Origin of the sequence: Micromonospora sp. CPCC 206061, assembly GCF_036906915.1 — a bacterium.
Lineage (GTDB): Bacteria > Actinomycetota > Actinomycetes > Mycobacteriales > Micromonosporaceae > Phytohabitans.
In genome coordinates, this window is record NZ_JBAKHX010000005.1 from 56474 (window position 1) to 114144 (window position 57671).

Genomic DNA, 57671 nt, shown 5'->3' on the forward strand with positions numbered 1-57671 from the left:
GTACCTCAAACGACCGGCTCACGTCGAGCCCACCGATCGGGTTCCGCCCGGCGTTGCTGTGCCGGAACAGGTCGTCGATCACCCGGTGGGCCCGCGGATCGCTCTCCAGGCCGGTGCAGTCGATGATGTAGTCCGCGCCGACGTTGACAAGGCCGGCATTGGTCTGAACCCCAGCCACCAGCCGGCCGTCGGCATCGACGTCCAACGACTCGATACTGCCGGACAGGTTGCGGTACCACCCGCCGCTGCGTCCGGCCGCCAGCTGCCGCTGCCACACCCGCCGGTACGCGGTGGTCGTCCCGCCGATTTCGGAATAGAACTGGGCGCGGTCCGCGCCCTCCAGGCGCCGGGCACGCGCCTTGGCCTGTCCGCCCCAGACGGACTTCGGGTAGTTGAAACCCTGGTACGCCCAGCCGTCCTGGCCACGCCGGCGCGACCAGGGCGGGCCCTGGGGCCGGTCGACGAAGGTGCGGAACAGGTGCACGATCTCGGTGGATAGCCCCAACCGCTGGCGATCGTCGATGAGCCGCTCCAGCACCCTGGATGCGACGATCCCACCGCCACGGACGAGCACCCGGCCGGGTCGCTGGGCCAGGCTCGCGTACACGTGCTCGTGGTCCTCGTAGGCGTTGACCACACGGTAGTACTCGCGGTGCGAGGCGCGGAAGTCCTGTAGTTGGCCGAGGTACTTCAGGCCGGCGTAGCCGAGCGCCAGGTGGACGAAGCGCGACCGGAAGGCGATGCGTTTGGTGGCGGTGGTGCCCGGCGGTGGGGTGAGGATGGTGAAGTAGCCGTCACCGGTACGCCGGCGCACCATCCTGACCTGTCCCTTGGATAGCATCTCCCAGTAGCGGATGCGGCGGGCCTCGCGCTCGATTCCCTCCAGCACCATGCCGAGCGGTGGGGTGTAGAAGTCGGCGAAGGTCGGCTCAATCAACACCTGCCACAGCGGTTTGACGCTCCGCCGTTTGATCGCCTCGTGCAAGGCGAACGACGGGAACCCCCAGATGCAGTCCGGGCGGGACGCGGCGTCGGAGCGGATGCGCTGGTGGCGCGGGATCTGAGAGACTCGGCAGAGGTACTCGTACGTCTGCCATGGATAGTCCAAGTTGGACAATACTGCGATCTCGGAGGTGGGCACACCGGCGATGCGCAGGTAGTCCACCGTCACGAACGAGCCGATACCGCCGCCGACGCTGACGATCGGCACGTCGACAACGGGTATCCCGGCGGCCGCCACCATGGCGTCACTCCACCAGTCCGCGTGCCGAAGCTCGGGGTTGAGATCACCCACGATCGGCGCGACCGGTCTCTCCTGCGCGATGGTCATCGACCGTCACTCCTCCATGCCGTGCGGACACGTTCGACCCGCAACCTATGCGGAGCCGCGTGGCACGATCGTCGACCGAGCGTCACCGGGGGCCGGGTGGCACCTGGCACCGTTCCAGCGACGCCGTGGTGACGCCCCGGCATGAGGATCGAGGACGGATCCGGCACTTGTGCCTGAGTCGGAGTCCCTCGAACGAGGCATCGTAAGGAGAGGGAATGCGCGAGCTGACCTGTGCCGAGCTGGTCGAGCAAGTCACCGACTACCTCGAGGGCACGGTATCCGGGCAAGCAGCCGTCGATTTCCGTGCGCACCTGACCATCTGCGAGCGATGCGAGGACTATCTCGACCAGATGCGGACCACCATACAGCTGCTCCGGTGCGCGAGCCCGGATCAGCTCACCCCCGAGGCGCAGGCGCGAATCCTCGCGCTCTTTGGACAGAGGTAGGAGCAATGTCCACGAAGGTGCTCATCTGCGACGAGCGGGTGCTCGTGCGCGACGGTATGGTGAATCAACTCTCCATGGACACCTGCGTCGATGTCGTGTCTGTCACCGACAGCGGCGCCGACGTCCTCGCTCTCGCCCGACGGCACCATCCCGACGTTGTCCTGGCCAGCACCACCATCCGCCACATGCCGGTGGACAAGCTCGTCTGGGAGCTGTCCCAGGCCGCCCTCGACCCGCGTCCGGTGGCCGTGGTGGTGACCGCGGTCAACGAAGACGCCGAGACGCTCGCGGAGATCCTCCATGCCGGCGCCTGCGGCCTCCTCACGGAGGACGCCAGTCGGGAGGAGCTGGTGCTGGCGGTGCGCGCGGCGGCCGGCGGGCACGCGATGCTCGGCCCCCGGGTCGCCCGTTGGCTGGTGGCGTGGTTTCGAAACCACGCCCACTCCGCTGCGGAGCACCCGGTCGACCTGATCGGAGTCACTCCACGCGAGCGGGAGGTACTCGTGCTGACCGCGCTCGGGTTGTCTACTGAGGACATCGCGGGGCGGCTGTTCATCAGCCTGGCCACCGTACGGTCACACCTTTACCGGCTGCAGGTCAAGCTCCATGCCCGTGACCGTGCTCAGCTGGTTTCCCTCGCGTACCAGGCGGGGCTGCTCGCCGGCCGGCAGGACGCGGTGCCCGTTCCCGCTGAGTGAGGCGTGGTCGCCGGAACCCCTAGGATCGGCGACCACGCTCGCGACACCACCTCCGGCATGGTCAACTCTCGGTCCGGCATGGTCAGCTCTCGCGGGTCAGCTCTCGTTCGGCGGTCGCCCCGGCAGTGCACACGATGTGCAGCAGCGCACGGAGGTCGTCTTCGGTGGTCGCGTAATGCAGCACCGAAGCCCGCAGCACGAACCGGTCACGCAGGACGGTGCTGGTGAGGAAGGCGCGGCCCTCGGCCTGCACCCGCCGCTCCACCAACTCGTTGATCGCGTCCACCCGCGTCGGGTCGCGGTCACCGTCGCTGGGAAGGTATCGGAAACAGACGACCGACAGTTGCGGCGGTACGACGAGTTCCAGTGCCGGGGTCTCCGCCACCATCGCGGCGAGGTGCCGGGCCAGCGCGACGTGCCGCACGACCTGGTCGGTCAGGCCGCGCCGACCGGCGTGCCGCAGCGTCATCCACACCTTGAGCGCGCGGAACCCCCGGGTCTGCTGGATGCCGTACTCGGCGAACGACGGCGGCCCGCCGACGCCCTTGCCTTCCTCGGTTCGCAGATACGGCGGGACCAGGCTGAACGTGCGCCGCATCAGCTCCCGGTCGCGCACGATGACGCAACCGCACTCGACCGGCACGGACAGCCACTTGTGCGGGTCGAGCGCGATCGAGTCGGCCCGGCGCAGGCCCGCGTAGGCGTCAGCGAGTTGCGGGTGCAGCGCACCGACCGCCCCGTAGGCGCCGTCGACGTGGAGCCACAGGGCGTGCTCGGCGGCGACGTCGGCGATCCGGTCGAACGGGTCGATGGCGCCGGTGTTCGTGGTACCGGCCGAGGCCACCACGCAGAATGGCCGGTGCCCGTCGGCCCGGTCCCGCGCGACCATGCGGGCCAACGCGTCCGGGTCCATCCGGAACATGTCGTCGGTCGGCACCACCCGGACCGAGGAACTTCCCAGGCCGAGCAGCTCGATCCCCTTACGCACCGAGCTGTGCGTCTGGTCGGTGACGTAGGTGAGCAGTCGCTTTCCGCCGGCGCCGGCCACCCCGTCGGCCCGGACATCCCAACCGTCGGCCTCGGCGCAGTGCTGCCGGGCGACGGCGAGGCCGGTCAGGATCGCCACCGAGCCGCCACTCACCAGCAGCCCCATCGCGGTTTCCGGGTCGTACCCGACGATTTCCGTGAGCCAACCCACGACCGCCTGCTCCAGGTAAAGCGAGGAGATGTCGCCGACGTCGCAGCTGGGGTCCTGTGCGGCGGCCAGCATCTCGGCGAGGATGCCGATGGGCGCGGGCGGCGAGTTGACCCAGCCGAAGAAGCGCGGATGGCCGTTGCCCATCGCGAACGGCAGGACGTCCTGTGCGAAGTCATCGATGATGACGTCGGCCGCGGTCCCCTCGGCCGGCAGGCGCTGCTCGCGTAGCCGGTCCCGCTCGGCCGGCGTCATCGGGCGGAACACCGGCGTGGAGCGGATATTGCCGAGGTAGTCCGCGACGAGGTCGATGGACTCGTGACCCAGCTTGCGAAACTCCGCCAGGTCTGCCATGGACCCGGCGATCGAGTCGATTAGTCGATGCTCAGACACGACTGCCTCCCGGTTGGTCGTGGAGGGGCATGCGGTGGGACCGCAGCCGTTCATAGTACGGCAGGTGGTAGGCGTAGTAGTCGCTCAGCGGTTCGGTGAGCCGCACCCCGGTGCGGTCCCGCTCGTACGCCCGGCTGAAGCCGGTGCTGACACTGGCCTGGCGGTGCCAACGGCCGGTCCGCTGCCACTCCGGCTGCTCGGCCGCCGGCCAGGTGAGGGCGGTCGGGTCGAAGGCGATGCCGACCCGGGCGCAGTACGCCGCCACGGTGGCCTCCGGCCGGTCCACCAGGTCGTCGGAGTCGACCACGACTGGCGGCTTACCGGTCGCGGCGTACACGGCGTCGAAGATTTCGGCGAGTCTGCTGAAACCGATCTCGTCTCGGGTCGGCCGCGCGTTCAGCTCCGCGTGGGACGCGATGACCTCGAGCGGGTCTCGGATGATGAACGTGTGTACGGCGCCGCTCAGGAAGGCGGTGTCGGTCAACACGTGCGGGTACCTGAAATCGGTCGTGTCCTTGAAAAACACTCGGCCCTTCATGGCCATGAGCGCGCGCACGAGGCTCGGCTCGTCGCGCACGGTACGACCGTCTACCACGGCCTCTTCGAAGTCGGCGACGTGCGAGAACGGCTCGTGCAGGACCTGGAAGTCACCGCGTTTCTTCATCATCCGCTCGAACGCGGTGGACCGGCAGCGTGGCGCGCTCCACAGCGCGAGCAGAAGATTGTCGGGCTCTTGCCGCATGGTGCCTCCTCATGCAACTCGGTGGCGGTCTGGCGGCGCTTCGCGTGCTGACACTAGCCCGCGGGACGTGCCGGCATAACGGGTCGAGCGGGGAATGCAGCATCTCGTTGAACGAATGCAGTATCTCGCTGAACGCGGGATCGGACCCTCCGTACGGTGCTGGTCCTAATTGGGTCGCGACGCTGATGCAGCCGGGTTCCCGGTTGCCTAGGTTTGTTCGGAGCACAGCGATCAGGCCGGAGGAGAACACCGTGCAGCAGATGCCAAATCGGTCGGCAGCCATGACTCAGCGCCCCGTGGATCTGCGCCCGTACCTGAACAACGTGGGCGTGACGACCATCGCCGACACTGGCTCGGGCCACTTCAACGTGTGGCGCAACTCGTTCGCCGCCGAGGACCTGCCCGACGCGGGCGACCGGACTGTCGTCGAGGCGATCACTTTCCAGCTGCCGGACCTGGGCAGCCCGGAGCCGGACAACGTGCGCTGCGACCGGCAGTACATCCCGGTGCCGTCCGGCTACTACGACTGGCTCTACGTGCTGGGGGCGGCCGAACGGCGGGTGGAGGACCTCGTGGGCCTGCACTTCGCTGACGGCACAGTGGACTTCGAACCGCTGCGGCTGACCGACTTCTGGGCGGCGCCGCCGGCATTCGGTGAAACACTGGCTTTCCAGACGCTGATGCACTATCCGCAGCATGTCCAATTTGGAGTGCCGGCGCGGATGTGGTGCCAGCGCGTCCCGGTGGTGCGGCGCGCGCGCCTGACCGGGCTGCGGCTGCCGGCCAACACCGCGGCGCACGTCTTCGCGGCCACCCTTGTCGGTGGGCTCTCGGCCGAGTCGGACGGTGTCGGCGCGGAGGAGGAAATCTGATGAATATCCGAATCGCCGAATCGCCGAACCACCGCGTCGATCCGGTCCAGGCGCGCCGGGCGCCGCGACGGTGGTACCGCGATCCGCTCGGCTGCCTGCACCTGACCATCGCCACGGTGCTCGCCGAGCGGGGCGTGGAGCCGCTGGACCCGCTCGGCGCCGGCTGGGGCTTCCAGTACCTCCCCGACCACGTACGCGCCGAGGAGTTCTACTACCCGTCCGCCGAATGCGACCTGGGGCCCGCGCTGGCACCGCACCACCCGCTGGGTGCGGTGTGGTCCGCCACGCCTGACGGCGAGGACCCGCTGAGTACCTTCATCGACACCATCGCCGCGGGCGGTCTGGTCATCGCCGCGGTCGACAAGCACCACCTGCCGTTCCGGCCGGCGTACCACGACGTGCATGCCGCGCACCTCGTGGTGGTCTACGGCGTGGACCGGGCCCGGGGCCTGGTCTGGGTGTCCGACTCGCAACCCCCGGCGTTCTCGGGCGCGGTGCGGGTGGAGGACTTCCTGGCCGCCCACGCCTCGGCCAATCCGGCCGACGAGCAGGACGCGTTCTTCAGCGACTCTACGATCGCCCGGCGGTATCTGACCGTCGAACTCGCCGAGCCGTTCCCCGAACTCGACGAGAGTGGCCTGGCCGCCGCGCTGCGGGCGAACGTGGCGGGATTCCTGGCCACCGGCGACGAAAAGACCTGGACCGGCCTGTCCGGCGTGCGCCGGTACGTCGATTCTCTAGTCGACGCCTCGTCCGCCGGCGAGCAGACGCCGCTGCGGCAGGCCTACACGTTCGGTTGGAGCATGCAGGCCACCGCCTATTTGCACAGCGAACTGTTGCGGTTGCGTGGCGTGCAGTGGCAGCGACCGTCGCTGCGCGAGGCCGCCCGCAGCGTCCAGGCGGTGGCGACCGCCTGGACCCCGGTGCGGGTCACCGCCGCCCACGGCTGGCCTGATCCGCGGGCCGGCGCGGACGCGCTGAGCCGGCACGGCACCCGGCTGGTAAGCCGGTACGAGGAGGCGCTGGACGCGGTCGCGGCGCTCGGCGAGTCCTAGTCCATTCGAGTCTTCCCCCACGAATTCGAGGAGGTACCCCGGTGAGCAAGCTCGCTGTGCTCGGCGGCGCGCCGACGGTGCCGCGCGAGCTGCGCAAGGTCGAATGGCCGGTGATCACCGACGACGACCGCGCGGCCGTGCTCCAGGTCTTGGACAGCGGACAGCTGGTGTCCAATTCGGACCAGGAGACCACGGTCAGCGTGCTGGAGCGGCGCTGGGCCGAGCAGGTCGGGGTGGCACACTGCGTCGGCGTCTCGAACGGCACGACCGCGCTGTCGCTGTCGCTGGCCGCTCTAGGCATCGGCCCGGGCGACGAGGTGATCGTGCCCGCGCTCAGCTTCATCGCGTCCGGCCTGGCGCCGGTGCACCAGATGGCGGTGCCGGTCTTCGCCGACATCGATCCGGTCACCTTCACCATCGACCCCGGCGAGGTGGCCGCGCGGATCACCCCGCGCACCGCGGCGATCATGCCGGTGCACCTGCATGGGCTGCCGGCCGAGATGGACGCGATCAACGACATCGCCCGCCGCCACGGCCTCGCCGTGATCGAGGACGCCGCCCAGGCGCACGGCGCCACCTATAACGGCCGGCGGGTCGGTTCCTTGGGTGACGTCGCGGCCTTCAGCCTGCAGGTCACCAAGAACCTCCCGACCTGCGGTGAGGGCGGTCTGGTGACCACCGGCGACGCGGGAGCGGCCGAGCGGGTACGCCTGGCGCGCCAGTTCGGTGAGGTGATCGAGCCTGGCAAGGCCCGCGATTACGTCTCCTACTCGCTCGGCTGGAATTCGAAGCTGAATCCAGTGCAGGCCGGCTTCGCGCTGGCCCAGCTGGACCGGTTCGAGCGGTACGAGGCGCGCAGGCAGGCCAACGTGCCGAAGTTGCTGGACCGGTTGCGCCGGCTGCCCGGCATCCAGGTGCCCTCGGCCCTGCCGCACGCCAGCCACGCGTGGCACATCCTGCGCTTCCGCTTCGACCCGGCGGCGGCAGGTCTGCCCGCCGGGGTGACCGCGCCGGCCATGCGCTCGGCACTGCGTCGGGTGCTGCGCGCCGAAGGGGTGCCGCTGTCCCAGTACCAGTTGATGGGTCTGCCGGAGCAGAAGGTGTTCGTCGACCGGACCGGTTTCGGCCGCGGGTACCCGTGGACCGTGGCTTCGGCGGCGCCGGAGCCGCGCGACTACCCGGTGACCCGGGCGGTCGTCGACGACTCGCTCACCCTGCAGAAGCGGCACCTCAACCCGGACGCCGGCCCGCTGCTGGAGCGCTACGCGGACGCGTTCGAGAAGGTCTGGGAGCACCTCGACGTGATCGCGCGGATGGCGGGGAGCGTGGAGGCACCACCGGCGGGTTCGTCCGAGCGGAGGGAAGCGGCATGAACGAGCTCGTGGATTCCACCGCGCTGGCCGGGCACGCACACCGGATCCGGCAGCGGATCGTCGACGTCTGCGCCGGCGCCGAAGGCGGCCACCTGGGCGGATCGATGTCGGTGGTGGAGGTGCTCACCGCGCTCTACTTCTCGGTGATGAAGGTCTATCCGGACCGGCCCGACCACCCGGACCGCGACGTGTTCCTGCTCAGCAAGGGGCACGGTGCGATCGGCCTGTACGCCACGCTCGCCGAGCGCGGCTACTTTCCGGCCGCGGAGCTGGACGGCTTCGGCCAGACCGGCAGCCGCCTCATGGCTCATCCCGTACGCGCGGTGCCCGGCGTCGAGCTGCCCACCGGCTCGTTGGGCCACGGGCTTCCACTGGCCGCCGGCTTCGCTCTGGCCAGCCGGTTGCGCCGCAGCTCGCGCCGCACGTTCGTGGTGATGGGCGACGGTGAGCTGCAGGAGGGATCGGTCTGGGAGGCTGCGATGCGGGCCGGCTCGCTCGGGCTGGACAACCTGGTGGCCATCGTCGACCGCAACGGGCTGCAGCTGAGCGGGCTGACCGAGGAGATCTCCCCCCTGGAGCCGCTCAACGAGCGGTGGTGCACCTTCGGCTGGGCGGTGCGCGACGTGGCGGGGCACGACGTCGCCGAGGTCGCCAAGGCGCTCGCCGACGTTCCGTGGACGCCGGGCCGGCCCAGTGTGCTGATCGCCCGTACGACCAAGGGCGAGGGCGTGCCTTTCCTGGCCGGCCAGGCCCGCAGCCACTACGTGAAGTTCTCTGAGAAGCAGCACGCCCGGGCGCGGGCGGCGCTCCGGCGTCAGGCACCGGGAGACGGACATGGCTGAACCAGCCGTCAAGATCCCGGCCGCCCGCGAGGCGTACCGGGACGAACTGCTCGCCATGCTGCCGGACGATCCGCGCCTGGTTTGCCTGGACACCGATACCGGGCTGTTCGCCGGTGTCGACTTCGCCTCCGCCGCGGAGCGCTACGTGGACGTTGGCATCGGCGAGCAGAACCTGATGGGGATGGCCGCCGGTCTGGCCGCGAGCGGCTTCATACCGTTCGTGAACACGATGGCGGCGTTCGCCTCGACCCGCGCGCTCGAGGCCGTGAAGATCGACATCGCGTACAACAACCTGCCGGTCCGGATCATGGCGACCCACGGTGGGCTCGCCGCCGGCCACCTGGGCCCCACCCACCAGGCACTGGAGGACCTCGCGGTGATGCGGGCCCTGCCCAACATGACCGTGGTGGTGCCGGCCGATCCCGCGGCGACCAGGTCGGTGGTGCGGCAGTCGGTCGACGTGCCGGGGCCGCTGTACGTGCGGATGGGCCGCAAGGCCACGCCGCCACTGCCGGGGGCGGTGCCGGCTCCCCGCATCGGCGAGGCCCAGTTGCTGCGCGACGGGCAAGACGTGCTCGTCGTCTGCTGCGGCCCGCACCCGGTGCTCGCCGCGCACGGCGCGGCCGCGCTTCTGGACGCCGAGGGCGTGCGCTGCGCGGTGCTCAACATGCACACCCTCAAGCCGCTCGACACCACCGGGCTAGCCTCCGCCGCAGCCGGCAAGACGCTGGTGGTGACCGTCGAGGAGCACTGGCGCAGCGGTGGGCTGGGTGACGCGGTGAGCGACGCGCTCAGCGGCGTGGCATCCGCGCGGGTCATCCGGCTGGGTGTGCCAGACACGTTCTCGACCACGGTCGGCGGCCACGCGGAGTTGCTCGACGAGTTCGGCATCAACGCCGCCGGCGTGGCGAGCGTCATCCGGCGGGCGCTGGACCCGTCGACCCGGCCCGGCTGGACAACGTCCGACCATCCCCGGGCACACCCCGTGCCCCGGGCTCAGTGAGAAGAGAGGTGTTCTTCGATGGCAACCGCCTGCCCCGAATGTGAAGCGCAGATCGCCGTACCCGAGCAGATCCTGACCAGTGAGCTCATCGAGTGCCCGGAGTGCCGCAGCGACCTGGAGGTGCTCACGGCCAGCCCGCTTCTGCTGGCGATGGCGCCCGAGCCGGAAGAGGACTGGGGCGAGTGATGGCGGCCGCTGCGACTCCGGTCGCGGTACTGGCCTCGCGAGTGCGTGGCGAGGAGCGGCAGATCCTCGCCACGTTCGAGCGGCGCGGGATCCCCGTGACCCACGTCGATCCGCGGGACCTGCCCTACCGCGCCGACGACGCCGTCGCGCCCTGGCTGGTGGTGCTCAACCGGGAGATCTCCGCCACCCGGGCGCGGTACGCCGCCCGAAGCCTGGAGGCGGCGGGCGCGGTGGTGGTGAACTCCGCCGCCGCGACCGAGCTGTGCGGCGACAAATGGCTGAGCACCCTGGCCCTGCGCCGCGCCGGCCTGCCCATGCCGCGCACGTCGCTCGCGCTGACCCCCGACGCCGCCCTCGCGCACATCGAGGAGTTCGGGTACCCGGTCGTGATCAAGCCGCTCACCTCGTCCTGGGGGAAGCGGGTCGCCCTCGTCCGGGAGCGGGACACGGCGCAGGCCGTGCTTGAGCACTGCGCGGCCCTGCCCGCGCCCCAGGCACACCTCATCTACCTGCAGGAGTACATCGACAAGCCCGGCCGCGACCTGCGGGTCATCGTGGTCGGCGGCCGCCCGGTCGGCGCCGTGTACCGCAGCTCCGCCGAGTGGCGCACCAACGTCGCGCGCGGCGCCGAGACGACCGTATGCCCGCTCACGCCGGCGTTGAGCAAGCTGGCCACGGATGCGGCCCAGGCCGTGGGAGCGGAGATCGCCGGTGTGGACCTGGTGGAGACCACCGACAGCCGGATCCTGGTGCTGGAGGTCAACCAGGGCGTGGAGTTCACCGGTTTCCGGCGGGCCCACGGTGACAGCGAGGAGCACGACGTCGCCGCTGCCATCGTGGACCTGGTGCTCGCCCGTACCGAGGCGGTGAACCGGCCATGACCCGAGTGGCGGTACTCGGAGCCGCCGGCTACATCGGCGGCGAGCTGATGCGGCTGCTCCTCGGCCATCCCGAGGTCGAGGTGGCCGCCGCGGTCTCGACCAGCATGCGCGGCAAGCGGGTCGACGGCGCCCACCCGAACCTGCGTGGGGTCACCGACCTGACCTTCTGCGGACAGGACGACCTCGACGAGTACGACGTGATGTTCTTCGCGACACCGCACCGGAAGACCATGACCCTGTTGCCGGAGTTGGCCGCGCGGGCCAAGGTGCTCATCGATCTCTCCGGTGACTTCCGGCTGCGTGACCCCGCGGTGTTCCAGCGCTACTACGAGACTGAGCACAAGGCACCCGAACTACTCGACAAGTTCGTGACGGGGCTGCCGGAGCTCGCCCGGAAGTCGTTGCACGACGCGGATCGCATCACGGTGCCCGGCTGCATGGCGACTGCCGCCATTCTGGCGCTGGCCCCGCTCGCCGCGGCTGGTCTGATCGAGTCCGACGTGGACGTCGATGCCCGCACCGGTTCCAGCGGCTCGGGTGCCACCGCCGGTCCGGCAAACCTGCACGCCGAGCGCAGCGGCGCAATGCGCGTCTTCGCCACAGGCGGGCATCGCCACGAGGCGGAGATCGCCCAGGCGTGCGGGCTGCGGCCGACCATGACGGCCACCGGTGTCGAGGCGGTACGGGGGGTGCAGGTGATTTGCCGGACCACGCTGGCGTCGGACGTTACCGATGCCGACATCCGGCGGGTCTACCGGGACCGCTACGCCGGCGAACCGTTCGTGCGGGTCGTCGCCGAGCGCCGCGGGCACTGGCGGCTGCCCGACCCGAAGCTGCTGCTGGGCGCCAACTTCTGCGACGTCGGTTTCGCCCGGGCGGGCGATCGCCGGCTGCTGGCCATCGCCGCCCTGGACAACCTGGTCAAGGGCGGCGCCGGCAACGCGGTGCAGTCGATGAACGTCCGGATGGACTGGCCGGAACGCACCGGGCTGGAGTTCACCGGCCTGCACCCCTTGTGACGACCATGCGGCGCTGGAAGGAGACCGACCAATGCGGCAGCAGCCCCTCGTCGTGGTGAAGTGTGGCGGCAACGCCGATGTGGACGCCGAAGCGGTGTGCGGCGACGTCGCCGGCCTGATCCGGAGCGGGGTCGAGATCGTGCTCGTGCACGGCGGCTCCGCCGAGATCGAGCGACTCGCCACGGAACTGGACGTTCCACAGAGGACACATACAAGTCCGGACGGGGTGTCCACTCGCCGTACGGACGAACGCACCCTCGAAGTGCTCACCCTGGCGCTCGCCGGCTCGGTCAAGCCGAAGCTGGTCCGGAGGTTGGCCCGGCACGGAGTCCGGGCGGTCGGCATGACCGGCCTGGACGGCCTGCTGCTGCGAGCCCGGCGTAAGCGGGCCCAGCGGGCGGTGGTGGACGGGCGGACCGTCCTGGTGCGCGACAACCTCTCCGGCATTCTGGAGAGCGTCAACGACGAGCTGCTGCGTGACCTGCTCGATCGGCGCCTCCTGCCGGTCGTCTCGCCGCCGGCGATAACGGATACCGGCGAGGCGCTCAACGTCGACGCGGACCGGGTGGCGGCCGCGATCGCCGTTGCTCTTCGCGCCGACACGCTGGTGCTGCTCACCGGCGCGCCAGGCGTGCAGGCCGATCCCGACGACGACAGCACCATGCTGTCGGTGTGCGAGGTGTCGCCGGACGGCAGCCCGGCGAGCTGGGCGCGCGGTGGCATGGCGATGAAGCTGATCGCGGCCCGGGAGGCCTTGCTCGGCGGGGTGGCGCAGGTCATGGTCGCCGACGGCCGCCGCTCCGAGCCGGTCCGCCGGGCGTTGGCCAGCCGCGGGACCCGCGTCGTTCTGCGCCCGCACGCGGCGAGGGCGGCGTGATGGATACCTGGTCCGAGGTCGACCTGCTCGACCAGATGGTCCGCATTCCCTCGCCGTCGGGCGCCGAGGAGGAGCTCAGCGGCTTCCTCGCCGACGCCCTGCGCGGCCGGGGTCTGGAGAGCTGGCGCGACGAGGTCGGCAACGTGTTCGGTAGCACTGGCACCGGAGACGGTCCAACCGTGCTGCTGCTGGGTCACCTGGACACCGTCGACGACCCGATCCCGGCCGGCCGGACCGACACCCAGGTGGTGGGCCGCGGCGCGGTGGACGCCAAGGGGCCGCTGGCCGCGATGATCGGTGCCGCCACCCGGTGCCAGGACTTTCCTGGCCGGCTGGTGGTGGCCGGCGTGGTGGAGGAGGAGACTCCCGCGTCCCGGGGCGCGATGCACGTGCGCGACACCTGGCCGCGGCCGGACGCGCTGGTCATCGGCGAGCCGAGCGGCTGGGACACCGTCGTGCTCGGGTACAAGGGCAAGATCGACGTGCGGTACGACGTGTACTGCCCGCCAACCCATCCGAGCAACCCGGCGCCGAAAGCCACCGAGCTGGCCGCCGCGTTCTGGCAGAGCGCGTACGCCGCGGCGGGCGCGGAGCCGAGCCACGCCAGGTTCGACTGCACCGGCGTCACGCTGAACGAGATGTGCGGCGACCTGTCCCGCGCCAGCCTGTCGATCAGCTACCGCACTCCGGTCGGCTTCGACGCGGAGGCGCTGCTGGAGCGGTTACGCGCCGCCGCGGGGGATGGTCGGGTCGAGCTGCTCAACGCCGTGGAAGCGGTGCGCACCGACCGCCGTGACCCCGTCGTGCGGGCGCTGACCGGGGCGATCCGCGACGCCGATGGGACACCCAAACACAAGATCAAGACAGCCACCTCGGACATGAACACGCTGGCCGAGGTGTGGCGGATCCCGATGGCCACATACGGCCCTGGAGACAGCCGGCTGGACCACTCGGACGAGGAAGCCATCCCGCACGAAGACCTGTGCCGCGGCGTGCGGGTGCTGTGTGCGGCGCTTCGACAGCTCGCGACGACAGAGGTAGTCCGATGACCACTTACCAACTTGGACAATTGCAGAGCCTGGAGGCCGAAGCCATCCACATCATCCGGGAGGTCGTCGCCGAGGCGCGAAATCCGGCGCTGATGTTCTCCGGCGGCAAGGACTCGGTGGTCCTGCTGCACCTGGCCATCCTCGCGTTCCGGCCGGCGCCGGTGCCGTTCCCGATCCTCCATGTGGACACCGGCCACAACTTCGCCGAGGTCCTGGCCTTCCGTGACCGGGTCGTCGCGCGACACCGCCTGCGGCTGCTGGTGTCTAGCGTCCCCGAGATGATCGAGGACGGTCGGCTGCGGGAACCGGCCGGCTCGGTGTCGCGCAACCAACTGCAGACGTCCGCGCTGCTCGACGCGGTCAACAAACACCGGATAGACGCGCTCTTCGGCGGCGGGCGCCGCGACGAGGAGAAGTCCCGCGCCAAGGAGCGGGTGCTGTCAGTGCGCGACGAGTTCGGCCAGTGGGATCCGAAGGATCAGCGTCCGGAGCTGTGGAGCAACTACAACGGCCTGCTGGACCACGGCCAGCAGCTGCGTGCGTTTCCGCTGTCGAACTGGACCGAGCTGGATATCTGGCGCTACGTCCAGGAGCGCGGCATCGAGTTGCCGCCGCTGTACTACGCACACCAGCGCACGGTGTTCGAGCGCGACGGCATGCTGTTCAGCGACGGGCCGTACCTTCCCCGCGGCGACGGTGAACAGCCGCGCACCGAGTCGGTGCGGTTCCGGACCGTGGGAGACATGACCTGCACCGGCGCGGTGCGTTCGTCCGCGGCATCGGTCCACGACGTCATCGCGGAACTACGCGCCACGCGCTGCAGCGAGCGCGGAGCCGGCCGGGCCGACGACCGGATCTCCGACACCGCGATGGAGGACCGGAAGCGGGAGGGGTACTTCTGATGGACCTGATGAGGCTAGCCACCGCGGGTTCGGTGGACGACGGCAAGAGCACATTGATCGGGCGGCTGCTGTACGAGACCGGCTCGGTCTTCGACGACCAGCTGGACGCCACCAGGGTCGCCAGCCAGCGAATGGGCTCGGACGAGATCAACCTGGCGCTGCTCACCGACGGTCTGCGGGCCGAGCGGGAGCAGGGCATCACGATCGACGTCGCGTTCCGCTACTTCACCACCGAGCGGCGGGCGTTCATCATCGCCGACACCCCCGGACACGTGCAGTACACCCGGAACATGGTGACCGGCGCGTCCACCGCGGACCTGGCCGTTGTGCTGGTCGACGCGCGGTCCGGGCTGACCGAGCAGAGCCGCCGCCACGCGTTCCTCTGCTCACTGCTCGGCGTGCGGCACCTCGTCGTCGCGGTGAACAAGATGGATCTCGTCGGCTACGACGCGGGGGTCTTCCGGCGGATCTGCGAGAGCTTTCGCGACTTCTCCGGCCGGTTGGAGATCTCCGACATCACGCTCATCCCGATGTCCGCGCTGCGCGGCGATAACGTGGTCCGGAGCAGCGACGCGATGCCCTGGTACCCGGGTCCGCCGCTGCTGCACCACCTGGAAAACGTACATCTCGCCTCGGACCAGAACCTGGTCGACGTCCGGCTCCCGGTGCAATGCGTGATCCGGCCGCGCGCCGACGACCACCACCACGACTACCGCGGCTACGCCGGTCAGCTCGCCGGTGGGGTGCTGCGTGTCGGTGACGAGGTGACGGTCCTGCCGGGCGGCCTGACCACGCGGGTGGCCGGGATCGACTCCCCGGCCGGGCCGGTCGACGAGGCGTTCGCGCCGATGTCGGTGACCGTCCGGCTCGTCGACGACATCGACGTCTCCCGCGGCGACATGATCGCCCGTACCGGCAACCAGCCGACCGTCACCCAGGATCTCGACGCGCTCGTCTGCCACATGGACCGCACACCGATCGGCCCGGGCACCCGACTGCTGCTCAAGCACGCCAACAACCTGGTGCCGGCGATCGTGGACGACATCCGGTACCAGATCGACGTCAACACGCTCCACCGCCGAACCGCCGACAAGTTGGGATTCAACGAGATCGGCCGGATGAGGATCCGCACCACCCGTGCGGTGATGTGCGACAGCTACCGCCGAAACCGGACCACCGGCAACTTCGTCCTGATCGACCCGCGGACCAAACGCACGGTGAGCGCGGGAATCGTGGAGGACCGCTGACCACGTCTGGGCCGTGATCAAAGCTCCTTTCAAGCAGCTGCAACTGTTTGAAAGGAGCTTTGACCGTGGAAGCGGGGAGCCGGTCGCGCGCGTGCGACGGCCCTGTCACGGTGCTTTGCGAGTGTGAGAGGCGCCAGGTAACGCCCGAAGCCTCGGCCAGCAAAGCCACCCCGGGCCACCGCTCCACGAAAGGAGTTTCCAGATGCTCTACCGCGGTAACCACCGCGACCAGACCGATGCCAGAGTCCGGCTGATCGCGGGCGGTGTCGCGCTGGCCAGCGTACTGGCGGCGGGCGCCGTGTTCGGTACGGTCTGGGTCGCCGATCGCGAGCCGTCCGACAACGTGTTCCAGCTCGCTGACGAGTCCGACGAAACCAACGACGAGTCCGGTGAGGAGTCCGGTGAGGAGTCCGGTGAGGACACCGAGGAGTCCGGCGACACCGACTCGGAATCGGGTGACGACGGTGAGCAGCCGGTCGCCGAAGTAGCGCCGGACGCTCCTGAGGGCACCGACCTGCGCCGTGGCGCGGTGTTCGCCCAGTCCAACTTCGCCGACGGCAACTTCGTCGTCGCCTACGCACGGCGGGCCGACGGCGACCTCGCCGAGGTCGGCCGGTTCCCTACCGGCGGTAAGGGCAGCGGGGCGTTCGAGGACAGCTCGAACGGGCTCGTGGTGGCCTCGTCCAAGGGCGAGGTCTCGCCCAACAACTACGGCAACGAGGGCGACCTGCTGTTCACCACCAACGCCGGCAGCAACTCGATCACGGTCTTCCGGATCGAGCAGACTACGCTGACCCGGCTCGAGGTACAGCGGACCGGGGGCGAGCGGCCGGTCAGCGTCGCCATCTCCAACGGTCTCGTCTATGTTCTCCACAATGGAGAGACGGCCAAGAGCCCGTTGAACGAGGAAGGCACGCCGATCGAGAACTGCACGACCGGAAACCGGCCGTCGGTGACCGGCTTCCGCCTCGACGGCGACAACCTCGAGCCGATCTCCAACTCCACCCGCGAGCTCAGTGGGGAAGCGGAGTCGGGTTGCGCGCAGGTGACGTTCAGCCCCAACGGCAAGGCGCTGGTGGTCACCGAGCGCCTGGCCAAGCCCTCCGAGCTCGCACATGCGGAGGGCGACAACGGCGTCTTCGTGGTCTTCCCCGTGCAGGAGAACGGCACGCTCGGCGAGAAGAAGGTGCTCAACACCTCCGGTACGGGCCCCTTCGGCTTCACCTTCACCAAGAAGAACGTGCTGATCGTCGCGGAGCAGGTGGCCCTGGAGGCACACACCGGTCAAGGATCGAGCTACCAACTGGACGACAAGGGTGCGCTGAACCCGACCGGCCCGGCTGTCGGCAACTTCGGCACCGACCCGTGCTGGGTCGTGGTGACGGACGACCAGAAGTACGCGTTCGTCAGCTCGGCTCTCGGCGACGGGCAGCTGTCCACGTACGCGATCGCTGAGAACGGCAGCATCCGGCTGCACGACCCAGTCGCGACGTCACCCAATGAGGACTCGGCCAACGACAATGTCGAGTTCGGCGCTACCGACATCGCGCTGAGCCGGGACAGCAAGTACCTGTACCAGCTCAACTCGACGACGGGGTACATCAACGTACACCGGGTCGAGAAGGACGGTTCGCTGACCCAGACCCAGCGGCTGCAGACCTTCGCCCTGTCGAACCAGCAGAGCATGTTCTTCACGCCGTTCGGGCTCGCCTCTATCTGAGTCCGCTCGCCGGCAGGCACTATCAAAGGTCCCCCCGCCACCGGGGGGACCTTTCATAGTGCCTGGTTCAGCTGAACGCGGCGCCGATCCGGCGACTGCCCAGCCGCCGGGCCGGGCTGGTGCGTCGCAGGTCGCGGACCACGAACCCGCGCACCACGAACCGGTCGGTGCCGTCGAAGCGCGGCTGGAACGACGAGCGACCGTGCATGGCGCGGCTGTTGTCGACGAAGGCCACGTCACCGCTGACCAGGGTGTGTCCGCGGTGGTGCTCGACGTAGACGTCGATCGTCTTGCGGAGCAGCTCCTGGGCTTCACGCGTCATGCCGTGGGTCAGCTCCTGATCGATCCTGATCTCCGGATCGTCGTCCGAACCGGAGATCAGTGCGAACGGCCCGCGCACCTCGGCCGGATCGGGCACGTACGGGTGGAAGGAGTCATCGATCAGCGTTGTCCACAGTGGCCGGCGCAGATACTCGATCTCCTTCGGGCTCATGTGCTCGAGCAGGTCACGAGCCGAGAAGACGTAGGTCTCCGCGTTCGGGTCGCCACGCAGGCAGCCCAGCACCACGTAGTCCGGTCGCATGGGTGAGAAGCTCTGCTCGGAGTGCGCCTCCAGCACCTGCCGTGAACCCTGCGAGCTCTGCCGGTGCGCGTAGGCCGGATTGGGCACCATGTCCTGCATCAGGTAGCCAGTGCCCTCCGCCTCGTAGATGACCATGTCACCGAGCACGTGCGAGAGGATGGCGAACTGCGGCGCCAGCTTGGTGCTTCTGCCGACGCCGTGTTGGTTGCTGCGCGGGGTCGGCGGGACGGTGCCCACGTCGAGGCCGCGGACAACGAAGATCCCGCTGTCGGACCCCACGTCGGAGAACCGGCTCATCGCCTCGGCAAGTCTCGGCGGCACCAGGCCGGCGAGCGACCGGGCCGCGCGGCAATAGGCATCCGGGTCGTTTCGGGCGTCCACCCGGATCCGATCGCCGAGTTCGGCGATCGCCGCGGCTTCGTCGCCGTCCAGCTCGTAGAGGGTGGGCACGGGCTCGTCGAGAGCCCCGGTCTGTTGCGGTGGGCGTTCGGTCTCAATAGGAGTCGTCATTCGGCCGAAAGCTCCTTCCGATGGTGGTCGTGCCAGACAGAAACACGACGAGGAGCGCAGGGCCGAGCACGGCCTGGCGCGCCGGCCCTGACGCGGTATTCCCCGCTACGGGTACTGTGGCGGCCGCGGCCGGAAACGTTACGGCGTCGGCGGAGCGAATTCGCGGGCCTGGCTGCCGGGTTCCTCTGGCGGCATCCTGGGGCCGAGATAGTCCTCCAGCGCGTGGCGCACCTTCGCCCGCGCGCGGTGCAAGAGCACGCGTTGGTGCACATCGGTGATGTCGAGCAGCTGGCAGATCTCCGCGCTGCTCCAGCCCTCCATGTCGCGCAGCACGATCACCGTGCGCTGCGCTGGGCTAAGCTGTTCGATGACGCTAGTCGCGGTGTGCCTTATCTCGCTGGCCAGCAGCACGTCTTCGGGGAGCCTGCTCCAGTCGTCGGGAAACTTCACCCAGTGCCCGGCGTACGGCCCGTGGGACTGAAAGCGGTCCGGGTCGATGGTGGGCTCGTCGTCGTCGCCGCCGAGGACCGACAGGGGGATCGTCTGCGCCTCCTGACCGGCCCTGCGGCGAGCGATGTTGACCAGAATGCGGGAGATCCAGGTGCGCAACGAGGCGCGCCCGTCGAAGCCGTCGACGCCGCGGAGAACGGCGATCCAGGTCTCCTGCACGATTTCCTCGGCGACTGCGCGGCTGGGCGCATAAACCATCGCCAATCGCAGCAACACCGACTGGTGCGCCCGTACGAGTTCGCGGAAAGCCTGCTCGTCGCCCGCGCGCAACGCGTCGATGTCCTCCGTCATGCCTCGCTGGTCCCCCCGAGACTCCACTGCCGGAACGCTCCAACGATGGCCGCCTCGGTGTCGGGCGTGAGCTCCTCGTCTGGAGTCCCCCGGAGTGCCCGCAGCATGGAGTGGACCTGGTCGAGATATGCCTCGCAGCCGTCGCAGGAGGTCAGGTGTGCGCGGAACCTGGCGACGTCTTCGGGGGGAAGCACGCCCTCCAGGTAGGCGGTGATCTGCTCCACCAACTCCGCGCAGGTCAGGTCGTCCATAACCAGCTCCTCAGCGGAGGTGGAAGCCCGAGCCACCCCCGGATGCATCGAACCTTACCGGTGCCGAGCTGGTGGAGGTACGGCCTGGAGACCAACGCCGGGCGTTCGTCGTCGGTCACCAGCGTTCAGTTCGTCGGGCTTGAACGACCAGAGGATGGACCACTGGACGGTCGGGCACACCGGCTCGCGGATGTCCGCGCGTCACGCCGACTGCAGCAGGTGGCCCAGCCTCGCGGACGGCTCAAGGCCCAACTCGTCGCGCAGCCTGCGGCGGAAGCCCAGGTAGTGACGGACGGCGTCGTTGCGGTTGCCTTCCGCGAGGTGCACCCGGATCAACAGCTCATGCGCGGTTTCCCGGAACGGGTCGGCCTGCACCGCCGCGAGCGCCGCGTCCACCGCCGCGCCGTACCGGCCGTTCGCCGCGAGCTGGGATCCCAGCGCCTCCAAGCAATGCAGCCGTACGTGCCGGAAGCGTTGCTGCTCCGGCCGTAGCCATTCCTCGTCCCAGTCCGGGAGAAGGTCGTGGTACAGGTCGCAGCTCATCGTCCAGGTGAGCTGGCGCGGGCTGAGTGACGCGTCACGCGCGAGCAACTGGGCGGCGAGACCGTTTATCTGGCGGGCATCGACGCTGACGGTGGGCGCCAGCCGCAGGTCCTTCTTGGTGACCTCGACAACGAGCGGGCGGCAGGTGCCGAGGCGGTAGAGCGCGGTCCGCAGGTTGGCCTGTGCCCGCGCGTCGGTGGTGGCCGGCCACAGCTGGCCAGCCGCGGTGAGCCGGGCAACCCCCTCCTCGTGCAGCGCGAGCAAAGCCAGCAGCCGCTGCGCACTGAGTCCGATCGGGACCGGCCGGCCGGCGACCGAGAGCTGGAAGGCTCCCAGCAGCCGCAGATGCGCGGCCGTCGCGGCGAAGCCGCCGGACTCAGGTTCGTGGCCGTCGAGGTTGGCCAGTGATTTCGTCGCCATCCGGGCGGCGACTTGGGGCAGCGGGATCACATTGTTCGGCTGAGGCAGCGTGGCAATCGCACCGGAGCCGTTGTGCGGCCGGTCGAGGTCATGGAGCGAACGCGCGTGGCTGTACATCGGACACCTCCCGTACACGTACGACCAAAGCTGGTCTGCATCGTCAATAGACACGGTAGGACGGCCGTCGGTCGAGTGCGGAACTTGCAGGCACCTTGGCAGTTGTCGCGAGGGTCCGTTCGCTCACACAACGCTGCCTACTGCCGCCGACATAGGCTGTTTCGTTCCCTTTCTGGGCCCGCGTTTCGGGACGCACGGTAATCAGCGGCGAATCGACGTGGGCGCCAACTTCGGCAATGCCTTAGCAAAGGCTTTCCGGCGTTACAGCTTTTCGCGAGATTGAACGAATCCAGTTTGGACCGCGTTACAGGGCGCGAGGCTCCAAGGTCGAGAGATTCCTCACCGCCGCGGAGTGTTTATTCTCCGCCCCCGCGCTCCGGATCACGCGGCCCCTGGGAGAACTCTGCCACGCCGCGCCGGCGTCGCGGTAGGCGCCGCCGGGTCGGAGCGGCGGAGCGTGGGACGGAGCAGCCACATGCCCGCGGATGTCGCCGTGAGCGAGAGCCTCCCGGGGCGGATTCGCGCCAAGCATCCCGTCCCGTGCGTCAGACCCGCCCTGACGTGCTGCTGTGACGGGTGGTCAACGGTCGGGCCACGCCGCCCGCCGTAGCTTGGCACCGCACATCAGGCGTCCGAGTGCTGTCCTAGTCAGACCGTCGTTAGTGGTCGAGTGGATGCTCGGCGCCAGGACCGAGCGGGTCCCGAGAACCGAAAGGAGAGGCCGAGGTGGTGCCCACGCTTATAGGGCGGATTCAGACCAGGTTGTTCCTACTCGCCGTCGTTGGTGGACTGGTTACCGCCGTGCTCACGCCGTTCCTGCCGATGTCCGTACCGGTCGGCGAGCGGTACGGCATCACGTTCATCGTGCTGGCCACGGTCGCCGTGGTTGGCATCGGCTGGGAGTTCCTTTACCACCTGCTCATGCAGTGGCGGTGGGAGAAAGACTGGCCGACGTACGCCGCGCTGGTCACGCTGGTGCCCGAGGGTTTGCTGATCTGGGGGCTGCTGCGGGCCGGCATGGTTCCGACCATCGACGGGCCGGCCGGACCATGGGCGTTCTGGATCCACTTCGTTGTGGTCTGGCTCGCGGTCTGGTTCGTCGCTCAGGGCCCGATGCGGGTGCCATTCATCCGTTGGCGTTTCCATGGTGGGAGGCTGTTGTGACCCTATTGGCAGAGACCTCGACGTCGCCCGCGCTGTCGCATGTGCCCGGCCACGGTGTGCTGTCCCGGCAAGGCGAGCTCGTGCTGCTCTGCGACGCCGCTCCGGAGCGGGAGTCACAGATCGCCACCCTGCTCGATGCCCTGTCGTCGGTGGCCGCGGATCGCGGTGACGGCCGCGACCTCGGCCGCCGGTTGGCGGGTCTGCTCGCCGCGGCGCGCGGCGACGAATTCCCCGCGCTGTGCGCGTTCGGTCCCGCCGGTGACGGCATAGCGGTGCTGCTGCACGGTGCCGCGGAGGCGACCGCCGTGGGTCCGGACGGCGAGACGCGACTCGACGGACGGCAGGCGGTCATTTTTGTCGACCGCACGCTGCCGGGGCCGGTGACGTCGCTGCGCGCCATGGTCGGTGAATCGTCCGGCGCCCTGGCGCCGGACCGGTGGAGCCGGCTCGACAGCGGCGTGGTGCGGGCCCAGGCGTTGGTCTACGGCCCGGACACAGTCGGCCCTCCCGCGCAGCAGGAGTCTGTGGCCCCGGCGCCTGCGGAGCCCTCGGCGCCGTCAGGGCAGCCGATGCTGGAGGAGTGCTCGATGCCGGCGCCACCGGTGGCTGAGCCGACGGTGGTCGAAGCCCGGGCGGGCGACGGCGGCTCGCCCATTGAGGACTTAGGCGTTCTCGGGACCTACTGCCGCAACGGACACTTCAACGACCCGCGTGTGCGGTACTGCACCGGGTGCGGCGTGTCCATGGTGCACCTTACCCACGCGCTGCGGCCGGGCCGGCGGCCGGCGCTGGGCGTGCTGACCCTCGACGACGGGATGACGTTCCCGCTTGAGGAGGACTACGTCCTGGGTCGCCACCCGTACGAGGACGAGCTGGTCGCCGCGGGCCGTTCGCGTCCGCTGGAGATCGACGACTCAACGGGCCTGGTGTCCGGCGTGCACACGCGAGTCATCCTGGACGGCTGGGACGTCAAGGTCATGGACGCCGGGTCCACGTACGGCACCTACCTGCGCAGCGACGCGGACGACCAATGGCGGCGGCTTCCACCGCACATGGCCGTCCCCATCTCGCCCGGTACCTGGGTAGGGCTTGGCGGGCGCTGCCTGCGCTACGACTCGTGTCGCAACCCGTGACCACCTGACCTTTGGGGAGGACTGATGGATGACAGTGCCGCGCTGCTGCTCCTGGACCTGGCCGTCATCATCGGCGCGGCACGTCTGCTCAGCGCGATCGCCAAGCGTTTAGGGCAGCCGCCGGTCGTTGGCGAGATCATGGCCGGCGTGTTGATGGGGCCCACACTTTTCGGCACCGCCATCACCGGGGCGATGTTTCCGGCCGAGATCCGGCTCGCCCTGGACTCGCTCGCCAAGGTCGGACTGGTCCTTTTCATGTTCATCGTCGGGTATGAAATCGACAAGCGGATGCTGCGCCGCTCCGGCCGCACCGCCGTCGGCGTCGCCACCTGCTCGGTGGCGTTGCCGCTGGCCGGCGGCGTGCTGCTGGCGTTCTGGCTCGCCGACAGACACGACGTCGCGAGGGTGCCGCCGTTCGTGCTGTTCGTCGGCGTCGCGATGGCCATCACCGCGCTCCCCGTGATGGCCCGGATCCTGACCGACCGGGGAATGCAACGCACCCCGGTCGGTGGCCTCGCGTTGATCAGCGCGGCCGTGGGTGACGTGCTGGCGTGGACGCTGCTCGCCGGTGTGATCACGCTGGCCGGCGCCGCCGGGGGAGAGCCGTACCGGCTGGTGTTAGCGGCGCCGTACGTGGCGGTGATGTTCCTGGTGGTCCGGCCGCTGCTGCGGCGTGTGCTGGCCAGGCCTGGCGCTGCGCTGACCCCAAGGGCGTTCGCCGCCATGCTGATCGGGCTGCTGCTGTCGTGCGCGAGCGCCGAGTGGGTCGGTGCCCACTTCATCTTCGGCGCGTTCCTGTTTGGCGTGGTGATGCCGCGGGAGGGCACCGAGAACCTGCACCGCGAGACACTCGACCGGCTGGGCTGGATGAGCGAGACGCTGCTGCTGCCCGTGTTCTTCGTGGTCGCAGGGCTCAACGTAAACCTGTCCACAGTGGGCCCGAACCAGGTGGTCGACCTGGCTTTGATCTTGCTGGTCGCCGTGTCCGGCAAGTTCGTCGGCGCGTACCTTCCGGCGCGGCTCAGCGGTTTGCCGCCCCGGGGATCCGTGGTGCTCGCCACGCTGATGAACACGCGAGGACTGACTGAGATCGTCGTGCTCACCGTGGGCCTGCAGGTCGGCATTCTCAGCCCGGAGCTGTACTCGCTTATGGTGCTGATGGCTGTGATCACGACGATGATGGCGGGTCCGATCCTGCTGCTGGTGTATCCGACCTGGCGGGTACGCCGCGACCTGGAGGCGTTCCACGGCGCTGGAGTCGCCGAGGCGGGAGCCGGCGTGGTCACGCCGATCCGTGGCAGGCGGCGCCCGATCCGGCCGGCGACGGCCGCGGGACGGTCGGGTCCGGAGGACGCCGACCCGGCGGAGCAGGCCGCGTGACCGCCACGGACACCCGGGCCGGCTCAGTCCACCCAGCCGATCTGTTTCGCGCGAACGCCGGCCTGGAAGCGACTGTCCGCGCCGAGGCGGTGCATCAGGCCGTTGACGATCCGGCTGACCGTGCGCAGCGAGACGCCGAGGTTTCGAGCGATCTTGGCGTCCTTCGTGCCGACCGCCAGCATCTCCAGCACCGAGCGCTCCTGCTTGGTCAGGTCCGGCGGCTCCCGCTCCGGCGACGCCTCGAACCGCAGGGAGTCCTGCCAGCAATGTTCGAATATGCTCACCAGGGCTCGCACGAACAGTTCGCCCTCGATGACCACCGAGCCAGCGTGGCTGTTCCGCGGATCCAGCGGGACGACCGCCCGCTGGCCGTCGCAGATGACCATCCGGATCGGCACCGAGGGCGCCGCCCGGAGTTCGTAGCCACGCTCCATCAGGTCGTCCAGGTAGGCGAGGACGCGCGGGGCGGAGGCGAGCCGCTGCGAGTAGACGGCCCGCAGCCGCAGGTCCCGTTCGGCCAGTTGGTGTCCCCGGGACAGGGCCTCCACCAGTGGCCGCTCGGACCGCAACGGGCCTGGATGCAAGGACATCAGCTCCCGGCGCGCCGTCCTGATCATGCTGTCGAGGAAGCTGGCCACCGCGCGCGGATCGGGAATGATCTTGAAATCGACGATCCGGCGAGCCTCGGGACTGATCGGCAGAAACTGTTCGACGATGCGGTCGAGCACGTCTCTGGTCTCCGCCATGCCGAGGCGGTACTCGCTGAGCAGCGTCCGTTCCCGCTCCAGCACTTGGGCGATCGCGGTCTCCGGCGGCAAGGGTGCCACGAGACCGCCGCTACTCCGCGAGATAAGACCCAGCCGGGCCAGTTCGGAGATGCCGGCATCCGCCTCCTCCGGCGTGAGTCCAAGCGCCCTGACGGCGGCGTCGGGACTGGCAGAACCGTGGCGGTAGACCTGTTTGTAGATCGCTACCGCCAACCTTTTTGCGCTTGTGGCGCGCTTTGTTCCGGCCATTCAGCCCCCTGGCTGGAAAACGTATCTTGTCGGTCGTGTCCATTCCCGGCTAGCTGGCAATTCATGCCGGCTCCGGCCAATCCCGTGACGAATTCACGCCAATGCATGTTCGCGACCGTGGTCAAGGGTTCCGCCAGGGTCGGGATGCGGTCAGGATCTAGGCAGGGCCGTCGTCCGGTGGACCGGATTTGGGCGACATCCAGGTAGCGAGGGGAGCGCCATGCCTTTCGACAGGTTGGATGTGACGATCGTGCGGTGGCCGGCGGAGGCTGACCGCCGTGAAGACTGCCGGATCAGGGGCGTGCCGCGGTTGCTCATCGTGGAGGGGCGCACGGCCGCCCCGACGTGCATCGACGCCCTTGAAGACTGGATCCGGCTGCCCATGGACAAAGAGGATGCCCGGGCGCGGGCGCGGACCCTCTTGGCGCGTGCGCGGCTGGCTGGCCGGCCGATCGTCACCCGACAGAACATGTTGCGGATGTCCGATCGCTCACTGCCGCTGTCGCCGATCGAGGCGTGCCTGATGCGCCAGCTCACCGCGTCGTACGCGGAGGTGGTCACGCGCGACGACCTGGCGGCGGTGGGTTGGCCGGCCGACGCCGAACGCGGCCGGAAGAATCTCGATCTCCAAATCCTGCGGTTGCGCCGCCGGATCAAGCCGCTGGGACTGGTGATTCGTACCGTCTGGGGGCGCGGCTACCTGCTCGACAGCAGCGACGGGGTGTCCACCTGACCATAGGGGTGACCGTCCTGATAGGCGATGACCAGTTCGACCACCTCGTCGCAATTCCTGGGCCTGCCCTTTCCGCCAGGGAAGCTACCGCTGTGCCCAGGCGTTGAACCTAGTAAATCCCTAATCCGTAGCAGCAGGAAACCTCTGTGAGGCGGTGAGCACAATGACCGAGAGCACGCGGGCCGAGGCCCTCTTCGCCAGCGACCTTCAGCCGTCCGACCGGCCGACCAACGCCCAGGTGGCCCAGGCCGTACGCACGACCCTTCTGGCGCGAGGGGGCGCGGCGGGGTGCGCCGCGGTCATGGCGGCCGAGTACGGGGAGCATCCCGAGGCCGCCGCGGCGCGGATGCGGTGGGCACTCGCGTGCGCGGCAGCGGGCACCAAACCCCGCGCGCTGGCCGCCTGAGCAGGTGGCTACCGGCGGGTCGTTCCGACGACCTCGTGGCCACCTGCCACGAGGTGGGGAACTAGGTGACTACCGATCGCGCCGGCCGCTCCGGCGATGAAGATCTTCATAACATCTCCCTTCGGTGTGCCCACCAACCACGGACGAGACGCCGCGCCACCCCATGGCCGGCAGTGATCCAGGCCACAGTACGGCGCGGTCAGCAGCGGACTTCGATGACCTGATTCCGGATGGCGCGGTCCACCGCATTCGGCGACAGCGGCGCGTAAGTGCGGCGACAGGGCTCCCTGGCAGCATGACCGGCTGGTGCCTGGAATGGCCTCAAATTAGTTGTCTCGTTGCCACTACCCGCTTCGGCGCATCTGGCCGCAGCGGTGCTGCCGTCTGCGTTGGTCCCAGCGGCTGGAAATTGATCGGGGGCGGAAGTGGTCCGTGTGCGGGGAGTCTGCCGTGCTGGTGCGGTGTTGGTCGTGGGGTGGGTGACTGCGGCGGCCGCGGCCCTGCTGGCGGCTGTCGCGCCGGGACACAGGCGGCGAGCGGGCAGACCTCCAGTGGGCAGGGCTTGGCGGACAACGGCCTTGGTGGTCTCGCTTCTGGCAGCATCTGCGGTGCCGGGAATCGCGCCATCTACAGTGGAGAGCCCAACGCTGCCCGTGATCGGTGAGGCGCGCGGGGGTGCCGAGGCGCTGGCGGCGGCGCGGCGGCAGGGGACCGATGTCGTCGTCAACGGGCTGACCGACGAGATGCGGTTGGTGAAGGCGCACGCTGACGGCACGATGAGTGCCGAGCTGGCGGTCCGGCCGGTGCGCGTGCTGCGTGGTGGCCGGTGGGTGGATATCGATCCTGGGCTGGTGCGTCGCGGGGACGGTTCGGTGGGTCCTCGTACGGCGGCGATCGATGTGGCGTTCTCGGGTGGTGGCAGGCAGCCGCTGGTGCGGTTGGGTGTCGCCGGTGGGTCGGTGGCGCTGAGCTGGCCGGGTGAGCTGCCGGTGCCTGAGCTCGCTGGATCGGTGGCAACGTATCGGGATGTGCTGCCGGGCGTCGATTTGAGGCTGCGTGCCGATGGCACCGGTTACGTCAAGCATCTGGTGGTTCGCACGGCTGAGGCGGCGAAGAATCCGGCGCTGAAGAGGATCAGTTTCGGGCTCGCCACGCGAGGGCTCGCTCTGACGGTGACCAAGTCGGGTGGCACGGAGGTTCGCGACCAGGCGGGCACCGTCGTGATGACCGGGCCGGCGGCCGTGATGTGGGACAACGCGGTATCCGATGTGGACTCCCCGGGTGAGGCGTCGACCGTCGCGCCGGTGAAGGTGCTCGCCGGGAAGACAAGCCTTGTCCTGGTACCGGATGTGAAGCTCCTGAAGGGTCCGACGACCCGCTTTCCGCTGGTTATCGATCCCAGCGAGCACACGGCGGCCCGGCACCACTGGACGAAGGTCTTCTCGGGCAAGCGGACGGCGACGAACTGGGATGGCACCAAAGTCGACGGCAATGAGGCGAAGGTCGGCAACTGCGACTGGAACGGCTGCAGCGGCATCGGGACGGCGCGCACGTATTGGATGTTCGATACGAGCTTTTTGGCGAATCGGACGGTTCTCGACACTCGGTTCGAGGCGACCACGAACGCCGGGCCGGACTGCGACCAGCCCCGGAACCATGTGCTGTACAAGTCCAACACGTGGCATATCGAGGAGGGCACGGACTGGAACAACCAGCCCTCAGGTGGCACGGTGGGGAGCCCCAACGGGGAGAAGCTGGGTGCCTCGTCGGTGCCGGGTTGCGGGGCGCACAAGGTGACGTTCGCCCCGAATAACGCCATCACCCGGGGTGACCGCACGACCTACTCGCTGGTCGCCGAGAACGAGGGCGACAAGTACGCGTGGCGCCGGTACAACGCCGAGTCGGCGCGGCTGTGGGTGCGGTGGAACGCCACTCCGGCCGAACCCAACCAGCCCCGCCTCGTGGAGGGTGTGCCGCAGGCGTGTGAGAACTGTGCGGGCAAGGCGTACTCGAGCGCCGCTTCCCTGACCATGCAGGCGTACCTGCACGACCCCGACGGGGATCAGCTGTACGCCGACTGGGATGTGTACGGCATGCCCGCGGGCAGTGACACGTTCCTGAGGACCCCGCTGCGCCCCGACATCCGGCTCGGTTCGGGCAACTGGCATAGCCAGAGCCTCGATCAGAAGGACCGGCATGGTCAGGAGATGGTCTGGTTCGTGCGGGCCCGTGACGGCCATGCCGGTGGTGACGGCCCATGGGTGCTCGGTCCGGGCCGGTGGGTCGTCGATCGGGTCGGCGTGGCGACCGCGCCGCTGGTATCCAGCCCGACCTATCCGGACGACGACCGTTGGCACGGTGGTGCCGGGGTGCCGGGCGACTTCACGTTCAGGTCCAACGGTGTCGATGACGTCAATCACTTCCTGTGGAGCTGGACCTATCCGCCCAGCACGAAGGCGGTGGCGAACCGGCTCGGGGGCGAAACGACCGTGAAGCTGACCCCGCCCGGTGACGGTCCGCGGGACTTGTACGTGCGCAGTGTGGACAAGGCAGGACACGAGGGCCCGATCACCACGCATCGGATCTATGTGCGTGGCGGGAACGGCCCGCTGGCGCAGTGGTCGTTTGAGGGCAACGCCGACGACACAGCGTTTCTCGGCTGGCGGAACGCCACGCTGCACGGCGGAGTCACCTACGCGCCGGGAGCGGTCGGCCAGAGCATGACCTTCAACGGCGAGAACGGCCACCTGACGGCGAATCCGGCAGTGCGCGCGGACGCCAGCTTCTCGGTCACCGCCTGGGCGAAGATCGACCACCTGGACGGTCCCCTGGGGACGGTGGTGAGCCAGAGTAGCGATGCGACATGCGGTTTCTGCCTCCAGTACGAGGGGCAGCACCGGCGCTGGGTCTTCGTGGCGGCGCGGAGCGAAACGGACCTGGCGGCCGGCCACGACTTCGTCCGCTCGACCGCGCCGCCGACACCGGGGGAGTGGACCCACCTCGCCGGCGTCTACGACAAGTACGAGGGCAAGATGCGCCTGTACGTCAACGGGGTGCTGATGGGCGAGGCCGACCGGGTCCCGCGCTGGCACGGGGTAGGGGCGGTCCGCATCGGACACCTTCGGGCGAACGGCGTCAACCAGGGCTTCTTCCCGGGCCCTCTCGATGAGGTCAAGATCTATGACCGGCCGATCTCGGCAGCCGAAGTGCGGGCGCAGGTCAGCCACGACAATGTCCAGCTCGGGTACTGGAACTTCGACGACGAGCCGAGTAGCGGGACGGCGGTCAACGCGGTGCCTGGCGGGGCGGCCGGTGTCCTGGGCGGCGACGCCAAGTTCGTCACGGGCCAGGTCAACGGTGCGGTCAAGCTCGGCGAGACGGGCCACGTGTCGATGGGCGCGCCGGTGATCCGCACGGATCAGAGCTTCGCGGTCGCCGCGTGGCTCACGGTGGATGCCGATGCCCCGGCGGGCGAGGCCCGGACAGCGGTTTCGCAGGACGGTGCCGCCTACAGCGGATTCTTCCTGGGCTATCGCAACCAGGACGGCGGCCGGTGGGAGTTCCACCTCCCCTCGGCGGACGCGGCCACCCGCCCAACGGACGCGATCGTCCACAGCGGAGCGAGGTCGGCCAAGGTGGGCCAGACCGCACACGTGGCGGCGGTCTACGACGCACCGGCTCAGCAGATCCGCATCTATGTCGACGGCTACCTGATGGGTACGGCGCCCCGGACCGAAGGGTTCCAGGCCACCGGTGCGTTGCGGGTGGGTGGCGGCCGCTGGAACGGGAACCCGGTCAACCCGTGGAGCGGTACGGTCGACGAGCTTCGCGCTTACGGCCGGGCGCTCGCAGTGGAGGAGTTGCAGGGTCTGGTGAGCCGCGACGCGGTCGCGGCCGGACGGTGGGCGTTCGACGGCGACCTGAGCGCCGTGCCGAGCCGGCTCGGTGGTCGCGATACCGATCACCCGGTGGGCTACACGGGCGGGCAGTCGACGCTGCCTGAGCCCAACGATTGGGCGTTGCAGCTCAACGGTTCGAACTATGTGAGCACCGACCACGCCGTCACGTCGGACCGTAGCTTCTCGGTGGCCGCGTGGGCGCGGGTGGACACGACCGGTGCGACGCAGCTGGTGCTCTCGCAGGACGCGGCGTCCGGCAGTTCGTTCCAATTGCTGGCCACTGCGGAGAAGAAGTGGGCGTTCGGCCTGCGCGAGCAGGTGGTCGGACCCCCGGTACAGGTGGGGGCGTGGACCCATCTCGCCGGTACCTTCAACGCCGTCAGCGGTCGCGTCGAGTTGTACGTCAACGGTGTGCTGGCCGCGTCACGCGACGGTGTGACGGGGTCGGACCACCCGGCTGGCGAGTTCCACATCGGACGGTCGGTGATCGGCGCGGTGGACGACGTGTCAGTGTGGTCGCGACCGTTGTTCGCCGATGAGGTTGCGGTGATGGCGGGGCGGGATCTTTCCCTCGCACACCAGTGGAGGTTGGACGAGCCGAGCGGGCGTAACGCCTCCGATTCGGTCGGTGACCGTGGTGGCGCGTTGTCGGGTGATGCCGGGTTCACGGTTGGCCGGGTGGGTAACGCCGTGCGGTTCGACGGGTCGGGTGACGCAGTTACGACGCCGGGTGTCGATGTGCGTACCGACAAGGCGTTCACGGTCACGGCGTGGGTGAGGCTCGGTTCCGACCGGTGCGTGTGCAAGAGCGAGGCGGTGGGCGTCGCGGGCAAGATGAGCCTGGGCCACGTCAAGGACGATGACCAGTTCCAGTGGGGCGCGTGGTATTTCGAGATGCCGGAGGCCGATGGCAGGGTGACGAAGGCGTCGCTGGCCACCCGGCTGGAGGAGGTCGGCACCTGGGTCCACCTGGCGGGCGTGTACGACCCGGCCACGAAGGCGGTGGTGCTGCACGTCGACGCGGTCCGTCACGACGAGGGCACGCTCAACACGGCCTGGAATTCGGTCGGTGGTGTGGTCATGGGCCGCACGTGGGACGGCGACGTCGACGACGTGCGTATCTACACCGGTGCTCTGGACAACGAGCGGCTGGCCGACCTGTACAACGCCTACCCGGCCGAGGACAGCCCGGCGAAACTGCCGGCGGCGGCGGGCCATTGGAAGTTCGACGAGGGTTCCGGCACGAGCGCCGCGGATTCCAGCGGCCGCGGCCTGACCGCGACGCTCAAGGGCGGTATGACGTGGACCGGTGGCCGTGAAAGTGCCGCGCCCCTGTTCGATGGCGCTTCCGGCTTTGCCGAGACGGCCGGCCCGGTGCTGGAAACCGAGCAGAGCTTCTCGGCGTCGGCGTGGGTGTACCTGACCAGTGACAGCGGGGGCGACCGCACCGTGTTGGGCCAGGACGGCAACCGGGTCAGTGTGTTCGAGGTGCGGTTCGACGCCGCTTCGAAGAAGTGGGCCGTGGTGGTGCCGGAGTCCGATGCCGACAGTCCAGCGAGGACGGTGCTGCTGTCCACGGAGACCGCACGGCCATATGATTGGATGCATCTGGCGGTTACATATGACGCTGGCCACAAGCAGTTGCGCCTGTATGTCAATGGTGTGCTGTCGGCGGCCAAGACCGGTGTGAGGGTCCAGCCGTCGGACGGGCCGCTGTCGATCGGTCGGGGGCGTTGGAAGGGTGCGAACGCCGGCTACTTCCCGCGGGCGATCGACGACGTGCGGGTCTTCAGCCGTAAGCTGTCAGGCGGCGAGGTGCGTCTGGTGCACGACAGCATGCCGGTGGCCGAGTTCGGTTTCTACCGGTTCGACGAGGACTCGGCTCGCGACTACAACTGGCGTAAGCATGACGCCGTCCCGTCCGGTGGTGTGACCTACGGGCCGGGAATCTCCGGCCGGGCCATGTACCTGGACGGCACCGGGTCGGCTGTGACCTCGGTGGGGACGCTGGTCGACGCCGAGATGGACAGCTTCAGCATCTCGGCCTGGGCCAAGCTGTCACGCGACGACAAGGTCTCGACCATCGCCAGCCAGGACGGCGAGCGGCAGAGCGGATGGGTGCTGCAGTACCGGCCCGGCCTCAAGCGCTGGGTGTTCGGCCAGGCGACGTCCGATTCCGATGGCGCGCCGATGGTGTACGCGCACTCGCTGCTGCCGCCGACCCTCGACCGGTGGACGCACGTGCAGGGCGTGTTCGACTATCCCGCGCGGCAGTTGCGTATCTACGTCGACGGGCAGCTGGTCGGAGTGCGCGAGGACGTGATCCTCTGGCGTGCCTCCGGCAAGCTCGCCCTGGGCAGGGCCAAGGAGAACAACCGCCCGCACGGGTTCTTCCACGGCGCCATCGATGAGATTCACATCGACGAGTGGGAGATCAGCGACGCGAAGCTGGCCGAGCGGACCAGCTGGCCGCTGCCGCAGGCCGGTCAGATCGGCCGGTACGTCAACCTCGCGGGAGACCGGTACGCCGCGAGCACGGGCGGTAAACCGCGTGAGGGTTACCACTTCCAGACCGTGCTCGGGCGGCCCGCCGCGCCGGGCCCGAACACGACGATGCTCTACGAGTGCGTGTCTGGGACGGACGGTTACGCGTCGATCGATCCGGGCTGCGAGGGTGCTAGGCGCGTCGGTGAGGTCGGGCTGGTCTACACGGTGCGGCCGGTGAACCTGGAGACGGTTCCGGTCTACCGCTGCCTGTCCGGGGCGGACCGGTTCGAGTCGCGGCAGGAGGACTGCGAGGGCGGCAGCCGGCAGGCGACCCTGGGCTACACGCTCGCCTACGGAGCTCTCACACGGCACTACTTCCCCTCCGGACCAGACCACTACACGACGATCGACGGGGCGCCGCTCGCGTACTACTCCGAAGGCGTCCAGGGCTTCCTCGGCCTGACCCAGCCCGCAGGCACGAGATTCCTCTACAGCTGCGTGCAGGGCATCGACCAGTTCGTCTCCACCGACGCTGGCTGCGAGGGCAAAACCGTCATCGGCACGCTCGGCACGGTCTACGCCCAACCGCCAGCTGGAACGGAAACCAAGTTGCTCAAGCGCTGCGTCTTCGCGGACCAACGCTTCACCTCGATCACGGGCAGCTGCGAAGGATACGCCTTCGACGGCGACCTCGGATACATCCTCGCCAACCCGCCAACGACGACCGCGGAGTTCAGCTCATGAGCAATTATCGCCACCGCCTCGCGGCTGGGCTCACCGTCCTGATGACAGTGACACTGATCAGCGTCACGCGGCCGGAGGTCTCGACCGCCGCCGGGCCGTCCACCGCGATCGAGAAGACCGATCCGGTACCGGTGACGAAGCAGACCATGGGCAGCCGCGCACCCGATCAGGCCAGCCTGCTCGCCCTGACCGGCAACCAGGAGGCGGGAGCCCAGCCCAGGGAGGGCACGGGGACAACGGCGGCGAGCCCGCTGTCACCGAGCGCGTCGTGGAAGGTGTCACCGCAGACGGGTGACTTCACCTGGTCCTATCCGTTGCGGGTGCCGCCCGTGCCGGGCGGGCTGGAGCCGGAACTGGCCCTGAGCTACTCGTCGTCGGCGGTGGACGGCCGCACCAGCGCGACCAACAACCAGGCGTCGTGGGCTGGCGACGGCTGGGATCTGTCCGTCGGGTTCATCGAGCGGACCTACGGCGGTTGTTCCACCGATGGACATCCCACGAAGGGTGATCTGTGCTGGCGCACCGAGAACGCGTACGCCGCGTTCCCGGGCGGCAGCGGCCATATGGTCAAGGACGCCGGCGGTTTCTGGCGGCTGGAGTCGGACAACGGTGCCCGGATCGAGCACCTGCCCGACGATTCCTGGAAGATCACGACGGTCGACGGGACGCAGTACTTCTTCGGCTCGCGTGCCGACGCCGGGTCGAAGTGGACGGTCCCGGTGTTCGGCGACGACACGGGCGAGCCCTGCAACACCGGCACCTTCGCCACGTCGCACTGCGTCCGGCCGTGGCGGTGGAACCTGGACAAGGTCGTGGACACGCACGGCAACCAGATCCGGTACGGGTACACGGCGGAGAGCGACACCTACCGCCGCAACGAGGGCGAGGCCCGGGCGGACTACGTGCGCGGCGGCGCGCTGCGCACCGCCGAGTACGGGCCGGCAGACGGAGCCGGGCGCACCATCGCCCGGGTCGACTTCGAGACCGCCGACCGGTGCGTGCGTGACAGTGAGTGCACTGTGGCCCGGAAGGAGAACTGGCCGGACAGCCGTTCCGAGGCGGATCCGGAGAGCATCGCGCCCACCTTCTGGATCACCAAGCGGCTGTCGAAGGTGAGCACCAGTGTGCTCACGGACGGGCAGTACCGGCGGGTGGACTCGTGGACGCTGGAGCACGAGTTCCCCAACCCGGGCGATGGCCAGAAGGCCGCACTGTGGCTGCGATCGATCACCCGAGCGGGGCACGTGGGTAGCGACACCACGCTGCCGAAGGTCGTCTTCGAAGGCACCAGGATGGCGAACCGCGTGCACCTGCCGGACGTCTTCGCACCGCTGAACCGGTACCGGATAACGGGAATCGTCACCGAATCCGGTGGCGTCGTCGACATCAAGTACCGCACGCCTGACTGCACACCCGGCAACGTCGGCTCGATCGTCAAGCACGAGAACACGAAGCTGTGCTATCCGGTGAAGTGGAAGCCGCAGTACAGCAAGGAGCGCACCGACTGGTTCCACAAGTACGTGGTCGAGGCGGTGGACGAGCTCGACCGCCTGGGCAACACCGTGCCGACCAGCACCCGATACGTCTACCACCACGACGACGGTGCGATGTGGCACTACGACAACAGTGAGTTCACCGAGGACGACAAGCGCACCTGGAGCGACTACCGGGGTTTCGCCCGGGTGCGGGTGCTGACCGGCCGCGAAGACGACGCAAGCGGCCCGGTGACGATGGTGGAACACCGCTACCACCGGGGCATGCACGGCGACACCCTCCCTGGCGGGGCAACCCGCACCGTCACCGTCGACGGCCGGCCGGACCACGAATGGCTGTCCGGATTCGAGTACTACAACGCGACCCACCTCGGGGTGAGCGACACCGTCGTCAGCAAGACACTCACCAAACCCGCCTGGCAAGGCCCCACCGCCAGCCGCGGCAAGATAAGCGCCTACATCCTGCGCGACGGCGAGGTACGCACCCTCACCCACCTCCGCGACGACAAGTGGCGCGAGACCAAGGTGACCTTCTCCTACGACGACAGGGGAATCCTCACCGAGACCGACGACCTCGGTGACGTGGACGACTCCGGAGACGACCGGTGCGCCACGGTCAGCTACGTCCGCAACACCGGCGACTGGATTCTTGACCGCCCCGCCCGTAACGTGACCGTCTCGGTCAACTGCGACGCCACCCCGGTCTTCCCGCGCGACGCGCTGTCGGACACCCAGACCGCCTATGACGGGGCGGATTTCGGCCAGGCACCGTCCAAAGGCGACCCGACACACGTCAAGTCGGCCAAGTCCCGGCCGGCCGCCGATCCGGTCTACCAGACCATGTCCATGACCACCTACGACGACTACGGCCGGGTCACCACGTCGAGCGACGCGCTCGGGCGCAAGACGACGACCGCCTACGAACCCGCGACCGGCGGCCCAGTTACCGCCGTCACCGTCACCAATCCGCTGGGGCACAGTGACACGACCACGCTGGAACCGGCGTGGGGGCTGCCCGTCAAGATGGTCGAATCCGCCGATCTGGCCAGGGGCGTGCATCGCCAGACCGAGACGGCGTATGACGCGCTCGGGCGGACCGCGCAGGTGTGGCTGCCCAACCGGCCGCGGGCGGACAACCCCGAGGGCAGCTACAAGTTCACGTATGAGATCCACAACGACAAGACCACGGTCGTCACCACCAGCAAGGTCGGGCCGCGGGGCAACCACGTCACCGAGCACACGCTCTACGACGGGCTGCTACGGGAGCGGCAAACCCAGGCACCCGCGGCTGGTGGGGGCCGACTGATCGTCGACACCCACTACGACACCCACGGGCGCGCCTTTAAGACCACCAACCCGTACTACGACGACGCCACCATCGACAAGGACCTGTGGCGGGCACTGGACAACAAGGTCCCCAGCTTGAGTGTCAACGCCTATGACGGGGCGAACCGCGTGGTGTCCGTGGAACTGCGGGTGCACGACACCGTCAAGACGCGCACCACCACCAGCTACGGCGGTGACAGAGTGACGGTCACGCCGCCCGACGGCGCACCGCCGGCCACCACCGTCGTGAACGCCCGAGGGCAGACCATCGAGAAGATCCAAGCGGGCGAATCCACCAAGTACGGCTACTCCAAGGCCGGGCTGTTGGCTTCCGTCACCGACCCGGCCCGCAACTCCTGGACATTCGGGTACGACCTGCTCGGCAATCGCGTCGAGAGCAACGACCTGGACAAGGGCGAGTCGACGGCGACCTTCGACGCCGCCGGGCAGATGACGAGCATCACCGACGCCCGCGGGATCACGCTTACCTACGACTACGACAAGCTGGGGCGCAGGACCAGCGTCAAGCAAGGCAGCGATACGCTGGCGGAGTTCACCTTCGACACCTCGGTCAACGGCCTCGGCCTGCCGGCCACGTCGATCCGCCACCACGGCGGTCAGGCGTACGTCACCGAGATCCTCGGCTACTCGCTGCTAGGGCAGGCGACCCGGGCGAAGACGACCATCCCGGAGAACGAGGAGACCCTCGCCGGAACGTACCTCAACACGTTCACCTTCAACCCTGACGGGAGCCTCGCCTCCGAGAGCTACCCGGCGATCGGCGACCAGGCCCAGCCGTGGGGTATCAAGCAGGAGATCGTCACGCACACCTACGACGACTCCGGCCGTCCACTCAAGACCTATGGCGGATTCCCCGGAAAGCCCGCCAACTACGTCTTTGACAACGAGTACACGCGGTACGGCGAAAGCGCCCGCCTCCATCTGGGACAGCCCCCGGCGGAGGGCGAAAACGGGAAACGCTCGTGGTTGACGACCTACCGGGAACTGGGCACGCGCCGGCTGGAGCGGGTCGTCGTCGACGCCGAGGTGCCCTCACCCAAGCAGTCCGACGCGAGGTTCGCCTACGACCCGGCCGGAAACGTCACGTCGATCGCGACCGCATTGCCGGACGGAGCCGTTGACCGGCAATGCTTCCGCTACGACGTGCAGCGCCGGCTGACCGACGCGTGGACACCGGCGGCGTCGTGCGGTACGCCGACCGATGCACTCGGCGGCCCGGCATCGTACCGGCAGTCGTTCACCTACGACGCGGCCGGCAACCGGACGACGGGCACCAAGGACGGCACCCTGACCCGGTACAACTACACCGGCACCGGGCACCGGCTGGCGTCCCTGACCACGCCGTCCGCGGCAGGCGCGCAGACCGTCGCCTTCGAGTACGACGCCACAGGCAACACCAAGACCCTGGCCGGGACGACGCTGGAGTGGGACGCGGAGGGACACCTGGCCAAGGCGGTCAAGGACGGCGAGGAGACGACCTTCGTCTACGCGGCCAATGGCGAGCGGCTGATACGCGAAAGCCCCGACGGCGTGACGCTCTACCTCGCGGGACAAGAAATTCGGCTGGACAAGCAGTCTGGGGCCCGCGAGGCGACCCGCTACTACACCCACGGCGGCCAGACGGTCGCGGTACGCGCGAGCGGCAGGCTAACCTGGCTCGCCGCCGACCACCAGGGCACGGCGCAGATCGCGCTCGACGCGGAGACACTTCAGGCGAGCAAGCGGTTCTTCGATCCGTTCGGCGCCCCGCGCGGTCCCCAGGCGGCCTTCCCCGGGGAGAAGGGATTCATCGGAGGTACCCGGGACGACTCCACCGGGCTGACCCACCTGGGCGCTCGCGAGTACTCGCCCGACCTCGGCCGGTTCGTGTCGGTCGATCCGCTGCTGATCGCGCACGATCCGCAGCAGCTCAACGGGTACGCCTACGCCGCCAACACGCCAGTCGTGATGAGCGACCCGACCGGTCTGGCCGGCAGTTGCCCGGACGGCGTCTGCACCAAGCACACCTGCCAAAACTGCGCCAGCAACCGCAAGTCGCCCGAGGTCAAGCAGCAGCAACAGAGGCAGACATGGGGCCCGCACTACCGGTCGTTCCAAAACGAAAAGGCAGCGCAGAAACACGCTCGCGCCTACCCGCCCGTCCGGCCGATGCCTGTCGCGAACCAACCGCATCGCACCTCCCCGCGCGCCAAAGCCCCGAAGGTCCCCGTCAAGGCGCCCAAGCCCGGTGGCCGCAACCCCGCCTGGGGCACCGTCGGGGAGGTAGTCGCCGAACAACTGGTCGAGTATCTCGAGGACAGCGAAGACCCCGCTAAATCACTTCGGGATATCAATCCGACGGGCGGTATGATGAACTGTGTTAGATGCGCCATCGAAACGGACAAGTTGCTTGCCGGGAAGCTAACCTACGGAGCGCCGGGGGGCGGGCCATTCCCAATAAGCGAAATCACCGACTACTCAAAGCGCCCATTTCATAAACGTAACCTGAACGAAATAGTGGACAGAATGGAGGAGTACGGCGCCGGCTCGCGGGCGATCATCGTTGGCGTGCGGAAAGCGGGTCCTGGGCACGCGTTCAACGTGGTGAATCAGGGAGGCGTCATCCGGTTCCTGGACGGACAGGCCGGGGGTCGTGCGAATACCAACGACGGTTACACGTCGTTCTACATCACGTTCACGCAGAAGGGCCGCGACTGATGATCTCAATTCATGACGCTCGCCGGGTTGCCGAGCAGTTTCTCGACGAAAATGTGCGAGAGCGTTTTGATTTCGAGGTAGTCATCGTGGAGGGCGCAGTTCGCGACGACGGCGCAAAGTGGATCTTCCCATACGACGGGAAGGCGTACGTCGAGCGCAATGACTGGCGACAGGCGATGGCGGGGAATGTGCCAATTAGGGTGGACAAAGTGACAGGTGTGGCCGAGTTTGCCGCGGAGACGGGCCTCTGACCGCCAGTAGCGGATTGGCGGGCACGCCCCAACGTGCCCGCCAACCGGCAGCCCTGCGCCCCGCCATCATCGGCCCGGGGCCGTCGATCGCAGCGCGTGCCGCGTATGCCCGGTGACCCGATCATTCATCCTGGTTGGTCTGCTCGGTCCCTTCCGCAGGGATCGAGCGGGGTGGATAGTGTTCTATATCTGTGTGGCTCAAGACCTCGGTCACGTCCGTTGCTGATCGGAGGTGACCGAGGTGCTGAGCAGACGGTTCTTCGTCAGTATGGTGGCGTTGCTCGTGGCCGTAGCTGGTGCGCCCGGCGCGGCGGGCGCGGCGGTCAAGGAGAAGGCCCAGCTTGGTTTCACCAATCTGATCGTGCCTGTCGGCTTCGACGCCAAGCGGCATGGGATCTGGGTCGGCGTCCCGGCCGGCTATCCGGAGCCGTTGCCGGGATCTGAGGTGCGACTCACGTTGGATCTGGCTGATCTGGCCGGGGTTGTCACCGTGACCAACGTCAGCGATGGCTGGACTTGCGAGCCCAGCGGCACCACGCTCACCTGCGTCTGGAACGCGCTCTTTCTGGGCGGGCTGGCATTCGACTTCGCCCCGGCGCCGCAGGCGCGGGAGGGCGACAGCGGCCGGATACCGATCAGGCTCACCATTGCTGGGCTGGAACCCGCGACGGGCACGATGACCGTACGCGTGGCAAGCACCATCGATCTGGCCGATGCCACCGGTCGGGTCAACCTCACGGGCGCGGCCGGCGACGACGTCACTACGCCGATACGGGTCCGCAACGCCGGCCCGGTCGCCGCCGACGGCGTGGTGGCGTTTTTCCAGCGCCCGTACCGGCTGCATTTCACCGAGCGGTACGGCAACTGCGACTACTCGCTCTCGCACTACGGGCGGGCCGAGTGGGCCGCCTGCCGGTTCGACACGGCGGTCCCGCCTGGAGCCACGTTCCAGATCAGCCCGGCACCGGCGATGCGTATCGCCGCTGACGCCGCGCCTGGCACTGGGGAGGCTTCGGTCGGCTGGTACACCCCGCTGGACTGGGCACACCAGCGCGAGATGTGGGAAGCCAGCGGCCAGGTGTTCACCCGCGGGTCCGGCCGCACGCTCAGGCTGATCGAGGGAACCGACCGACAAGCCGCCAACCAGACCGACACCAGCCCGGAAAACAACTGGGGCGTTGTGAGCGTTGAGGTCACCGGCCGGAACGAAGCCGATGTGGCGGCCGTGCCGGCCACGATCACCGGCCGGGTCGGGCAGCGTGTCACGATGCGGCTCGGCACCCACAACAACGGGCCGACGTCCATCGACTTCAGTCACCCGCAGGACGAGCCGGCGGTCTTCCTCCAGGTCACGACGCCGCCCGGCGTCACCGCCGTGGCCTCGCGGTCCTTCTGCATGGCGACCCGCCCCAACCCACCCGACCGGGACTTCGCACCCGGCGCGGCCGAGTACGTCTGCGTAGACGGCTCGGTGCATCCGGCGGGGGAGACCATCTGGTTCGAGATCACCTTCCGGATCGACCGCCGGGTGCCCGGTGCCGAGGGCCGGCTCGCGACCAGCAACTTCCCGGGGGGACCGGGACGGGCGGACCCGGACCCGGACAACGACACCGCGCCACTGAAGGTGCGCGTGTTGGGAGGTGACGGCGGTGGATCCGCGGGCGGCCTGCCGGTGACCGGCGCCGGCACCGGATCCCTCGCCCTCATCGGTGCGGCGCTGCTGCTGACCGGCGCGCTGACGGTCCTGATCACTGGCCACCGGGGGCGCACTCGGCGCACCGTAAGTATTGGAACCCACACGATGTAGGTGAGGTTATGACGATCTTGATCTTTCTGGCCGGTTTTGCCGCCGCGGTTGGCGCGGTCGTCGGTTACGTCGCCTGGCGCGACCGGCACCGCCGCGGCACACATACCGACCCGTCCATCAGCCGCGCCGCGTTCGCGGAGGCGCAGTGGCAGGGTGCGAAGGGCTATGCCGCGGACACAAACGTTACCGGCACCTCCCTGCCCCGCCATCAGACGAGGGCTCACCACCGGCACGACAGCTCGTAAGAATTACGCCGAACGCAGGGCCAGGTGGGTGGCGTAGGCACGCAGCAGGTCGTGCATGCCGAACCGGAAGCGGCCGGTCCGGTGCAGCAGGTGGGCACGGGCCAGCAGCTCCAGTGCCCGGCGGGCGTGGTCCAGTCCGGTGTCGGCAAGCGTTGCCGCTACGTTGGCGTCCCAGTCAGGGCTCGGATGTGATCCCAGTAGCCGGAACAGGTGTGCCGCATCGGGCGGGACGTGCTGGATGGACCAGGAGAGCACCTCTCGTACGGCCGCGTACGGGTCATCACCGGCCTCCAGCAGCTCCAGCCGGGCCTGCCGGTCGGCCAACTCCGCCACGAGGTCGGCAAGGGTGCTGTCCGGTCGGGCGACCGCCAGCTCCGCAACGACCCGCAACGCCAGCGGCAGCCGGGCACACTGCTCGGCCAGCGTCGTGGCCGCCTCAGACTCGGCCTCGACCCGCGCGCCGATCAGCCGGCGCAGCAGCCCGATCGCCTCACCCGCCGGAAGTAGGTCCAGGTCGATACGGTGCGCGCCGTGCACGGCGACCAGCCCGGCGAGGCTGTCCCGGCTGGTCACTATCACCATGCAGGAATCGGTGCCCGGCAGCAGCGGACGTACCTGGGCCGCATTGGCGGCGTTGTCCAACACGATCAGCATCCGTCGCCCGGCCAGCTCGCTGCGGTACCGGGCGGCCCGCTCGTCCATCTCCGGCGGGATGTTCTGACCGGTCACTCCCAGCGCGGCAAGGAACCTCACCAACGCATCAGCGGCCGGCATCGGCTGCTCCAGGTCGTAGCCGCGCAGGTTCACGTACAACTGTCCATCAGGGAACCGGTCGGCGACCCGATGCGCCCAATGCACCGCTAGAGCGGTCTTTCCCACGCCGGCGGTGCCCGCGATGACGGTGATCAGCATCGCCCCAAGGGAGCCGCTGGTGCTTTCCTCCAGCAGCTTGTCGAGGCGGTGCAGGTCCGTGGCGCGGCCGGTGAAGCCGGTCAAGTCGGCAGGCAACTGCGCCGGCCGGTGCGAGGCGATGGCGCCGCCCGACGTGCCCTGCGGATCTTCCGTGATTACCACGGCCGGCTCCGGTCTATCGGCGACCGTGGTCACGGCGAGGCCCGGGTCGTGGCGCAGGATTCGCTGGTGTAGATCCCACAGCTCCGGCCCTGGAACGCTGCCCAACTCTTCGACGAGCCGGTCGTGCACCGACCGGTAGTGCGCCAGCGCCTCGACCTGCCGGCCGCTGCGATACAGCGCGAGCATCAGCTGTCCGGCCAGCCGCTCGTCGAGCGGAAATTCGGCTGCGGCGGCGGTCAATTCGGAGACCAGTTGCGCATGCTCACCGCGGCGCAACAGCACGTCGTTGTGGTCCAGGATCGCCGCCAGCCGCTCGACGTCCATCGCCACAGCGGCCGCTCGAAGCCAGTCGCTGTCCAGGCCGGCGAACGGAGTTCCCCGCCACAAGGTCAACGCGTCTCGCCACAGGACCACGGCCCGGTCGTCGCTCGCCGACCGGGCCTCACGCGCCAGCGCCCGGAAGCGGTGCAGGTCCACCGCCGCCGGATCGACATCGAGCACATAGGCGTGCGCGCGACGGACCAGCGCCGGCCCGCCCGCGTCACCCAGTACGGTGCGCAGCCGCGACAGATACACATGCAACGTCGCCCGGGCCTGCTGCGGCGGCTCCTCGCCCCACACGCGGTCCACCAACTGCTCCAAGGCGACCGGGACGCCCGGCTCGACCAGCAACGCGGCCAGCACGGTGCACTGCCGGCTTGTCCCTAAACCGATCGGCCCACCCGCCGTATACCCCACAACCGGCCCTAAGACCTCGAACCGCAACGCCCCCGCCTTCCGTTGCCCAGCCCGACCTAGAGCCATGGGCCAATGTCGATCAAGAGCCTGGTTCACGGTAGGCGCCCGGAGCCGGTCAGCGTGACGTGCGCATTCAATTTGCATGCAAACGCAAAACAAGTGGTACACCGCGGCAACCGCCGAAATGACTAATTGCCCATGACATACTGGCGCGATGCTTTTGGGTGATCCGCGGTCTCCGAGTCACGCCACAGCCACCGGTCCCGCGCCCACCTATGCCGAGTACCTCAACCTGGACCAGCTGCTCAGCGTCCAGTTCACCCGCTCGGACGTGGCCGACGAGCCACTGTTCATCGCACTGCACCAGATCTGCGAACTCTGGTTCAAGCAGCTGCTGCACGAATGCAGGGGGTTGCAGGAACGGTTGACGGCCGCGGACCTGGGCCAGAGCGTGCGATTGTCCCGGCGCATCCTGGCTATCTGGTCGGTCATCGTCAGCCAGTTCGACGTGCTGGAGACCATGCCACCGGGTCAGTTCGCCCGGCTCCGTCCACACCTCGGGACCGCAAGCGCCTTCGAGTCGGCGCAGTTCCGGGAACTGGAGGCCGTGCTCGGCCGCCGCGATGCAGCAGTGGCGGTGCGATATCCGCCGGACAGCGCGGCGCGGCAGCGCATTGCGGCCGCTATGGCCCGGCCGTCACTGTACGACTCGCTGCTGACCATGCTCGCCGCGCTCGGCTACCTCATACCCGAGCGGCGACTGCACCGCGACGTCACCCGACCCGTCGAGCCCGATGCCGAACTGGAAAGCACATTCGAAAAGGTCTACGCCGACGACGGGACGGCGGCCGTCCTGTGTGAACTCTTCACCGACCTCGACGAACTCGTGCAGTTGTGGCGCTACCGCCACGCGAAGGCGGTCGAGCGCATCATCGGAGGCAAGCGCGGAACCGCCGGATCCAGCGGCGTCGGCTATCTGCGCACGACCCTCCACCAACCCGCCTTTCCTGAACTGTGGACGTTCCGGAGCCAGCGGTAGCACCAGTCGGTGAATGTCGACACTGGCGCCGCGAGAGCCGCTGCCGGCGCTCCTGACCCGAACCGGCCGCGGCGGAGCAGGTCAGGCTCGCGTGTGTCGAGGGCCGCCAGCGGCCAGGACCTGCGTCATCCTGTCGGCCACCTCCTGGCTGCGAAGCAGGTTGGCACGGGATATGTCGAGCCGTGGAGCGTCGGGATACGTCTCGGCCAGGGCTGCCGGCACCGGATCGCTGGAACGCAGGACAAGGGCCGGGCAGTTCCGGGGCGGTGGTGCGGTCGACGCGATCACCAGATAGGACAGATAGCCGCTGAGGCGGCGAACCAGCTGCTCGCCGTATTCGGTCTCGATGCCCAACTCCCGGCAGCCGTCGGCTGCGAGGTCGGTGTACGAGGCAGTGAGGCGTCGGGCCAGTGTGAGCAGGTCGTGGTCCTGCGCGACGTGCTCCTTGGCCCATTCGACTGCCCGGCCGACGACCTCCGGCTGGAGGACCGGCGCGAACTGCTTGACCGCTTCGACGTACTCGTGCAGGAGGGTCTGCGGCAGCACCGGCAGCGGGTCGAGGAGGATCAGCGCCGGCGGCTTCGGGCCGGCGAGGTGATCGGCGAACGCGGCGGCCAACCTGTAACCCGCGCAGTAGCCGACCACGGCCACGACATCCGGCCCGAAACGGTCCGCGCCGGCAAGCCATTCCGCCAGCCTGGCCGCCGGATCGGTGTCCGTCGGATCACCCCAGGTGCCGTGGTGTGGAGCCCACATGGTGTATCGACCCGGAAGTAGCGAGACGAGGTCGGAGAAGCTGCCGGTCTGGCGTCCGGCATCGGCGCTGAAGTCGATGATGAGCACGCACTCAGTGCTGGTACCGGTGCTAAGTGTGTTCCACTCCAGAATCCCCAAGGAATACCTCCCGATGAACGGTGTAGCCGTTGCGTTCGTAACCGCCGTCGACGACGGGTTCGACTGGGATGCGGCACGATACTACGCGGCCAGGACGTCATTTCAGCAACCACATCAGGAGGAAGACGCATGTCGCAGGAGACCTTGAATCGGCTGGACCGAGAGTTCGCGGAATACGCAACAGTGGGTAGCCAGATCATCGTGGCAGCGGCGTTGGGTGTGCCACAACTTCCGCCGGTCCACATCAGCCTGGGCGAGCAGGGAATCATCGCCGGTGAATGGGAGCGGATCCGGCGCGACCTGTTCGACGTCTTCCACCTGCGTACCGACGCGCCGGTGGACCTCCCGCTGCTCACTCCGCGGCAACTCGGCGAGCTCATCGCGGACCAGCCGATCAACCAGGCCGGCGAGCAGGTGTGCCTCGCGGGGGCCGGCGGCACCCCGACCTGGTTGGTGCACGGGGCCGACGGCGAGGTGAGCTGGTTCCTCAAGCACCTCCAGGGGTTGCCGGCGCCTCTGATCGGGCTGCGTGCCCCCGGGTGGTACGGCGCACCCACGCCGCCGACCATCGAAGACCTTGCCGCCGGTTACCTCGCCCAGGTCCGGGCCACTCAGCCGACGGGTCCGTACCGGATCGCCGGCTACTGCGCCGGCGCGGTCATCGCGGTCGTCATGGCGAATCTGCTGGAACGGCAGGGCGAGACCGTCGACCGGATGTTCTTCGTCGACCCCGACCTGCGGCACACGCCGATCTCCCGGCGGGAAGCCGTGATGTTCCGGCTCCACCAGCTCAAACGCCGCCCGGAGCCGGTCGCGCGACTGCTGCAGCGACCCGCGGGCGAAACGACCCTGGCCCACGCGCTGGCACGGTTGGAAGATCCGAACCCGCACCGTGACCCGGTACAGCGGCAGCTCTACCGCGGGCTCGCCGTGGTGGCCGACCTCCTCGGCCTCAGCGGCGGCACCCTCGCACCGGTCGCCACCACCGCGACCGCCTGGTTCACCGACTCCCACCTGACCGCGCTCGCCCAGGACAAAGGCAAGGTGTTGGCTCACCTCGGCACCATCTTCGACGACCTCGACATCCGGCATGAATCCTCACACACGGAGGTCTTCGCGACCGCGTCCTTCCAGGACTGGTTCACCCGCTACGCCGGAGCGGAAGGCCACACCGCCACCGGATGACCCGCCACCTCCCGAAATCCCGCCGCATCGTCACACCCCCGCCGATCGCCGATCCTGGACGAGCCCGGCCAACGCGCGGGGCGTCGGTGCGGCGAGGACCTCACTCAGCGACACCTTTACCCCGGTGGCCCTGGTCACCTGCTGGGCGAGTTTCGCCGCCAGCAGTGAGTGGCCCCCTCTCTGGAAGAAGTGTGCCTCGTGATCCAGGTCCGGCGCCCGCAGCAGACTCCGCCAGAGGGCCACCAGCTCGCCGACCAAGCCGTCCCGCTCCGGTGCCACGATCGCGGGGTCGCGCCGCGGAGCCACCACCCGCTGTCGGGCCAGTGCGGTCAGAGCGGGGTAGTCCACCTTCTCGTTGCCGGTCGTCGGCATCGTCGCCGTCACCACCACGTCGCCGGGAACCATGAACGACGCGAGCCGCTCCCGGGCGAACCGCCACACCTCGTCGGTGATCTGCCGGTCCCGCTTCGCGGTGTCCGTCCCGCCGGGCTGGACGAATGCCACCAACAGCCCGTCGGCGCTCGGGTCCCCGACCAGCACCACCGCCGCCGCCTGTACCACCGGGTGCTGTTCCAGCACCGCCTCCACCTCGCCGAGTTCGATCCGGTGGCCACGCAGCTTGACCTGACGGTCGCTACGTCCCGATAGTGCGAGGGTGCCGTCGTGCCGCCATCGGCCGACGTCGCCGGTCCGGTAGTACCGGCCCGCAGCGCCCCGTTCGACGAAGCGCTGCGCGGTCAACTCCGGACGGTTCAGGTAGCCGATGGCGACCCCGTCTCCGCCGATGCAGACCTCGCCCGGTAGGCCCGGCGGCCGGTCCCTGCCCTGTCCGTCCACGACGACGACGGTGGTGTTCGCGATCGGCCGTCCCACCGGGACCTCGGTCTCGACCTTGGTCACCGCGGCGCTGGTCGACCAGATCGTCGTCTCGGTGGGGCCGTACACGTTCCAGAGTCGGCAGCCGGTCGCCAGCAGCGCCTGGGCCAGGTGCACCGGCAGCGGCTCACCGCCACAGAGAACCCGGCGTCCGCGCAGCTGACCGCTCGCCTCCGTCACCGCCAACCGCCAGGTGGTCGGTGTCGCCTGCAGCACCGACACGTCGTACCGCTCAACAAGACCGAGCAGGGTGGCGCCGTCACTGCGAGCATCATCGCCGGCCACCACCACCCGGGCACCGGCGACCAGCGGCAGGAACACCTCCAACGCGGAGATGTCGAACGCGAAGGTCGTCAGCCACAGCAGGGTGTCCCGGCTCGACACCTCGAGTTCGACGGCGAAGTGCTGGACCACGTTCGCCAGGTTGGCGTGGCTGATCACCACCCCCTTCGGCAACCCGGTCGAGCCCGAGGTGTAGATGACGTACGCCGGTTCCTCCGGGTCCTGTTCCGGCCACGGACCCGGGGCCGGCCGGACCGTGTCGAGGCCGACCACCCGGCAGCGGGGTGGTACCACCCCCGGCGGTGGCTCACGGTCCGCCAGCAGCACCCCGACCTGGGCATCGTCGAGTTGGTACCCCAGCCGCGTCGCCGGCTGCTCCGGATCGAGCGGCAGGTACGCCGCCCCGACCAGCCAGGCTCCCAGGGCGGCAGCCGCGCACGCGGGACCGCGTTCGGCGTACAGGCCGACGGTCGCCCCGCTGCCCACTCCGAGGCGCGTCAACAGCGCGGCGGTGCCGGTCGCCCAGTCCCGCAACTCGCGGTAGCTCCACGCGGCCCCGTCGCGGTCGACCATCGCCGTCGCGTCCGGGCTCGTCGCCATCCGGTCGGCGATCAGTGCCGGCACGGTTCGCCGCGAGTGGGCGCGGGCGGCGGCGGCCTGGGTGGCGGCGACGGTGGCCCGGTCGGCGTCACTCCACACGTCGAGGTCACCGATCGGCATGTCGGCCCGCTCCGGCAACCGTTCCAGCACCGCCTCGTACCGGGCCAGCAACGCCTCGATGTCGTCCGGCTGGTGGATCTCGGTACTGTGGACCGCCTGCAGGGTGATCCCGTCGCCCTCGTACCGCACCACGAGTTCGAGGTCGACCCTGCTGTGTCCGCCCTCCACCTCCAGCGCCTCGTACGGCAGTTCGTCATCGCCGTCGGTCAGCGCTTCCGTGAGTGGCCGGAAGTTGAACATGTGCCGGAACGGTGGGACCCACCAGGCGGTCTCAGCGCGTGGACGGGGCAGCGCCAGCTCTTCGTACGAGATATCGGCATAGTTCATTGCCGTGACGAACAGCTGGCGGACATCCCGGACGAGTTCGTGGAAGCTTCGTTCTGGCGGCACCGCCATCCGCAGTGGCAGCGTGTTCATGTAGTAGCCGACCGCGCGGCGGGCGGGACCGTCCCGCAGATCCACCGGCACCCCCACCACCAGGTCGCCTCCGGCGCCGTGCCGGGCCAGCAGCACGTAGTAGAGCGCCAACAGCACGATGTTGTCGGTCGCCCGGCACTGCCGGCGCAGCTGGCGCATGGCGGCGGTCGCTGCTGCGGAGAGGCGTCGGGTGACGGTGCCCCCGACGAGGGACGGCACGTCAGGATCCGGCCGGCCGAAATCCAGGACGGCCGGTGCCACGGTGAGGTCTGCAAGGTGACCCCGCCAGAACTGGGTGCTCGCCGCCTGCCTGGTGGCGCGGGGCGGTGCCGGCACCGGATCCGCCAACGCCACCGGCGGTCGACCGTCCGCGAGCATCCGTGGGTACAGGACCGCGAACTCCCGGAGCAGCACCGAGCACGAGACCGCATCGACCGCGAGGTGGTGCAGGCACAGACAGACCACGTCCCGGTCCGGACAACGCACCAGGACAACCCGGATCGGGAGTTCGGCGACCAGGTCGATCGGCCGCGCCGCAACCGTCCGGCACACCTCGCCGATCTCCTCGACCGTCGCCTCCACCAACTCGAACGGTACGGCTGCGCAGTCACCCACCACCCGTTCCGGCTCGTCGTCGACGATCCGCAACCGGGTGAGCAGCGCCGGGTGCCGCAGCGCGAGGTGGTCCACCGTCGCGCGGACAGCGGCCACGTCCAACTGCTCCCTGGTGACCAGGGCGACCAGGATGTTGTTGATGCCACTGGCCGGAAGCAACTGTTCCAGTAGCCACAATGCCCGTTCCTTTGCCGACAACATGTCTCACCTTCAGCGCGAGAGGGATGCCAGGTGCCGCCGTCACGACACCGGGCCACCATCATGAACCGTAAACGGCCAGGCGGGGTTATCCGGGCGCCAATTTTTGGTGGCTGGCTTTCGCGCCACGCCGACCGGGACCGGCGTACCTGACGGAATCAATTCCTTTGCAAGTCCGGTGCAATTCCGCTCCTGTATGGTCGCCGCCGACGTTCCACCGATGTGAGGCCATTCGATGAGCCAATTACCTCCGGGCGACCATTCCTTAACCCCACCGATTGCCGATGCCATCGCCATCATCGGGGTAGCGGCCCGGCTGCCGGGGGCGCGCGATGTCCGGGAGTTCTGGGACAACCTCCGGGCAGGCGTGGAGTCGATCGAGCACTTCGACCTCGCCGTCGCGCGGGACCGGGAGCCCACCTCCACGGCGGTGGACGCGCCCCACTATCGGCCGGTGACCGCGACCGCAGCCGACCTGGACCAGTTCGACCCGGAGTTCTTCGGCTTCACGCAGCGCGAGGCGGAGCTCTGCGATCCCCAGTTCCGGCTCTTCCTCGAGCTTTCCTACACCGCGCTCAACGACGCCGGATACGACCCGCGCCGGATCGGGCGGCAGGTGGGGGTCTTCGGCGGCGCGACCACCAACCGGTACCGGTACGACCACATCGAAAAGAACCGGGCCGTCCGCCAGTCGGCGGGCCTGACCAGCATGAGCAGCGGAAACAACGCCGACTACATCGCGCCGCTGGTCTCCTACCGCCTGGGTTTCACCGGACCGAGCGTCTCGGTCTACACCGCCTGCTCCACCTCGCTGGTAGCAGTGCACCAGGCGATGCAGGCACTGCGCCGGGGCGAGTGCGAGGTGGCGATCGCCGGTGGGGTCCAGGTCGACGTGCCGCTCGGCGGCGGCTACCCGTACCTGGAGGGCGGGATCATGTCCCGGGACGGGCACGTCCGCCCATTCGCCGCCGACGCCACCGGCACGATCTTCGCCGACGGCGGGGCCCTGGTGGTACTCAAGCCGCTGGCCGACGCCGCAGCCGCCGGCGACCAGGTGTACGCGGTGATCCGGGGATCGGCGGTCAACAACGACGGCGACCAGCGGGTCGGGTTCACCGCTCCCGGAGTCGAGGGCCAGCGGGCGCTGATCCAGGCTGCGCTGGCCGACGCCCGGGTCCACCCCGAAGAGATCGGAATGGTCGAGGCGCACGGCACTGGGACGAAGGTCGGAGACCCGATCGAAGTTGCGGCGCTGACCGCGGCCTACCGGGAACACACCACACGCCGCCGGTACTGCTGGCTCGGCTCGGTGAAGGGAAACGTCGGGCACCTCGGCCCCGCCGCCGGCACCGTCGGACTGCTCAAGGCGATCCTCGCCGTACGCGACGGGATCATCACCCCCAGCCTCCACTGTGACGACCCGAACCCGGCGTTGGAACTGCAAGACTCCCCGTTCCGCCTCGCCCACGACCTACAGGCGTGGTCCGACCCCGAGTGGCGGACCGACAGGGCACCCCGGATCGCCGCAGTCAGCTCCTTCGGCATCGGTGGCACCAACGCCCACGTCATCATCGAACAGCCACCGGCGAGACCGGCGTCGCCGCCACTGGCCAGCCCTGTGCTGTGGCCGATCTCCGCACGCTCCGCCGAGGCACTCACCGCCACCCGCACGGCTCTCGCCGAGCACCTCCAGGACACCAGGCACGACCCGGCCGAGGTGGCCTTCACCCTCCAGGAGGGCCGGGCCGCCTTCCCGCACCGCATGCTGCTCAGGGTTACCGATCCGGCCGCGGCCGTCGCACAGCTGACCGATCAGTCGACATTGGACACCCTTGCCGGGGTCGCCGGGTCGCCGAAGGTCGCGTTCCTCTTCCCTGGCCAGGGTGCCCAGTTTCCCGGCGCCGGGCGCGAGTTGTACCGGACCTTTCCGGTCTACCGGGACGCCGTCGACAGCTGCGCCGACCAGCTGGTGTCCTGGCTCGGTATCGACCTGCGACAGCTCCTGCACGCCGAGGCGGACGACGACGAGGCTGCGGCGAAGCTCAACGAGACCGCGGTGACCCAGCCGGCACTGTTCACCGTCGAATGGGCGTTGGCGCAGTTGCTGCTCTCCTTCGGAGTCCGGCCGGTGGCGTTGCTGGGCCACAGCATCGGCGAGATCGTCGCGGCGACGCTGGCTGGGGTGTTCCCACTGCCGGACGCGCTGACTCTGGTCGCCCGACGGGGACAGCTCATGCAGGCGCTGCCGCGCGGTGGCATGCTCTCGTTGCCGCTGGGCAGGGACGCGGTCCAGTCGATGTTGCCCACCGAACTGGACATCGCCGCCAGCAACTCACCGTCCTCCTGCGTCGTCTCCGGTGAGATCGCCGCCGTCGAGCAGTTCGCCCAGGAGTTGGGCGACATCGGGATCACCGGTTCGGTCCTGCGCACCTCGCACGCCTTCCACTCCCGGATGATGGAGCCGATCTGCGACGAGCTGGCCGCCCTGGTGCAGAGCTTCCCCCGACAGGCACCCCGGCTGCGATTCGGGTCCAATGTGACCGGTGACTGGATCACCGCCGAACAGGCGACCAGCCCTGCGTACTGGGCCGCACACGCACGCCAGGAGGTACGGCTGGCGGACTTCCTGGCCCGCCTCGAAGAGCTACCGGGGGTGGTGCACCTCCAGGTCGGGCCGGGGCAGTCGATGTGCACCTTCGCCCGGCAGCACGCCGCCAGCCAGAGCCGTTCGGCGACCGCACTGACCACGATGGCGCCACCGAACGGGAACACCGCGGACACGACGGTGCTGGCCACCACCGTCGGCCGGCTCTGGGTGTCCGGCGCCGACATCGACTGGGCGGCGGTACGCGGCGGCTCTGGGCGACGGACGAGCCTGCCCGGCTACCCGTACCAGAGACGGCGCTGCTGGGTGGATCCAGACCCTGCGCAGCCCGGCTCGGACGACGTCCTCGAGGTTCCCACCGATCCGCTGCTTACACCGCTGTACCTGCCCGCATGGCGGTCCCGACCGGCGCCACGCCGGACCGGCAGCCTGCTCGGCCAGACCTGGCTGGTCCTCGCCACGCCCGACCACCCGGTGGCCAACGGGATCATCGCGGCGGCCTGGCAGCGGGACGTGCTGGTGCTGACCGCGTACTCCGGTCCGGGTTTCGTGACCGGACCGGACGGCTACGAGTTCGACCCGGACCGTGTCCAGGACGTGGAGCTGCTGGTGGAGGCGGTACACGAGGCGGGTCTGCTGCCCGACCGCATCGTCTACGCCCTCTTCGAGGACCCCGACGACGACCCGGGACAGATCGCGGTTCGCGCCTACCAGCGGATGGCGGCCCTGGCCAAGGCCCTGCTGCGCAGCTTCCGGGCGGAGGTGGAGGTGGTCGCGATCACCGACCGGGTCTGGTCGGTGAACGGTGAACCCGCATGGCCGGCCGGCGCCACGATCGCCGGCCCGCTGCGGACCCTGCCCCGGGAGCTGGGCGCGGCACGGGTCCGGCAGATCGACGTCTCCCTCGCCGACACGGGCGTCGCGTCGGCGGTGGTCAGCGAGATCAGCGGCGACGGCGACGCGGAACTGGTGGCGCTGCGTGGTCGTCGGCGCTGGGTCCACCATCACGTCTCGATCCCGAACGAGCAGGTCCCGGCGACCCACCCGACCAGCCGCCGGGAGGTCCTGCTCATCACCGGCGGGCTCGGCGGGCTCGGCCTGGCGATCGCCCAGGACCTGGCATCCCGGCAGCCGACGGATCTCACCCTGCTCGGCCGGACCGGGCTACCGGACCGGGCGAGGTGGGACGATCCCGATGTCCCGGCCGGGACCCGGGGCCAGATCGCGGCGGTCCGGCGGATCGAGGCGACCGGCTCCCAGGTGCTGGTGCTGCGGGCCGACGTCACCGACGCCGAGGCGATGGCCGCCGCCGTGCACCGGACCCAACAGGAACTTGGTCCGATCACCGGGGTGGTCCACGCTGCCGGGATCGCCGGTGGCCAACTGCTGGCCCTGCACGATCCCGAGGCGGCCGAGCGGATCCTCGCACCGAAGGTACGCGGCACGCTGGTCATCGACGCCCTGATCCGCGCCGGGCGGTTGCCGGCACTGGACTACCTCGCCCTGTTCTCGTCGATCGTCGCGGTCTCGGCCGACTACGGACACAGCGACTACGCCGCGGCGAACACCTTCCTCGACGCGTACGCCACCTCCCGGGCGGACGGCACACCATACGTGGTGGCGATCAACTGGTGGGGTTGGGAGGAGGTCGGCATGGTGTCGACCGACCGGGCCGCGGAGGGGTTCCGCACCCTGCGGCGGCTCCGGGGCGGCTCCTCGGTCACCACGCTGGACCACCCCCTGCTGCATCGTGCCGCCACCGACGGGGAGGGCTGGTCCTTCGAGGTCGACCTGGATCTCGACGGGCACTGGGTGCTGACCGACCACCAGATCGACGGGGTCGGGGTGCTGCCCGGCACGAGCCTGCTGGAGATGGCCCATACCGCGGCCCGGCACGCTCTCGGCGCGGTGCCGATCAGGCTGGAGGACGTCGTGTTCATCGACCCGGTGCGGATCACCGGGCCGGTCACCGGAACGGTCACCCTCACCCCGGAGGAGTCCGGCGGTCTCGAATTCGCGATCCGGTTCGCCTCGACGGGGCAGCCGGCGACGACGCACTGCCGGGGCCGGATGCGGACCGCACCGGACCGGAACTCCACCGGCTTCGACCTCGCGGAGCTCCGGGAAGGGTTGATCGAAGCGGATGCGCACCAGCCGTACTCGGGGCTCGTCGAGTTCGGTGAACGGTTCCGGGCGGTCCGCCGGTACTGGGCCAAGGACGACCGGGGGTTGGTCGAGCTGGAACTGCCGGCGGTCGGCCGGGACGACGGGGACCGGTACACCCTGCATCCGGCCCTCCTGGACCGGGCGGTGTACGGGCTGGCTGGCGCTGCCGGCCACCGGTACCTGCCGTTCCTCTACCGCTCGGTGGAGGTGCACCGACCGATCCCGCCGCGGTGCTGGGTGGTGCAGACATACCACAATGACCCGGCCAGGCCCGAGTTCATGGAGATCGACGAGCTGATCGTCGACGACACCGGCGCGGTCTGCGTCGCCATCGAGGGATACACACTGCGGAGTGTGGACCACGCGGCGGCGACCCTGCCGGGCCGACCGGCGGAGCCTGCCGACATGACACGCGGCACCGGGATGCTGACCAACGCCGAGGGCGGCGAGCTGTTCCGGCGGATCCTGGGGTTGCGGCCGGGACCTCAGGTCATCACGTCGGTCGGCTCACTGCCGCAACGACTGGCCCAGGCCCGCACCTTCGACCAACAGGCGGTCGAGGCGGGGCCTGCGGCCACCGAACCGGTCCGCACCATCGGCACCACATTCGTCCCGCCACAGACCCCGGTCCAGCGGGAACTTGCCCGGCTCTGGTGCGAGTCCCTCGGGATACCGGAGGTCGGGATCGACGACGACTTCTTCCTGCTGGGCGGTTCGTCACTGACCGTCGTCCAGCTTGCTTCGCGGATCAGGGAGACGTTGTCGGTGGAGCTGTCGGCCGCGGACATGTTCGAGTATTCGAGCATCCGCAAGCTGTCGGGTGTGCTGGGCATCGGCGGGGGGACCGATGCGACCGGCTGAATACGCGCTCGGCCACCAGGGGAGGTGGCAGGTCTGGCCGAACCTGAGGGCGCGTACCGCCGGCATGCCCTTCGACTGGATCGAGATCGCACCGACCGGCGACTTCGCACGCGATGCGGAGGCAGCCCAGGCCGCGGTGGCCAGCCTCGACGGACAGCCGCTGTTCCACGAGGCCCTGCTCTGGCAGAACCCAGCGTTCCACCGCCGCCGGTACCGGTCCGACCGGCCCGCGCGAAAGCCGAGCAAACAGCGCGAACGGGACCGCACCCTGTGGGCCTACGCCTCCCGATACTGCGCCAAGAACGACATGATCGGCTTCTTCGGGCCGGTGGTGTGGGGGCAGTGGACCGACGATCCCACCACGATCGGTGCGGCGGGTCGGCCACCCCGGCGCAGGGGTACGTACTTCGAGTACTGGGCGATCCGAGCCGTCGCCGCCGCCCTGAACGAACGGCACCGGCTGGACCGGTGGACCGCCCCGTCCCGGGCCCCGGTCACCGACCTCGCGGACGGGGTCCTGTTGCTCGCCGACGGCACCGAACTACAGTGTCCGCCGCTGCGGGCCCGGGTGCTGGAGCTGTGCGACGGCCGGCGCACTGTCGACGACATCGTCGCCGAACTGCCCGACCACGGGCGGGAAGCGGTGCTCGGCGAGATCGGCCGGCTGCGCACGATGAAGCTGCTGACCAGCGGGTTCACGGTGGTTCGCGGAACCGGGCCGGAACGGCGGCTGCGCGGGCAGTTGCTGCGGGTGACCGACCCGGACCGCCGGGCCGCCGCCTTGGCCGACCTGGACCGGATGGTCGAGGCCCGTGACCGGGTGGCGGCGGTCCGTGCCGACCCACCCGCGCTGGACGCCGCCCTGGCCGACCTCGACACCCGGTTCGTCGAGGTCACTGGCGAGGCGGCGCACCAACGATCCGGGGAGTTCTACGCGGGGCGGACGGTGGTGTTCCAGGACTGCCTCGGCGACCTGGACGTCTCACTGAGCACCCGGCTGCTCGACCGGGTCGGGCCGGCCCTGGACCTGATGCTCACCGGCGCCGCGTGGTACTGCCGGCGCACCGCCGCCGAGTACGAGGCGTGGCTGACCCCGCTGGTCGACCCGGTGGCCGGGACACCGCTGATGGACGTGTTGGGTGTGGTCGCCCGATCGGCGACGTACGGCGAGTCGTCGCCACCCGCCGACAGCGCCGCAGCCGAACTGCGGCAGCGCTGGGAGCGGCTGTTCGTGCCCGACCCTGACGCCCGCGGCGTGGCACTGACCAGCACGGAGCTGCGGGCCGGGGTCGAGGCGGCGTTCCCAGCCGGGCCGCCGTTATGGGCCCAGGCCCGCTGGCACAGCCCCGACCTGATGATCGGGGCAACGGACCTGGAGCAGGTGCGCACCGGTCGGCCGACGTTCGTGCTGGGCGAGCTGCACCCCGCTATGCAGACCATGGACGGGCTCTCCGCCTACGAGTTTCACCCGGACCGTCCGACGCTGCACCGGCTTATCGACGAGGTGATGGGTGAGGACCGGATCCTCCCGATCTACCAGCTGGGGACCGGTGTGCTCAATTCCCGCACGGTACCGCCGGACACCTACCTGTCGGCGCGCTACCGCTATCTCGGGATGGGCGGCGACACCCCGTACGGGCCGGCGGAGCGGCTGCTGCCAGCCGCCCGGCTGCGGCTGCGGCGCAGCGCCGCGGGGCTGGTGGCGATCGACGTACGGGGCGAGTTCGAAGCCCCGGCCGTGCAGGTGTTCGGTGACTTCCTGTCCCACGCGGCGGCGCAGCGGTTCGGCCTGCTGCCCGCGCGCCCACACCAGCCCCGGGTGACCGTGGACGACCTCGTGGTCAGCCGGGAGTCGTGGATCGTGCCGCCGGAGCGGCTGGTGGGCCGGGGGGCCGCCCTGCACGCCGCAGCGGGTGGGCTGCGGGACGAACTCGGCCTGCCCCGGCACGTCTTCGCGATCGTCGCCGGGGAGCGGAAGCCGTTCCACGTCGACCTGGCGAATCCGCTATCGCTGTCGGTGCTCAGCCACCGGCTGCACCGGCGGGGCGACACCCAGCTCCGGCTCACCGAGATGCTGCCGGGTCCGGACCAGCTGTGGCTGCGGGACGAGCACGGCCGGCGGTACACCGCCGAATTCCGATTCG

At 69.3% G+C, this 57671-nt stretch carries 41 protein-coding genes (2 of these 41 running past the window's edge); 29 read left to right on the top strand and 12 right to left on the bottom strand.

Features of this window, described 5'->3' with window-relative positions; translation table 11 throughout:
- Window positions 1-1330 carry the 5' portion of a hypothetical protein gene (locus V6V89_RS06360; protein ID WP_334618008.1) on the bottom strand. 209 nt of this gene lie to the left of the window's left edge, so 1330 of the gene's 1539 nt are visible here — the first part of the coding sequence; its start codon is at window positions 1328-1330; the stop codon falls past the left edge of the window.
- Window positions 1331-1545: 215 nt separating this feature from the next.
- On the opposite strand from V6V89_RS06360, the gene V6V89_RS06365 reads away from it, so the two are divergent.
- Window positions 1546-1776, top strand: a complete 231-nt coding sequence (locus V6V89_RS06365; RefSeq protein ID WP_334618009.1) for an anti-sigma factor family protein — start codon at window positions 1546-1548, stop codon at window positions 1774-1776.
- A gap of 5 nt (window positions 1777-1781) precedes the next feature.
- Window positions 1782-2474 carry a response regulator transcription factor gene (locus V6V89_RS06370; RefSeq protein WP_334618010.1) on the top strand — a complete coding sequence of 231 codons (693 nt, stop codon included), beginning with the start codon at window positions 1782-1784 and terminating at the stop codon, window positions 2472-2474.
- A gap of 82 nt (window positions 2475-2556) precedes the next feature.
- Here V6V89_RS06370 and V6V89_RS06375 read toward each other — a convergent pair whose 3' ends face one another.
- Both V6V89_RS06375 and V6V89_RS06380 read right to left on the bottom strand, forming a co-directional pair.
- Window positions 2557-4062: a pyridoxal phosphate-dependent decarboxylase family protein gene (locus V6V89_RS06375; RefSeq protein ID WP_334618011.1), complete on the bottom strand. Its 1506-nt coding sequence runs from the start codon at window positions 4060-4062 to the stop codon at window positions 2557-2559.
- Window positions 4055-4804, bottom strand: coding sequence for a hypothetical protein (locus V6V89_RS06380; RefSeq protein WP_334618012.1), 750 nt, complete (start codon window positions 4802-4804; stop codon window positions 4055-4057). Before V6V89_RS06380 ends, V6V89_RS06375 begins: the two co-directional genes overlap by 8 nt.
- Window positions 4805-5085: 281 nt before the next feature.
- On the opposite strand from V6V89_RS06380, the gene V6V89_RS06385 reads away from it, so the two are divergent.
- The 13 genes from V6V89_RS06385 to V6V89_RS06445 all read left to right on the top strand — a co-directional run bounded on the left by V6V89_RS06385 (window position 5086) and on the right by V6V89_RS06445 (window position 17830).
- Window positions 5086-5676, top strand: coding sequence for a hypothetical protein (locus V6V89_RS06385; RefSeq protein ID WP_334618013.1), 591 nt, complete (start codon window positions 5086-5088; stop codon window positions 5674-5676).
- Entirely contained in the window at window positions 5676-6731 is a 1056-nt protein-coding gene (locus tag V6V89_RS06390; protein ID WP_334618014.1) for a BtrH N-terminal domain-containing protein, read from the top strand. Before V6V89_RS06385 ends, V6V89_RS06390 begins: the two co-directional genes overlap by 1 nt.
- Before the next feature lie 41 nt (window positions 6732-6772).
- Window positions 6773-8104, top strand: a complete 1332-nt coding sequence (locus tag V6V89_RS06395; RefSeq protein ID WP_334618015.1) for a DegT/DnrJ/EryC1/StrS family aminotransferase — start codon at window positions 6773-6775, stop codon at window positions 8102-8104.
- Complete coding sequence (locus V6V89_RS06400) at window positions 8101-8946, top strand: transketolase (RefSeq protein WP_334618017.1); 846 nt, start codon at window positions 8101-8103, stop codon at window positions 8944-8946. The genes V6V89_RS06395 and V6V89_RS06400 overlap by 4 nt, the downstream gene beginning before the upstream one ends.
- Window positions 8939-9949: a transketolase family protein gene (locus V6V89_RS06405; protein WP_334618018.1), complete on the top strand. Its 1011-nt coding sequence runs from the start codon at window positions 8939-8941 to the stop codon at window positions 9947-9949. Before V6V89_RS06400 ends, V6V89_RS06405 begins: the two co-directional genes overlap by 8 nt.
- Window positions 9950-9967: 18 nt before the next feature.
- The gene (locus tag V6V89_RS06410) at window positions 9968-10135 is read left to right on the top strand and encodes a lysine biosynthesis protein LysW (protein ID WP_334618019.1); all 168 of its coding nucleotides are present in this window, start codon (window positions 9968-9970) and stop codon (window positions 10133-10135) included.
- Entirely contained in the window at window positions 10135-11016 is an 882-nt protein-coding gene (locus V6V89_RS06415) for a RimK family alpha-L-glutamate ligase (protein ID WP_334618020.1), read from the top strand. The genes V6V89_RS06410 and V6V89_RS06415 overlap by 1 nt, the downstream gene beginning before the upstream one ends.
- Window positions 11013-12035 (top strand): N-acetyl-gamma-glutamyl-phosphate reductase, encoded by a 1023-nt coding sequence (argC, locus tag V6V89_RS06420; protein ID WP_334618021.1) that lies wholly within the window; start codon window positions 11013-11015, stop codon window positions 12033-12035. The genes V6V89_RS06415 and argC overlap by 4 nt, the downstream gene beginning before the upstream one ends.
- Window positions 12036-12066: 31 nt before the next feature.
- Complete coding sequence (locus tag V6V89_RS06425) at window positions 12067-12912, top strand: [LysW]-aminoadipate kinase (RefSeq protein ID WP_334618022.1); 846 nt, start codon at window positions 12067-12069, stop codon at window positions 12910-12912.
- The gene (locus V6V89_RS06430) at window positions 12912-13961 is read left to right on the top strand and encodes a M20/M25/M40 family metallo-hydrolase (RefSeq protein ID WP_334618023.1); all 1050 of its coding nucleotides are present in this window, start codon (window positions 12912-12914) and stop codon (window positions 13959-13961) included. Before V6V89_RS06425 ends, V6V89_RS06430 begins: the two co-directional genes overlap by 1 nt.
- Entirely contained in the window at window positions 13958-14863 is a 906-nt protein-coding gene (cysD, locus tag V6V89_RS06435; RefSeq protein WP_334618024.1) for a sulfate adenylyltransferase subunit CysD, read from the top strand. The genes V6V89_RS06430 and cysD overlap by 4 nt, the downstream gene beginning before the upstream one ends.
- Entirely contained in the window at window positions 14863-16110 is a 1248-nt protein-coding gene (locus tag V6V89_RS06440) for a sulfate adenylyltransferase subunit 1 (protein ID WP_334618025.1), read from the top strand. The genes cysD and V6V89_RS06440 overlap by 1 nt, the downstream gene beginning before the upstream one ends.
- A gap of 202 nt (window positions 16111-16312) precedes the next feature.
- Window positions 16313-17830, top strand: a complete 1518-nt coding sequence (locus V6V89_RS06445; protein ID WP_334618026.1) for a lactonase family protein — start codon at window positions 16313-16315, stop codon at window positions 17828-17830.
- Window positions 17831-17897: 67 nt separating this feature from the next.
- Here the strand turns inward: V6V89_RS06445 and V6V89_RS06450 are convergent, their stop codons facing one another.
- From V6V89_RS06450 to V6V89_RS06465, 4 genes are all read right to left on the bottom strand, one after another.
- On the bottom strand, window positions 17898-18923 hold the full coding sequence (locus tag V6V89_RS06450) for a TauD/TfdA family dioxygenase (RefSeq protein WP_334618027.1): 1026 nt from the start codon (window positions 18921-18923) through the stop codon (window positions 17898-17900).
- 138 nt (window positions 18924-19061) lie between these two features.
- The gene (locus V6V89_RS06455) at window positions 19062-19724 is read right to left on the bottom strand and encodes an RNA polymerase sigma factor (protein ID WP_334618028.1); all 663 of its coding nucleotides are present in this window, start codon (window positions 19722-19724) and stop codon (window positions 19062-19064) included.
- The gene (locus V6V89_RS06460; RefSeq protein ID WP_334618029.1) at window positions 19721-19975 is read right to left on the bottom strand and encodes an anti-sigma factor family protein; all 255 of its coding nucleotides are present in this window, start codon (window positions 19973-19975) and stop codon (window positions 19721-19723) included. The genes V6V89_RS06455 and V6V89_RS06460 overlap by 4 nt, the downstream gene beginning before the upstream one ends.
- A gap of 201 nt (window positions 19976-20176) precedes the next feature.
- Window positions 20177-21055 carry an AfsR/SARP family transcriptional regulator gene (locus V6V89_RS06465; RefSeq protein WP_334618030.1) on the bottom strand — a complete coding sequence of 293 codons (879 nt, stop codon included), beginning with the start codon at window positions 21053-21055 and terminating at the stop codon, window positions 20177-20179.
- Window positions 21056-21781: 726 nt separating this feature from the next.
- Here V6V89_RS06465 and V6V89_RS06470 point away from each other — a divergent pair.
- From V6V89_RS06470 to V6V89_RS06480, 3 genes are read left to right on the top strand one after another with little or no spacing between them, the layout of a single operon-like run.
- The gene (locus V6V89_RS06470; protein ID WP_334618031.1) at window positions 21782-22219 is read left to right on the top strand and encodes a hypothetical protein; all 438 of its coding nucleotides are present in this window, start codon (window positions 21782-21784) and stop codon (window positions 22217-22219) included.
- Window positions 22216-23352 carry an FHA domain-containing protein gene (locus V6V89_RS06475; RefSeq protein ID WP_334618032.1) on the top strand — a complete coding sequence of 379 codons (1137 nt, stop codon included), beginning with the start codon at window positions 22216-22218 and terminating at the stop codon, window positions 23350-23352. The genes V6V89_RS06470 and V6V89_RS06475 overlap by 4 nt, the downstream gene beginning before the upstream one ends.
- 24 nt (window positions 23353-23376) lie before the next feature.
- On the top strand, window positions 23377-24732 hold the full coding sequence (locus V6V89_RS06480) for a cation:proton antiporter (protein WP_334618033.1): 1356 nt from the start codon (window positions 23377-23379) through the stop codon (window positions 24730-24732).
- 23 nt (window positions 24733-24755) lie between these two features.
- On the opposite strand, the gene V6V89_RS06485 is transcribed toward V6V89_RS06480, so the two are convergent.
- Window positions 24756-25559, bottom strand: coding sequence for a helix-turn-helix transcriptional regulator (locus tag V6V89_RS06485; protein WP_334618034.1), 804 nt, complete (start codon window positions 25557-25559; stop codon window positions 24756-24758).
- 409 nt (window positions 25560-25968) lie between these two features.
- On the opposite strand from V6V89_RS06485, the gene V6V89_RS06490 reads away from it, so the two are divergent.
- Both V6V89_RS06490 and V6V89_RS06495 read left to right on the top strand, forming a co-directional pair.
- Window positions 25969-26481 carry a helix-turn-helix domain-containing protein gene (locus tag V6V89_RS06490; RefSeq protein ID WP_334618036.1) on the top strand — a complete coding sequence of 171 codons (513 nt, stop codon included), beginning with the start codon at window positions 25969-25971 and terminating at the stop codon, window positions 26479-26481.
- 163 nt (window positions 26482-26644) lie between these two features.
- Complete coding sequence (locus V6V89_RS06495; RefSeq protein ID WP_334618037.1) at window positions 26645-26887, top strand: hypothetical protein; 243 nt, start codon at window positions 26645-26647, stop codon at window positions 26885-26887.
- An 8-nt stretch (window positions 26888-26895) separates the two neighbouring features.
- Here the strand turns inward: V6V89_RS06495 and V6V89_RS41615 are convergent, their stop codons facing one another.
- A complete protein-coding gene (locus V6V89_RS41615) occupies window positions 26896-26997 on the bottom strand; it encodes an NAD-dependent epimerase/dehydratase family protein (RefSeq protein ID WP_442935080.1) in 102 nt (33 codons plus the stop codon).
- 522 nt (window positions 26998-27519) lie between these two features.
- Between V6V89_RS41615 and V6V89_RS06500 the strand changes: the two genes are divergently transcribed.
- The 5 genes from V6V89_RS06500 to V6V89_RS06520 all read left to right on the top strand — a co-directional run bounded on the left by V6V89_RS06500 (window position 27520) and on the right by V6V89_RS06520 (window position 41857).
- The gene (locus V6V89_RS06500; protein WP_334618038.1) at window positions 27520-34017 is read left to right on the top strand and encodes a LamG domain-containing protein; all 6498 of its coding nucleotides are present in this window, start codon (window positions 27520-27522) and stop codon (window positions 34015-34017) included.
- On the top strand, window positions 34014-39554 hold the full coding sequence (locus V6V89_RS06505; RefSeq protein WP_334618039.1) for an RHS repeat-associated core domain-containing protein: 5541 nt from the start codon (window positions 34014-34016) through the stop codon (window positions 39552-39554). The genes V6V89_RS06500 and V6V89_RS06505 overlap by 4 nt, the downstream gene beginning before the upstream one ends.
- The gene (locus V6V89_RS06510; RefSeq protein WP_334618040.1) at window positions 39554-39805 is read left to right on the top strand and encodes a YrhB domain-containing protein; all 252 of its coding nucleotides are present in this window, start codon (window positions 39554-39556) and stop codon (window positions 39803-39805) included. The genes V6V89_RS06505 and V6V89_RS06510 overlap by 1 nt, the downstream gene beginning before the upstream one ends.
- Window positions 39806-40046: 241 nt before the next feature.
- Complete coding sequence (locus V6V89_RS06515) at window positions 40047-41612, top strand: hypothetical protein (RefSeq protein WP_334618041.1); 1566 nt, start codon at window positions 40047-40049, stop codon at window positions 41610-41612.
- A gap of 8 nt (window positions 41613-41620) precedes the next feature.
- Window positions 41621-41857, top strand: coding sequence for a hypothetical protein (locus V6V89_RS06520; RefSeq protein WP_334618042.1), 237 nt, complete (start codon window positions 41621-41623; stop codon window positions 41855-41857).
- 3 nt (window positions 41858-41860) lie between these two features.
- Here the strand turns inward: V6V89_RS06520 and V6V89_RS06525 are convergent, their stop codons facing one another.
- A complete protein-coding gene (locus V6V89_RS06525; RefSeq protein ID WP_334618043.1) occupies window positions 41861-43813 on the bottom strand; it encodes an AfsR/SARP family transcriptional regulator in 1953 nt (650 codons plus the stop codon).
- A 70-nt stretch (window positions 43814-43883) separates the two neighbouring features.
- Between V6V89_RS06525 and V6V89_RS06530 the strand changes: the two genes are divergently transcribed.
- A complete protein-coding gene (locus V6V89_RS06530; protein WP_334618044.1) occupies window positions 43884-44708 on the top strand; it encodes a tryptophan 2,3-dioxygenase in 825 nt (274 codons plus the stop codon).
- A gap of 81 nt (window positions 44709-44789) precedes the next feature.
- Here the strand turns inward: V6V89_RS06530 and V6V89_RS06535 are convergent, their stop codons facing one another.
- Window positions 44790-45551, bottom strand: coding sequence for a hypothetical protein (locus V6V89_RS06535; RefSeq protein WP_334618045.1), 762 nt, complete (start codon window positions 45549-45551; stop codon window positions 44790-44792).
- Between the two features lie 180 nt (window positions 45552-45731).
- Between V6V89_RS06535 and V6V89_RS06540 the strand changes: the two genes are divergently transcribed.
- A complete protein-coding gene (locus V6V89_RS06540; RefSeq protein WP_334618046.1) occupies window positions 45732-46787 on the top strand; it encodes a thioesterase domain-containing protein in 1056 nt (351 codons plus the stop codon).
- A 30-nt stretch (window positions 46788-46817) separates the two neighbouring features.
- Here V6V89_RS06540 and V6V89_RS06545 read toward each other — a convergent pair whose 3' ends face one another.
- Window positions 46818-49898, bottom strand: coding sequence for a non-ribosomal peptide synthetase (locus tag V6V89_RS06545; RefSeq protein WP_334618047.1), 3081 nt, complete (start codon window positions 49896-49898; stop codon window positions 46818-46820).
- A 232-nt stretch (window positions 49899-50130) separates the two neighbouring features.
- On the opposite strand from V6V89_RS06545, the gene V6V89_RS06550 reads away from it, so the two are divergent.
- Both V6V89_RS06550 and V6V89_RS06555 read left to right on the top strand, forming a co-directional pair.
- On the top strand, window positions 50131-55527 hold the full coding sequence (locus tag V6V89_RS06550; protein WP_334618048.1) for a type I polyketide synthase: 5397 nt from the start codon (window positions 50131-50133) through the stop codon (window positions 55525-55527).
- Window positions 55514-57671, top strand: the 5' portion of a protein-coding gene (locus V6V89_RS06555) for a lantibiotic dehydratase (RefSeq protein WP_334618050.1). The gene runs 26 nt beyond the window's last position; 2158 of the gene's 2184 nt are visible here — the first part of the coding sequence; its start codon is at window positions 55514-55516; its stop codon lies off the right edge, out of view. The genes V6V89_RS06550 and V6V89_RS06555 overlap by 14 nt, the downstream gene beginning before the upstream one ends.

Bases quoted from the DNA above. Each gene is read 5' to 3' on its own strand.
- V6V89_RS06365 (WP_334618009.1), top strand. From the start codon at position 1,546: ATGCGCGAGCTGACCTGTGCCGAGCTGGTCGAGCAAGTCACCGACTAC.
- V6V89_RS06370 (WP_334618010.1), top strand. From the start codon at position 1,782: ATGTCCACGAAGGTGCTCATCTGCGACGAGCGGGTGCTCGTGCGCGAC.
- V6V89_RS06380 (WP_334618012.1), bottom strand. From the start codon at position 4,804: ATGCGGCAAGAGCCCGACAATCTTCTGCTCGCGCTGTGGAGCGCGCCA.
- V6V89_RS06385 (WP_334618013.1), top strand. From the start codon at position 5,086: ATGACTCAGCGCCCCGTGGATCTGCGCCCGTACCTGAACAACGTGGGC.
- V6V89_RS06390 (WP_334618014.1), top strand. From the start codon at position 5,676: ATGAATATCCGAATCGCCGAATCGCCGAACCACCGCGTCGATCCGGTC.
- V6V89_RS06400 (WP_334618017.1), top strand. From the start codon at position 8,101: ATGAACGAGCTCGTGGATTCCACCGCGCTGGCCGGGCACGCACACCGG.
- V6V89_RS06405 (WP_334618018.1), top strand. From the start codon at position 8,939: ATGGCTGAACCAGCCGTCAAGATCCCGGCCGCCCGCGAGGCGTACCGG.
- V6V89_RS06410 (WP_334618019.1), top strand. From the start codon at position 9,968: ATGGCAACCGCCTGCCCCGAATGTGAAGCGCAGATCGCCGTACCCGAG.
- V6V89_RS06415 (WP_334618020.1), top strand. From the start codon at position 10,135: ATGGCGGCCGCTGCGACTCCGGTCGCGGTACTGGCCTCGCGAGTGCGT.
- argC (WP_334618021.1), top strand. From the start codon at position 11,013: ATGACCCGAGTGGCGGTACTCGGAGCCGCCGGCTACATCGGCGGCGAG.
- V6V89_RS06425 (WP_334618022.1), top strand. From the start codon at position 12,067: ATGCGGCAGCAGCCCCTCGTCGTGGTGAAGTGTGGCGGCAACGCCGAT.
- V6V89_RS06430 (WP_334618023.1), top strand. From the start codon at position 12,912: ATGGATACCTGGTCCGAGGTCGACCTGCTCGACCAGATGGTCCGCATT.
- cysD (WP_334618024.1), top strand. From the start codon at position 13,958: ATGACCACTTACCAACTTGGACAATTGCAGAGCCTGGAGGCCGAAGCC.
- V6V89_RS06440 (WP_334618025.1), top strand. From the start codon at position 14,863: ATGGACCTGATGAGGCTAGCCACCGCGGGTTCGGTGGACGACGGCAAG.
- V6V89_RS06445 (WP_334618026.1), top strand. From the start codon at position 16,313: ATGCTCTACCGCGGTAACCACCGCGACCAGACCGATGCCAGAGTCCGG.
- V6V89_RS06450 (WP_334618027.1), bottom strand. From the start codon at position 18,923: ATGACGACTCCTATTGAGACCGAACGCCCACCGCAACAGACCGGGGCT.
- V6V89_RS06455 (WP_334618028.1), bottom strand. From the start codon at position 19,724: ATGACGGAGGACATCGACGCGTTGCGCGCGGGCGACGAGCAGGCTTTC.
- V6V89_RS06460 (WP_334618029.1), bottom strand. From the start codon at position 19,975: ATGGACGACCTGACCTGCGCGGAGTTGGTGGAGCAGATCACCGCCTAC.
- V6V89_RS06465 (WP_334618030.1), bottom strand. From the start codon at position 21,055: ATGTACAGCCACGCGCGTTCGCTCCATGACCTCGACCGGCCGCACAAC.
- V6V89_RS06480 (WP_334618033.1), top strand. From the start codon at position 23,377: ATGGATGACAGTGCCGCGCTGCTGCTCCTGGACCTGGCCGTCATCATC.
- V6V89_RS06490 (WP_334618036.1), top strand. From the start codon at position 25,969: ATGCCTTTCGACAGGTTGGATGTGACGATCGTGCGGTGGCCGGCGGAG.
- V6V89_RS06495 (WP_334618037.1), top strand. From the start codon at position 26,645: ATGACCGAGAGCACGCGGGCCGAGGCCCTCTTCGCCAGCGACCTTCAG.
- V6V89_RS41615 (WP_442935080.1), bottom strand. From the start codon at position 26,997: ATGAAGATCTTCATCGCCGGAGCGGCCGGCGCGATCGGTAGTCACCTA.
- V6V89_RS06505 (WP_334618039.1), top strand. From the start codon at position 34,014: ATGAGCAATTATCGCCACCGCCTCGCGGCTGGGCTCACCGTCCTGATG.
- V6V89_RS06510 (WP_334618040.1), top strand. From the start codon at position 39,554: ATGATCTCAATTCATGACGCTCGCCGGGTTGCCGAGCAGTTTCTCGAC.
- V6V89_RS06520 (WP_334618042.1), top strand. From the start codon at position 41,621: ATGACGATCTTGATCTTTCTGGCCGGTTTTGCCGCCGCGGTTGGCGCG.
- V6V89_RS06525 (WP_334618043.1), bottom strand. From the start codon at position 43,813: ATGCAAATTGAATGCGCACGTCACGCTGACCGGCTCCGGGCGCCTACC.
- V6V89_RS06530 (WP_334618044.1), top strand. From the start codon at position 43,884: ATGCTTTTGGGTGATCCGCGGTCTCCGAGTCACGCCACAGCCACCGGT.
- V6V89_RS06540 (WP_334618046.1), top strand. From the start codon at position 45,732: ATGTCGCAGGAGACCTTGAATCGGCTGGACCGAGAGTTCGCGGAATAC.
- V6V89_RS06545 (WP_334618047.1), bottom strand. From the start codon at position 49,898: ATGTTGTCGGCAAAGGAACGGGCATTGTGGCTACTGGAACAGTTGCTT.
- V6V89_RS06550 (WP_334618048.1), top strand. From the start codon at position 50,131: ATGAGCCAATTACCTCCGGGCGACCATTCCTTAACCCCACCGATTGCC.